This is a genomic window from Paraburkholderia phytofirmans (assembly GCF_046028095.1).
Lineage (GTDB): Bacteria > Pseudomonadota > Gammaproteobacteria > Burkholderiales > Burkholderiaceae > Paraburkholderia > Paraburkholderia phytofirmans_A.
In genome coordinates this window covers 57,470-113,470 of sequence record NZ_JAQQDJ010000005.1, presented here as the reverse complement: position 1 = coordinate 113,470, position 56,001 = coordinate 57,470, and the positions used below count along the sequence as shown (strand labels likewise).

At 62.5% G+C, this 56,001-nt stretch carries 55 protein-coding genes, 1 pseudogene and 1 riboswitch (1 of these 57 running past the window's edge); of the genes and pseudogenes, 25 read left to right on the top strand and 31 right to left on the bottom strand.

Going from position 1 to position 56,001, the window contains the following annotated elements; all coding sequences use genetic code 11:
• The 3 genes in view from PQR54_RS16360 to PQR54_RS16350 are tightly spaced (at most 55 nt apart) and all read right to left on the bottom strand, a layout consistent with a single transcriptional unit that may run on beyond the window.
• On the bottom strand, window positions 1-1,280 hold the 5' portion of the coding sequence (locus PQR54_RS16360; protein ID WP_408247386.1) for an ABC transporter substrate-binding protein. It extends 352 nt beyond the left edge of the window; only the first 1,280 of its 1,632 coding nucleotides appear in the window; it begins with the start codon at window positions 1,278-1,280; its stop codon lies off the left edge, out of view.
• A 39-nt stretch (window positions 1,281-1,319) separates the two neighbouring features.
• Window positions 1,320-2,381: an ABC transporter substrate-binding protein gene (locus tag PQR54_RS16355; protein ID WP_408247384.1), complete on the bottom strand. Its 1,062-nt coding sequence runs from the start codon at window positions 2,379-2,381 to the stop codon at window positions 1,320-1,322.
• A gap of 55 nt (window positions 2,382-2,436) precedes the next feature.
• Complete coding sequence (locus PQR54_RS16350) at window positions 2,437-3,642, bottom strand: LLM class flavin-dependent oxidoreductase (RefSeq protein WP_408248057.1); 1,206 nt, start codon at window positions 3,640-3,642, stop codon at window positions 2,437-2,439.
• Window positions 3,643-4,190: 548 nt separating this feature from the next.
• Here PQR54_RS16350 and PQR54_RS16345 point away from each other — a divergent pair.
• Window positions 4,191-4,385, top strand: coding sequence for a hypothetical protein (locus tag PQR54_RS16345; RefSeq protein WP_408247382.1), 195 nt, complete (start codon window positions 4,191-4,193; stop codon window positions 4,383-4,385).
• Window positions 4,386-4,433: 48 nt separating this feature from the next.
• Here PQR54_RS16345 and PQR54_RS16340 read toward each other — a convergent pair.
• Window positions 4,434-5,030: pseudogene (locus tag PQR54_RS16340) on the bottom strand (nitroreductase family protein).
• Between the two features lie 276 nt (window positions 5,031-5,306).
• Between PQR54_RS16340 and PQR54_RS16335 the strand changes: the two are divergent.
• The 6 genes from PQR54_RS16335 (at window position 5,307) to PQR54_RS16310 (ending at window position 10,616) form a co-directional block, all read left to right on the top strand.
• Entirely contained in the window at window positions 5,307-5,555 is a 249-nt protein-coding gene (locus tag PQR54_RS16335; RefSeq protein ID WP_408247380.1) for a hypothetical protein, read from the top strand.
• A 199-nt stretch (window positions 5,556-5,754) separates the two neighbouring features.
• A complete protein-coding gene (locus tag PQR54_RS16330; protein ID WP_408247378.1) occupies window positions 5,755-6,222 on the top strand; it encodes a rhodanese-like domain-containing protein in 468 nt (155 codons plus the stop codon).
• Window positions 6,223-6,265: 43 nt separating this feature from the next.
• Entirely contained in the window at window positions 6,266-7,243 is a 978-nt protein-coding gene (gene epsC / locus PQR54_RS16325; RefSeq protein ID WP_408247376.1) for a serine O-acetyltransferase EpsC, read from the top strand.
• A complete protein-coding gene (locus PQR54_RS16320; RefSeq protein WP_408247374.1) occupies window positions 7,240-7,515 on the top strand; it encodes a helix-turn-helix domain-containing protein in 276 nt (91 codons plus the stop codon). The genes epsC and PQR54_RS16320 overlap by 4 nt, the downstream gene beginning before the upstream one ends.
• A 112-nt stretch (window positions 7,516-7,627) precedes the next feature.
• On the top strand, window positions 7,628-8,560 hold the full coding sequence (locus PQR54_RS16315; protein ID WP_408247372.1) for a family 2A encapsulin nanocompartment shell protein: 933 nt from the start codon (window positions 7,628-7,630) through the stop codon (window positions 8,558-8,560).
• Entirely contained in the window at window positions 8,535-10,616 is a 2,082-nt protein-coding gene (locus PQR54_RS16310) for a family 2A encapsulin nanocompartment cargo protein cysteine desulfurase (protein ID WP_408247370.1), read from the top strand. The genes PQR54_RS16315 and PQR54_RS16310 overlap by 26 nt, the downstream gene beginning before the upstream one ends.
• Before the next feature lie 206 nt (window positions 10,617-10,822).
• On the opposite strand, the gene PQR54_RS16305 is transcribed toward PQR54_RS16310, so the two are convergent.
• The 9 genes from PQR54_RS16305 to PQR54_RS16265 form a co-directional block, all read right to left on the bottom strand.
• Window positions 10,823-12,175, bottom strand: coding sequence for an LLM class flavin-dependent oxidoreductase (locus PQR54_RS16305; protein WP_408247368.1), 1,353 nt, complete (start codon window positions 12,173-12,175; stop codon window positions 10,823-10,825).
• A gap of 174 nt (window positions 12,176-12,349) precedes the next feature.
• Window positions 12,350-12,628 (bottom strand): DUF971 domain-containing protein, encoded by a 279-nt coding sequence (locus PQR54_RS16300; protein ID WP_408247366.1) that lies wholly within the window; start codon window positions 12,626-12,628, stop codon window positions 12,350-12,352.
• Window positions 12,625-13,635 carry a HEAT repeat domain-containing protein gene (locus tag PQR54_RS16295; protein ID WP_408248054.1) on the bottom strand — a complete coding sequence of 337 codons (1,011 nt, stop codon included), beginning with the start codon at window positions 13,633-13,635 and terminating at the stop codon, window positions 12,625-12,627. Before PQR54_RS16295 ends, PQR54_RS16300 begins: the two co-directional genes overlap by 4 nt.
• 38 nt (window positions 13,636-13,673) lie before the next feature.
• Window positions 13,674-14,489, bottom strand: coding sequence for an ABC transporter ATP-binding protein (locus tag PQR54_RS16290; RefSeq protein WP_408247364.1), 816 nt, complete (start codon window positions 14,487-14,489; stop codon window positions 13,674-13,676).
• On the bottom strand, window positions 14,486-15,340 hold the full coding sequence (locus PQR54_RS16285) for an ABC transporter permease (RefSeq protein ID WP_408247362.1): 855 nt from the start codon (window positions 15,338-15,340) through the stop codon (window positions 14,486-14,488). Before PQR54_RS16285 ends, PQR54_RS16290 begins: the two co-directional genes overlap by 4 nt.
• A 56-nt stretch (window positions 15,341-15,396) precedes the next feature.
• Complete coding sequence (locus tag PQR54_RS16280) at window positions 15,397-16,827, bottom strand: ABC transporter substrate-binding protein (protein WP_408247360.1); 1,431 nt, start codon at window positions 16,825-16,827, stop codon at window positions 15,397-15,399.
• 65 nt (window positions 16,828-16,892) lie between these two features.
• Window positions 16,893-17,138, bottom strand: a complete 246-nt coding sequence (locus tag PQR54_RS16275; RefSeq protein WP_134463961.1) for a 4Fe-4S dicluster domain-containing protein — start codon at window positions 17,136-17,138, stop codon at window positions 16,893-16,895.
• 9 nt (window positions 17,139-17,147) lie between these two features.
• Window positions 17,148-18,881: a fumarate reductase/succinate dehydrogenase flavoprotein subunit gene (locus PQR54_RS16270; protein WP_408247358.1), complete on the bottom strand. Its 1,734-nt coding sequence runs from the start codon at window positions 18,879-18,881 to the stop codon at window positions 17,148-17,150.
• Window positions 18,878-19,657 (bottom strand): GntR family transcriptional regulator, encoded by a 780-nt coding sequence (locus PQR54_RS16265; protein ID WP_408247355.1) that lies wholly within the window; start codon window positions 19,655-19,657, stop codon window positions 18,878-18,880. Before PQR54_RS16265 ends, PQR54_RS16270 begins: the two co-directional genes overlap by 4 nt.
• 266 nt (window positions 19,658-19,923) lie before the next feature.
• Between PQR54_RS16265 and PQR54_RS16260 the strand changes: the two genes are divergently transcribed.
• From PQR54_RS16260 to PQR54_RS16245, 4 genes are all read left to right on the top strand, one after another.
• Entirely contained in the window at window positions 19,924-21,246 is a 1,323-nt protein-coding gene (locus PQR54_RS16260; protein WP_408247353.1) for an LLM class flavin-dependent oxidoreductase, read from the top strand.
• 183 nt (window positions 21,247-21,429) lie between these two features.
• A complete protein-coding gene (locus PQR54_RS16255) occupies window positions 21,430-22,248 on the top strand; it encodes an ABC transporter substrate-binding protein (RefSeq protein WP_408247351.1) in 819 nt (272 codons plus the stop codon).
• Window positions 22,249-22,352: 104 nt separating this feature from the next.
• Window positions 22,353-23,084, top strand: a complete 732-nt coding sequence (locus PQR54_RS16250; protein ID WP_408247349.1) for an amino acid ABC transporter permease — start codon at window positions 22,353-22,355, stop codon at window positions 23,082-23,084.
• A complete protein-coding gene (locus PQR54_RS16245; protein ID WP_408247347.1) occupies window positions 23,081-23,833 on the top strand; it encodes an amino acid ABC transporter permease in 753 nt (250 codons plus the stop codon). Before PQR54_RS16250 ends, PQR54_RS16245 begins: the two co-directional genes overlap by 4 nt.
• A gap of 60 nt (window positions 23,834-23,893) precedes the next feature.
• Here the strand turns inward: PQR54_RS16245 and PQR54_RS16240 are convergent, their stop codons facing one another.
• The 5 genes from PQR54_RS16240 to PQR54_RS16220 all read right to left on the bottom strand — a co-directional run bounded on the left by PQR54_RS16240 (window position 23,894) and on the right by PQR54_RS16220 (window position 28,847).
• Window positions 23,894-24,667: an ABC transporter ATP-binding protein gene (locus PQR54_RS16240; RefSeq protein WP_408247345.1), complete on the bottom strand. Its 774-nt coding sequence runs from the start codon at window positions 24,665-24,667 to the stop codon at window positions 23,894-23,896.
• An 8-nt stretch (window positions 24,668-24,675) separates the two neighbouring features.
• The gene (locus PQR54_RS16235) at window positions 24,676-25,539 is read right to left on the bottom strand and encodes an ABC transporter permease (RefSeq protein WP_408247343.1); all 864 of its coding nucleotides are present in this window, start codon (window positions 25,537-25,539) and stop codon (window positions 24,676-24,678) included.
• Between the two features lie 13 nt (window positions 25,540-25,552).
• Window positions 25,553-26,605 (bottom strand): aliphatic sulfonate ABC transporter substrate-binding protein, encoded by a 1,053-nt coding sequence (locus PQR54_RS16230; protein ID WP_408247340.1) that lies wholly within the window; start codon window positions 26,603-26,605, stop codon window positions 25,553-25,555.
• Window positions 26,606-26,897: 292 nt separating this feature from the next.
• Window positions 26,898-28,538, bottom strand: coding sequence for a chaperonin GroEL (groL, locus tag PQR54_RS16225; protein ID WP_408247338.1), 1,641 nt, complete (start codon window positions 28,536-28,538; stop codon window positions 26,898-26,900).
• 18 nt (window positions 28,539-28,556) lie between these two features.
• Window positions 28,557-28,847, bottom strand: a complete 291-nt coding sequence (locus PQR54_RS16220) for a co-chaperone GroES (protein ID WP_007177123.1) — start codon at window positions 28,845-28,847, stop codon at window positions 28,557-28,559.
• A 291-nt stretch (window positions 28,848-29,138) separates the two neighbouring features.
• Here PQR54_RS16220 and PQR54_RS16215 point away from each other — a divergent pair, with 291 nt between their 5' ends.
• From PQR54_RS16215 to PQR54_RS16190, 6 genes are all read left to right on the top strand, one after another.
• Window positions 29,139-30,005 (top strand): SDR family oxidoreductase, encoded by an 867-nt coding sequence (locus PQR54_RS16215; RefSeq protein ID WP_408247336.1) that lies wholly within the window; start codon window positions 29,139-29,141, stop codon window positions 30,003-30,005.
• 377 nt (window positions 30,006-30,382) lie between these two features.
• Window positions 30,383-31,423: a cytochrome c oxidase subunit II gene (coxB, locus tag PQR54_RS16210; protein ID WP_408247334.1), complete on the top strand. Its 1,041-nt coding sequence runs from the start codon at window positions 30,383-30,385 to the stop codon at window positions 31,421-31,423.
• 32 nt (window positions 31,424-31,455) lie between these two features.
• Window positions 31,456-33,492 carry a cytochrome c oxidase subunit I gene (gene ctaD / locus PQR54_RS16205; RefSeq protein WP_408247333.1) on the top strand — a complete coding sequence of 679 codons (2,037 nt, stop codon included), beginning with the start codon at window positions 31,456-31,458 and terminating at the stop codon, window positions 33,490-33,492.
• A gap of 1 nt (window position 33,493) precedes the next feature.
• Window positions 33,494-34,138 carry a cytochrome c oxidase subunit 3 gene (locus PQR54_RS16200; RefSeq protein WP_408247330.1) on the top strand — a complete coding sequence of 215 codons (645 nt, stop codon included), beginning with the start codon at window positions 33,494-33,496 and terminating at the stop codon, window positions 34,136-34,138.
• Entirely contained in the window at window positions 34,135-34,566 is a 432-nt protein-coding gene (locus tag PQR54_RS16195) for a hypothetical protein (RefSeq protein ID WP_408247328.1), read from the top strand. Before PQR54_RS16200 ends, PQR54_RS16195 begins: the two co-directional genes overlap by 4 nt.
• Before the next feature lie 98 nt (window positions 34,567-34,664).
• The gene (locus tag PQR54_RS16190; protein WP_408248051.1) at window positions 34,665-35,966 is read left to right on the top strand and encodes a cytochrome c; all 1,302 of its coding nucleotides are present in this window, start codon (window positions 34,665-34,667) and stop codon (window positions 35,964-35,966) included.
• 79 nt (window positions 35,967-36,045) lie between these two features.
• Here PQR54_RS16190 and PQR54_RS16185 read toward each other — a convergent pair whose 3' ends face one another.
• Both PQR54_RS16185 and PQR54_RS16180 read right to left on the bottom strand, forming a co-directional pair.
• Complete coding sequence (locus PQR54_RS16185) at window positions 36,046-37,893, bottom strand: thiamine pyrophosphate-requiring protein (RefSeq protein WP_408247326.1); 1,848 nt, start codon at window positions 37,891-37,893, stop codon at window positions 36,046-36,048.
• A gap of 171 nt (window positions 37,894-38,064) precedes the next feature.
• Window positions 38,065-39,210 (bottom strand): DNA-binding protein, encoded by a 1,146-nt coding sequence (locus PQR54_RS16180; protein ID WP_408247323.1) that lies wholly within the window; start codon window positions 39,208-39,210, stop codon window positions 38,065-38,067.
• 82 nt (window positions 39,211-39,292) lie between these two features.
• Here PQR54_RS16180 and PQR54_RS16175 point away from each other — a divergent pair, with 82 nt between their 5' ends.
• Window positions 39,293-40,498: a tyrosine-type recombinase/integrase gene (locus tag PQR54_RS16175; RefSeq protein ID WP_408247321.1), complete on the top strand. Its 1,206-nt coding sequence runs from the start codon at window positions 39,293-39,295 to the stop codon at window positions 40,496-40,498.
• 102 nt (window positions 40,499-40,600) lie between these two features.
• Here PQR54_RS16175 and ilvD read toward each other — a convergent pair whose 3' ends face one another.
• The 3 genes from ilvD to PQR54_RS16160 all read right to left on the bottom strand — a co-directional run bounded on the left by ilvD (window position 40,601) and on the right by PQR54_RS16160 (window position 44,502).
• Complete coding sequence (gene ilvD / locus PQR54_RS16170; RefSeq protein ID WP_408247319.1) at window positions 40,601-42,463, bottom strand: dihydroxy-acid dehydratase; 1,863 nt, start codon at window positions 42,461-42,463, stop codon at window positions 40,601-40,603.
• 274 nt (window positions 42,464-42,737) lie between these two features.
• Window positions 42,738-43,697, bottom strand: a complete 960-nt coding sequence (locus PQR54_RS16165; protein ID WP_408247317.1) for a DUF1571 domain-containing protein — start codon at window positions 43,695-43,697, stop codon at window positions 42,738-42,740.
• Window positions 43,698-43,764: 67 nt separating this feature from the next.
• On the bottom strand, window positions 43,765-44,502 hold the full coding sequence (locus PQR54_RS16160; protein ID WP_408248049.1) for an anti-sigma factor family protein: 738 nt from the start codon (window positions 44,500-44,502) through the stop codon (window positions 43,765-43,767).
• A 230-nt stretch (window positions 44,503-44,732) separates the two neighbouring features.
• Between PQR54_RS16160 and PQR54_RS16155 the strand changes: the two genes are divergently transcribed.
• The gene (locus PQR54_RS16155; RefSeq protein WP_408247315.1) at window positions 44,733-45,470 is read left to right on the top strand and encodes a hypothetical protein; all 738 of its coding nucleotides are present in this window, start codon (window positions 44,733-44,735) and stop codon (window positions 45,468-45,470) included.
• A gap of 180 nt (window positions 45,471-45,650) precedes the next feature.
• On the opposite strand, the gene PQR54_RS16150 is transcribed toward PQR54_RS16155, so the two are convergent.
• The 4 genes from PQR54_RS16150 to andAc are packed head-to-tail and all read right to left on the bottom strand — an operon-like array spanning window position 45,651 to window position 48,995.
• Entirely contained in the window at window positions 45,651-46,859 is a 1,209-nt protein-coding gene (locus PQR54_RS16150; RefSeq protein WP_408247313.1) for an NAD(P)/FAD-dependent oxidoreductase, read from the bottom strand.
• A gap of 27 nt (window positions 46,860-46,886) precedes the next feature.
• On the bottom strand, window positions 46,887-47,216 hold the full coding sequence (gene andAb / locus PQR54_RS16145) for an anthranilate 1,2-dioxygenase ferredoxin subunit AndAb (RefSeq protein ID WP_408247311.1): 330 nt from the start codon (window positions 47,214-47,216) through the stop codon (window positions 46,887-46,889).
• 12 nt (window positions 47,217-47,228) lie between these two features.
• On the bottom strand, window positions 47,229-47,705 hold the full coding sequence (andAd, locus tag PQR54_RS16140; protein ID WP_408247309.1) for an anthranilate 1,2-dioxygenase small subunit AndAd: 477 nt from the start codon (window positions 47,703-47,705) through the stop codon (window positions 47,229-47,231).
• Between the two features lie 18 nt (window positions 47,706-47,723).
• Complete coding sequence (andAc, locus tag PQR54_RS16135; RefSeq protein WP_408248046.1) at window positions 47,724-48,995, bottom strand: anthranilate 1,2-dioxygenase large subunit AndAc; 1,272 nt, start codon at window positions 48,993-48,995, stop codon at window positions 47,724-47,726.
• A gap of 211 nt (window positions 48,996-49,206) precedes the next feature.
• On the opposite strand from andAc, the gene andR reads away from it, so the two are divergent.
• The 5 genes from andR to PQR54_RS16110 all read left to right on the top strand — a co-directional run bounded on the left by andR (window position 49,207) and on the right by PQR54_RS16110 (window position 52,729).
• A complete protein-coding gene (gene andR, locus PQR54_RS16130) occupies window positions 49,207-50,166 on the top strand; it encodes an anthranilate 1,2-dioxygenase regulatory protein AndR (protein WP_408247307.1) in 960 nt (319 codons plus the stop codon).
• 214 nt (window positions 50,167-50,380) lie between these two features.
• Window positions 50,381-50,567, top strand: a riboswitch (yybP-ykoY riboswitch).
• A 5-nt stretch (window positions 50,568-50,572) separates the two neighbouring features.
• Window positions 50,573-51,163 (top strand): TMEM165/GDT1 family protein, encoded by a 591-nt coding sequence (locus PQR54_RS16125; RefSeq protein WP_408247305.1) that lies wholly within the window; start codon window positions 50,573-50,575, stop codon window positions 51,161-51,163.
• Window positions 51,164-51,485: 322 nt separating this feature from the next.
• Entirely contained in the window at window positions 51,486-51,677 is a 192-nt protein-coding gene (locus PQR54_RS16120; RefSeq protein ID WP_408247303.1) for a hypothetical protein, read from the top strand.
• Between the two features lie 324 nt (window positions 51,678-52,001).
• Entirely contained in the window at window positions 52,002-52,235 is a 234-nt protein-coding gene (locus tag PQR54_RS16115; protein WP_408247301.1) for a hypothetical protein, read from the top strand.
• Between the two features lie 284 nt (window positions 52,236-52,519).
• Window positions 52,520-52,729 carry a hypothetical protein gene (locus PQR54_RS16110; protein WP_408247300.1) on the top strand — a complete coding sequence of 70 codons (210 nt, stop codon included), beginning with the start codon at window positions 52,520-52,522 and terminating at the stop codon, window positions 52,727-52,729.
• A gap of 181 nt (window positions 52,730-52,910) precedes the next feature.
• On the opposite strand, the gene PQR54_RS16105 is transcribed toward PQR54_RS16110, so the two are convergent.
• Window positions 52,911-53,429 (bottom strand): low affinity iron permease family protein, encoded by a 519-nt coding sequence (locus PQR54_RS16105; RefSeq protein ID WP_408247298.1) that lies wholly within the window; start codon window positions 53,427-53,429, stop codon window positions 52,911-52,913.
• A 182-nt stretch (window positions 53,430-53,611) separates the two neighbouring features.
• Complete coding sequence (locus PQR54_RS16100) at window positions 53,612-54,016, bottom strand: GFA family protein (protein WP_408247296.1); 405 nt, start codon at window positions 54,014-54,016, stop codon at window positions 53,612-53,614.
• 370 nt (window positions 54,017-54,386) lie between these two features.
• Between PQR54_RS16100 and PQR54_RS16095 the strand changes: the two genes are divergently transcribed.
• A complete protein-coding gene (locus tag PQR54_RS16095) occupies window positions 54,387-54,689 on the top strand; it encodes a hypothetical protein (RefSeq protein WP_408247294.1) in 303 nt (100 codons plus the stop codon).
• A gap of 148 nt (window positions 54,690-54,837) precedes the next feature.
• Here the strand turns inward: PQR54_RS16095 and PQR54_RS16090 are convergent, their stop codons facing one another.
• Together PQR54_RS16090 and PQR54_RS16085 are read right to left on the bottom strand one after the other, a co-directional pair.
• A complete protein-coding gene (locus PQR54_RS16090) occupies window positions 54,838-55,257 on the bottom strand; it encodes a DUF1810 domain-containing protein (protein WP_408247292.1) in 420 nt (139 codons plus the stop codon).
• A gap of 22 nt (window positions 55,258-55,279) precedes the next feature.
• Window positions 55,280-55,999, bottom strand: coding sequence for a Crp/Fnr family transcriptional regulator (locus PQR54_RS16085; protein WP_408248044.1), 720 nt, complete (start codon window positions 55,997-55,999; stop codon window positions 55,280-55,282).
• Between the last annotated feature and the right edge of the window lie 2 nt (window positions 56,000-56,001).

Sequence of the window (56,001 nt, the reverse complement as noted above, 5' to 3'; positions counted from 1 at the left end):
TCGGTGTAGATGCGCTTCAGGTACGCCGGCAGATCCTGGCTGCGCACGGTGACGGCAATACCTACACGGGCCAATGCCGACTTGACGTAAGCGGCGGTGCGCGCGGGCAGATCGCCGATCGGCAGCGGATCGACGGTCAGCGCGAAACGCGTGCCGTCAGCTTTGCGTGGCAAGCCCGCTTCGTCGAGCAACGCGTTGGCGCGCTCCACGTTGAACGGATAGGGCGTGGGCGCCGGATCGTAGTAGGGGCTCGACGGAATGATCGGGCTCGCGAGCGGCGTCGCGTAACCGTAATAGATCACCTTGCGAATGACTTCGCGATCCAGCGCCGAGGCGATCGCCTGCCGCACTTTCGGGTTCTTCAGCACCGGGTTGTCGAGATTGAACTCGATACGCGCCACGCCTGCCTGGAATTCGTAGCCGCGAGTTTCGAGTCCGAGCTTCGGGTTGCCTTTCAGACGTTCGAGATCGGACAGAGGCACGGGCGTGTCGCCGCTCAGGTCCACGGAGCCGTCCTCGAAAGCGACGGTACGGGCAGCGGGATCGTTGATCACCTTGACGACGATGCGGTCGAGGTACGGTTTGCCTTTGTCCCAGTAGTCGTCGTTGCGCACGTATTCGACGTAGCTGCCGCGGACCCATTTGACGAAGCGGAACGGCCCGGTGCCGATCGGCGCGTTATTGGCGGGGTTGGTCTGCGCGTCGGTGCCTTCATAGATATGCTTCGGCACAATCGGCGTTTCGGATGAGGAAAACGCCTTGATCAGATACGGTGCCGGCTTCGACAGCGTAATGACGACGGTATACGGGTCCGGCGTCGCGATATCGGTGACATTGGCGAAGGTAGTCCTGGCTCGCGGATGGACCTGTCTGAGCGTCTGGATCGAGTAGGCAACGTCGGCGGACGTAAAGGGCTGGCCGTCGTGCCATTTCACGCCGTGACGCAGATGGAAAACATACTTGCGGCTGTCGTCGCTCACTTCCCACGAGGTGGCGAGCGACGCCCTGGGTTGAAACTTGAAGTCGTATTCGAGCAGCCCTTCGACCACTTTCGGGCTGACCTTCAGGACATTGGTCGCCGTTGTCGCGAGGTCGACCAGTGCGGTCGGTTCCGGCGTGACGACGAAATTGAGCGTGCCGCCGCGCGTTTGTGCCAGCGACGGCTGAGCGGCGCTTGCGATGATGAATGTGAAGGCGGCTGTGACCGCGAAGCCGAATGCGCTGCCAGGCAGGCGTTTGCCGCGGCGGCGTAGCGCCGCCGGCGATGTGACATGAGTCATCGTGGAATGGGCGAAAAAAAGAGAAGGAAGCGGGACCGCTCAGACGGTGGAAGGCGCCGGCGCATGTCGCCTGGCGAGCGCGGCATGAAGCGGCGCGGGATCGACCCATGCGTCGAAATCGAAATCCGACGCAATGAAGCCCGACTTGAACAAAAACTGTTTGAAGTCGGCGAGGGCGGCGAGCGCTGCGGGATCGAGCCCGATCGTCAATTGACGGCTCAGGCCGCCCGGATAAGCACGCTCGACCCAATGCTCGGCGCTGCGCGTTTCGCGGGCCACGTAGTGTGCCACGTCCGCGGGGTGACGTTCGGCCCATGCGCCGGTGTCCAGCGTGCGCGCAAGCACGCGTTCGACCAGATCAGGACGCTCGCGCAACAACTGCGCGTCCACGGTCAGCGGGCGCGGCGTGCCGTTATTCGCATGCAGCGCGCGATTGGGTTGTGCGCCGATGTCGACGAGGATCTTCGCATTGAGCAGGTTCGCGATATCGAGACCCGTTGCCCCTTTGACGAACACCACGTCGGCTTCACCGCGCAGCAGTGCTTCGGCCTCGCGGGCAAATTCGTGCGGGCGTTGTGCGTCGAGCCAGTCGGCGAGCGGCGCGTCGCCGGCCGGTTTGGCGTCTTCCAGGCTGCGCGGCGTGTGCGACAGATCGACCAGATCGATGTCTTCGAGCTGCACGCCGAGCGCGCCGAGCAATGAAGAGAAGCCGCGCAAAGCTGTCGCACGATGAAAGTCGACCACGCTTGCGCGCGTATTGAGCGGGAATCCGAAGCGGCGTCCCGCGAGTGCGGCCGGGTTCGCGTCGAGTTGCCGGTCGAGTGTGATCAGCGCCTGGAATTCGTCCACCCAGCTCAGGCCGATCAGGCGCGTATCGCTGCCTTGCGCGCGCGCCCACAGCGCGGGAATATTGCCGCCCTGGCGGAACGACCACGGCTGCGTATGCGTGAAATGCGAGCGGCGGATTCGCACGTCGTCGGCATCCTGAAGCGCCTTGACGTCGATTCCGTCGGCCGCGAATTCTTCATCCAGCCAGCCTTTCTGCGCGGCGATGCCAAAGGGCGTGGGGGCAGGGCAACGCGTATACCAAAGTCGGCTCATAGGATCACCTTGTGTTTGTTTTCGCCGGTTTATTCGGGGATAGGTCCGCTGTCGATCAGTACCGCAAACCCGCTTCGCGCAATAACGGCAGCACGCGTTCGCCGAAGAAATCGAGGTCCGGTTGAAAATCGAAGAAGCTCAATTGCACGCCGTCGACGCCGGCTTCATGCAGCCGCACGATGTAATCGGCGATCTGCTGCGGCGAGCCGACGATCGAGATGTTGCCGCCTACCGCGCGCGCGGCGGCCTGATTGCGTTGTTCGGCATTGCCGCGCCATGCATGAGCGTCGCTGTCGAAACGATGAAAACTGCCTTCGTCGCCGTGCGCCACGATCGCGTCGCGATACGCGTGTGCTTCCGCCTCCGTTTCGCGGCAGATCACCATCGGATTGATCAGGGTGCGAATCTTGCGGCCATGTTTCGCGGCGGCCGCTTTCACGCGCGCCGTGTGTGCGGGCAACGCGCCCAATGCCGCTTCGATTTCCGAGCCGGCCGGACTCGTAATGAAAACCACGTCCGAGTACTTTGCAGCGAACTCGATGCCGGCATCCGAGCCGGTCGCATTCACGAGCAGCGGACGCCCATAGCGTGGCTTCGGCGTCACAAAAGCTTTATCGAGCTTCCACGTCGAAAGCTCGGGCGCGAAGCTGAAATTCTCCGGTTGCGCCCACAGTTGCTGAACGGCGTCGAGAAACTCGGCTGCGAGTTCGTAGCGCCGGTCATGCTCGATACGGTGCCAGCCGAACATCTCGTGCTCGATGGCACGATGCCCCGTGACGACATTGATGCCCCAGCGGCCCTTCGAGATGTGATCGAGCGTGGCGGTGAATTTGGCGAAGTGCAATGGATGCCACGGGCCATAGAGCACGTGACTGGTCGCCACCAGAACGATGCGTTCGGTTCGCGCGGTCATGGCGGCGAGCGACATGAACGAATCCAGCGCCTCGCCGTTGAAGACGCCGCCGTAGCCGCCCTTCGGCAGCCATTGCGAGAGCGCGAAAACCAGATCGAATCCCAACGCTTCGGCCTTCTGCACCAGTGCGAGGTTGTAGTCGAACGACCAGTCGGTGGTGCGCGGCAGCGTCGACGCACTCCAGCCGCCGGCCTGAATCGGCAGGAACAGTCCGAGCAGCAGGGGCTGTTCGAAGGCGCGCGATACGGGGCTATCCGCGAATGTGGTGGGTAAGCGAACGGGAACGAAGGGTGAAGCGTGACGCGAAGCTTCGGCGGAAGTCGTCGATGCGGGCGAGGGCGCAGCCAGAGTTGAGTGAGTCACAGTGATGGTCCGTGCGGATCGGCGTGAGAGCGGGCGTAAAAGCGCGTGGCTCCGATGGAGCAGGCTGGGATCCGCAGTAAATCACGCGAGGATTGGCAATGCCAAACAACTAATTCTGCTTTCCAATTGAGGCGCCAGGCGTGGTGCCAGGCGCTGATTACTCATGCTGTCATTGCGCGCTGTCCGTATGTCATAACGACAATCCTGCTTCGATATTTACGGAGTTTTCGTAGCGACTACAAAGACTATTGAGCATCATTCGCACTCGCTAGGTCAGCGCGATGAAACAAATAAGCAAAGAGAAATTAGTTGGTTTGGATAGACCCTCGGCGCCGCGATACTTGATTCGCCAATGACAAGCCCCGATCAGTTGCCGGAGTCCTGCGCTAACGCCGCTGACCGATCGAACGCCGGAAGATTGCGCCGACAACGCTGCGTTCGCGTTACCCGGCCTCGTGTTCAATCACGCCGTCCTGCCGTCGGCACACCAGGGGCGATCTGCTCGATGACTCGCTGTCGCGTCTCGATGCACTGTGGTATCGCGTGCGCGGCGCCGCGCCGCCGCGCAACGCGCTCGATGCGGTGCGCGCTCGCGAGGCGGCGGCGAGGCCGGCCAGATCGCCGCCACGCTGTTCGGGCACTACCGGCGCGCAGTCGGCTGGGGCCGCGCACGGCAGTCGACCGCGAACCAGGACGCGAGCTACGAGTTGCTGGTTCGGGCGCATTGAGGGAGCGTATCAGGCGCGCATCGACGCGCGCCGGCGCGAATCCTTCCGTCAGAGCGCGAGCCGCCCTTCCGACGCAATGACGGATAGCGGCGTGCGCTGACTCTGTACTTCGCGCGCCTGCAGCGCTTCCGGCAGCGATGCCTTGTCGCCCGCGCGGCCGATCGCGATAGCAGCTTCAATCGAATAAACGTCCGGGACGCCGAGCGCCTGGCGGATCGTTTCGCGTTCTATGCCGGCCAGGCCGTGCGCATGCCATCCGGAGAGGCTGGCTTGCAGCGCAAGGTAGCCCTAGGCGGCGCCGGTGTCGAACGAATGAGTCGGCGCGGGGACTTCCGCCGCGCCGCCGGGCGGCGTGAACGTGCTCTTCGACAGCACGATGACAATGGCCGCGGCGTGTCTCGCCCAGCTTCGATTGAATTCGTTGAGGAATCCGAGGAATTGTTCCCAATGGGGCGTATCGCGTCTTGCATAGACGAATCGCCATGGTTGGGAATTATAGGAAGAAGGCGCCCACCGCGCCGCTTCGAGAAGCGTCAGCAGGGTTGCTTCGGGAATGGGATCAGCACGGAAAGCGCGCGGCGACCAGCGGTCGAGGAATTGCCGGTCGATCGAATGATCGGCGGTACGTGCGTTCGATGTCGTCATATGTGGATGCTCCTGGGAAGAATGAATTCGCCGCGTGAGCCTGAGGCGCAAGGACGCCTCTCGCGATGCCGGATCACTTTATCGGAGCGCACTGCGCGACTGAACCGATTTATTTTCGCAACGTTATTCCGGCATGGATTCGACATTGCAAGGCCGGCTATCCCACGTGATTAGCGTCTGATGCGTTTTCCGAAAACCAATCCATAAAAGCTTGTTTGCACTTCTTTTTGCGGACCACTAGATTCGTTCGTATAGCCATGAATCGACGGAGGCCGTATGGCCACGCTTTCCACGACCCTGTTCCCGGTTGGACTTCGGCATCCGCTGCGCGCGCTACAGATGCAATGGTCAAAGCATGCGAGCGTTAGTGCTGATCAAGCCAGCTTCGACAGGCCCGGGCTCGGCCACGGTGCGCAGTCGCCCGAGCGGCTCGAACGCATCGCGGCCTACGCACGCTGCGGTTATTTCCATATGGAATACACCGCGGGCATGTTTGTCGTGCCGCTCGAGATCCCGCCGGAATGAGGTTCGCGGCTGACGGTGACGTGGAGCGGGGCAGTGTCGAGCCGCAGCGACCAAACCGATGCTTCTTTAGAAATCACAATTAATTGGTTCGGCTTCGGCCGTGTCTCTTTCATAGTGTCTCCTGATGGCTATAGGCGGTTGCTTTCGCCGGTGCCTTGAACCAGCGCGTAAGAATTCGCGCGATATCGAAGGAGACGTCATGACGCTTGAACTCGCAGAACGACCCACCCACGCGCTGCTCGAAGCCGCCCGCTCCCGCGCGGCCGATGCCGGTTTGCCTTACGCGGGCGGCGTGCCGCCGCAGGATGCGTGGGCGCTCGTCCAGGCCGGCGATGCCGTGCTGGTGGACGTGCGCACCGCCGAAGAACGCAAATTTGTCGGACTCGTGCCGGACAGCGTGCATGTCGCGTGGGCGACCGGCACCAGTCTGACGCGCAATCCGCGCTTTGTCCGCGAACTGGAAGCCAAAACCGGCAAAGACGCGGTCGTGCTGCTGCTGTGCCGCAGCGGCAACCGCTCGGCGCTGGCCGCCGAAGCCGCCGCGAAGGCCGGCTTTACGCAGGTTTTCAATGTTCTGGAAGGCTTTGAAGGGGAGCTGGACGACGCGCAGCGGCGCGGCGCCAGCAATGGTTGGCGTTTTCACGGGCTGCCGTGGATTCAGGACTGAAGAACCTGTTCGTCCACGCTGCACTTTAAGGGGAGTAACCGCGGTGGCTGTGTTTGATGTCGATGAGATTGTCGAGGCGCTGCAGACGGTCCGTCAGCAATGGCGCGAAGTGCAGAAGCGCTCGCTCGAACCGGGCGGGCGCGAATTGCCTGGGCGCGAGGCGCTCGCGGAGATCGTCGATACGCTCAAAGGGGTGCTCTTTCCGATGCGGCTCGGGCCACCCGATCTGCGTCAGGAAAGCGAAAACTTCTATGTTGGGCATGCGCTCGACGCCGCGCTGCACGCGCTGCTGAGTCAGGCGCGGCTGGAACTGCACTACCGCAGCCGGCATCAACCGCCTCCCGCGGCCACGATCGAGGCGCAGGCGGAGATCGCGGTGCGCGCTTTTGCAGCGCACTTGCCGGCGATTCGCAGCCTGCTCGACAGCGACGTGTTGGCGGCGTTTCACGGCGATCCCGCGGCGGGCAGCGTGGACGAAGTGCTGCTGTGCTACCCGGGCGTGCTGGCGATGATTCATCACCGGCTCGCGCACGAGCTTTATGGACTGGGTCTGCCGCTGCTGGCGCGGATCGTCGGCGAACTCGCGCATGCGCAAACCGGTATCGACATCCATCCCGGCGCGAAGATCGGCGCCGGCTTCTTCATCGATCATGGAACGGGTGTAGTGATCGGCGAAACGGCCGTGATCGGCCAACGGGTGCGTCTCTATCAGGCCGTCACGTTGGGCGCGAAGCGCTTTCCACGCGACGCGCAAGGTCATCTGGAGAAAGGCCACGCGCGTCATCCGATTGTCGAGGACGATGTCGTGATCTACGCGGGCGCGACGATCCTCGGACGCGTCACGCTCGGACAGGGCTCGGTGATCGGCGGCAACGTGTGGCTGACCCAGGACGTGGCGCCGGGTTCTCATGTGACGCAGGCCGTGTCGCGCAACGAAGGCACGGGCGCTGCCGCGAGCCTCGACCGCACACCGCGCCTTCATGCAGGCGCTGAGCCTGTCGCGGCGGGAGCCGCGCGATGAGCGGACTCGTCAGGGAGTTCGGCGCTGCCGTGCGGCGTCTTCGCGAGACGCGCGGGTGGTCTCAGGAGCAACTGGCCGAGCACGCCGGACTCAACCGATCCTATGTCGGCGAGATCGAACGCGGCTCCGCCATTGCGTCGATCGTCACGGTCGACAAGCTGGCCCGCGCGTTTCAGGTGCCGATCGAACGCCTGCTCAATCCGTCTTCAGACGGCGCGGATGTCGCCGGTTTCGTGCGTCCCGCGCGTGCCGATCCCATCCCCGCGAGTTAGCGGATCTTCTGCCGCCGTCTATAGCATGTTGAAGGGGCGGGGTCCCCTCCCGATAATCTCTTTCGCTCATAAGCTTTCCCGTTTTTCTTCTATCAAACCCTGGAGCTTTTAGATGACAGCAACAGTGGGCGGCCTGACGGCGCTCGGCGATACCGCAGCACGGCAACTAGCCAATGCCACCAAAACCGTTCCGCAACTCGCCACGATCACGCCGCGTTGGCTCACGCATCTGCTGCAATGGCTGCCGGTCGAGGCAGGCATCTATCGTCTGAACCAGGTGAAGAATCCTGAAGCCGTGAAGGCAGCCTGCACCGCGCGCGAAGATGAAAGCATCCTGCCGCGCACCTTCGTGCCTTACGAAGAGCAGCCGCGCGAATACTTCCTCAATGCGGTCAGCACGGTGCTCGACGTGCACACGCGGATCTCGGATCTGTACAGCAGCCCGCACGATCAGATCAAGGAACAACTGCGCCTCACGATCGAGACGATCAAGGAGTTGCAGGAAAGCCAGTTGATCAACAACCCGGACTACGGCCTGCTCGCGAATGTGGCCGACGAACAGCGCGTGTTTCCGCTGACCGGTGCGCCGACGCCGGACGATCTCGACGAATTGCTGACCAGGGTTTGGAAAGAACCGGCGTTCTTCCTGACGCATCCGCTCGCGATCGCCGCCTTCGGCCGTGAATGCACGCGCCGTGGCGTGCCGCCGCCGACCGTCAGCCTGTTCGGTTCGCAGTTCCTGACGTGGCGCGGCATTCCGCTGATTCCGTCGGACAAGGTGCCGGTTGCCGACGGCAAGACCAAGATCCTGTTGCTGCGCGTGGGCGACAAGCGCCAGGGCGTGGTCGGCCTGTTCCAGCCGGGCGTGGCCGGCGAGCAGGGTCCGGGGTTGTCGGTGCGCTTCATGGGCATCAACAATCATGCGATCGCGTCGTATCTGATCTCGCTCTATTGCTCGCTCGCGGTGCATTCGCCGGACGCGCTGGCAGTTCTCGATGACGTGGAGATCGGCAAGTACCATGACTACCCAGATACCTACAAGTAAGCCCATGGACAGCGTCCTGCCGCACGATGTGCCGACCGGTCCGCCTGGGGGCTTGCCTGCGGGATTGCCCGATCCGGCGACGTTGGCGTCGCTCGCCAATGCGTTCTTCTCGGCGTTGCCGGGCAATGCTTCGCACGCGGGCGCGACGCCCGGTGTGGCCGGCACGCTGCCGTTCACGGCGCCCGTGACCAGCGAGATCGGCAATCCGGCTCCGGCCGGCTCGCCGCTCGCAGGTCCTGGCGGCACGGGCACGGGTGTACCCGGCGCGGCGTTGCCGCAAGGACACCTGCCGGGTGGCAACCTGCTGCCCGCGGCGCCGACGCATGTGCTCTCACTGGGCAATCGCGCGCCCGCGTTGGGGCCGCATGCAACGGCTGCGAACGGCTTGCCGGATAACGTGGTGACGGTCGCGCCCGCACTGGATCCGCGCTTTGGCGGAGCCGCGCTCGGTGTGCCCGAGGCGCATGGTGCACAGCGTCCGTCCGCGGGTGGTGCGGCGCCCTCGTCAGTTGCGGCGCCGGCATCCGCATCGCCGTACTATTTTCTCGGCGAATCGGGGCAGCCTCGCACGTCGGTGGCGTCGCCGGATATCGTCGTGCCGGTCTGGAACGAGGTGAGCGCGCAATCGTTCGGCCTGCCCGCAGTGGACCAGCCGCTTGCCGAACAACGCTTCCCGTACGACCGTCAGTCCATCTCGCACGCGGCACCGCCTTCGACGCCGGCGCAGCACACGGGCAGCCCGCATTATTTTCTGGATCTGAATGCGCCGTCCTCGCGTTTTCCTGGGCCGACGCCCGCTGCGGCGGATGGCGTGCCGCACGCGGGCCCGTCAGCGCATCCGCCGTTCGACGTGAATGCGATTCGGCGCGACTTTCCGATTCTGCAGGAGCGCGTCAACGGCCGTCAGCTGGTGTGGTTCGACAATGCCGCGACCACGCACAAACCGCAGGCGGTGATCGACCGGCTCGCGTACTTCTACGCGCATGAAAACTCCAACATCCACCGGGCGGCGCATGCGCTGGCCGGCCGCGCCACCGACGCCTATGAGGCCGCGCGCAGCAAGGTGCAGCGTTTCATCGGCGCGGCGTCGCCGGAGGAAATCATCTTCGTGCGCGGCACCACCGAGGCGATCAATCTGATCGCCAAAACGTGGGGCGTGCAGCATGTCGGCGAGGGCGACGAGATCATCGTCTCGCACCTCGAGCATCACGCCAATATCGTGCCGTGGCAGCAGCTCGCCGCGCAAACCGGTGCGAAGCTGCGCGTGATTCCGGTCGACGACAGCGGCCAGGTTCTGCTCGACGAATACCGGCGGCTTCTCAACGACCGCACGAAAATCGTCTCGGTCACGCAGGTGTCGAACGCGCTCGGCACGGTCGTGCCGGTCAAGGAAATCGTCGAGCTGGCGCATCGCGCCGGTGCGAAAGCATTGGTCGACGGTGCGCAGTCGGTGTCGCACATGCGGGTGGACGTCCAGGCCATCGACGCGGACTTCTTCGTGTTCTCGGGTCACAAGGTGTTCGGCCCGACCGGCATCGGCGTGGTCTACGGCAAGCGCGCGATTCTGGAAGATATGCCGCCGTGGCAGGGTGGCGGCAACATGATCGCGGACGTGACGTTCGAGCGCACCGTATTCCAGCCGCCGCCGAATCGTTTCGAAGCCGGCACGGGCAATATCGCCGATGCGGTCGGCCTGGGTGCGGCTATCGATTATGTTCAGCGCGTCGGCATCGAGAATATCGCGCGTTATGAGCACGATCTGCTGGCGTATGCGACGAGCGTCTTGCAACCGGTGCCCGGTGTGCGCCTGATCGGCACGGCACGCGACAAGGCCAGCGTGTTGTCGTTCGTGCTGAAAGGCTACGAAACCGAGGAAGTCGGGCAGGCGCTGAACGAAGAGGGCATCGCCGTGCGCTCGGGGCATCACTGCGCGCAGCCGATCTTGCGGCGCTTCGGCGTCGAAGCCACCGTGCGTCCGTCGCTCGCGTTCTACAACACGTGTGATGAAGTGGACGCGCTGGTGTCGGTGGTGCGACGGCTGTCTTCACGACGCTGACGATAAGCGGCGGCCACATTGGCCGCCGCTTCCTCATCCTGTTCGAGCGGCGCTTCGGGCGCTCCGACCTTGGGTAAATCCGATTCACCAAACGATCGCCGTGGCCGACGCGACTTTGCGCCCGCCAGCTTTGAATTGCGCTCGCTGCTGTTCTTCTAACGAAGAACCACCTCAGCGTGCGTTCATGAACGACGCTGCGGCCGCGCTTACACGGCGGCCGCTTCTCGCGCTTCAAGGTGGCGGCTCACAGGCTGTTGCAACCCGAAGTGTTCGCGCAGTGTGCGCCCTTCGTACCCGGTGCGGAAAATGCCGCGTTGTTGCAGAAGCGGCACCACGCCGTCGGCGAAGTCCTGCAAGCCGCCCGGCAGGACATCCGGCATCAGGTTGAAGCCGTCGGCGGCGCCACCCTTGAACCAGTGTTCGATATCGTCGGCGATCTGCTCCGGCGTGCCGACCACGACGCGATGCCCGCCACCGCCCGCGAGCGCTCGGATCAACTGACGCGCCGTGTACCCGTTCGTACGTGCCTGAGCGAGCGTCGCATGGAAGAACGTGTGATTGCCGTTGCCGCCGCCGGGCAGCGAGAGATCGTCCGGCAGACGCTCGTCGAGCTTCAGCCGCTCGACGTTCACGCCTAGAATGCCGGCCAGCCGCGCGAGGCTGTAAGTCCACGGAATCAGATCGACCAGTTCATCGCGACGGCGCAGTGCTTCGGTCTCCGTTGCACCGATGATGGTGGTGAGACCCGGCAGCACACGGATCGCGTCGTTGCCGCGTCCCAGGGCCGCGGCGCGCGACTTCAGTTCGCGCGCGTAAGCCGCCGCTTCGTCGAACGACTGCGAGGCGGAGAACACGGCTTCCGCGTGGCGCGAAGCCAGCTCGCGTCCGTCCGCCGAGCCGCCCGCCTGAATCAATACCGGATGCCCCTGGGCGCTACGCGGCAGATTGAATGGACCGTCGACGCTGAAGTACTTGCCGCGATGCTCGATGCGATGCACCTTCGCCGCGTCGATGAAGCGGCCGCTCGCCTTGTCGCCGATAAAAGCGTCGTCTTCCCAGCTGTCCCACAGCGCCTTCACGACCTCGGTGAATTCGGCGGCGCGCTCATAGCGTTCAGCGTGATTGGGCACCGCCTCGCGGCCGAAGTTGCGCGCCGAGCCGAGATCGGCGGTCGTCACGATGTTCCAGCCGGCACGGCCCGCGCTGAGATGATCGAGCGTGGCGAAGCGCCGCGCGATGTTATACGGCTCGTTGTAACTCGTCGATGCCGTGCCGATCACACCGATATGCGTGGTCGCGGAAGCAATGCCGGCGAGCAGGACGGTCGGCTCCAGCGCCGTGATGGGGCGAAAGTCGATCTGATCGGCGATCGATGCATTGTCCGCGAGAAACACGGCGTCGAATTTCGCCGCTTCGGCGATTTGCGCGACGCGAACGTAGTGGGCGATATCGACGAAGGCGCGAGGGTCCGCATCTTCGGTACGCCACGCGGACGGGACAAAACCCGAGTGGAGAATATTGACATTCAGATGAAGCTGACGGGGCGGGGCGGTTCTCATGGGTCTTTTCGAATGCGGGAGGGGCCGGCAACGAAGGAACGTATGCATCTGGCCGACGCGCCAATTGTCGAATAGGCGCTCATGCGCGGCCACTAACGAATTCGGGCATCGATATGTCGGCAAAGACTAAGGCTTGCCCGCGCTGAAGATGAGCGTCGTCCCTGACGCCGGTTATCAATCGATTCGCTTCAGGTATTCCCACGGGTAAATCCCCTGCGCGTGCCCGTCGCTGAAGACGATCTGCATGCCGTAGCCCATCGGCTGCATGTCGACGATCGCGACATGGGGCGATTCGGGCCGTGCCTCGCCGGAATGCGCCAGACGTCGGCAGGTCGAACAAGGGCAGCGTTCGCGCAACGTCGCGTTATCGATCGATTGCGTGCGGCCGTCATCCCATGTGAGGGACAATCGCCCGCTCGCGGCGTGGACCGTGATCTGTTCGGGGGCGTTCATCGCTGTGTGCTTTCGATTTGCGTCAACGCGATGCGCGCCGCTTTACGGACTTCCGGATCGGGGTCCGTTGCCGCTGCCCGCAAGGCCGGCAGCGACGCCGCGTCGCCCAGTTCGCCGAGCGACAAGGCCGCTTCCTTGCGCAAATTGCTGATCGCATGCGTCAACAGCGAAGCGACTGCCGTGCTCGTGCCTGTACTTGTGCTCGCGTCGCGCAGTTTGCCCAACGCGCGGACCGCTTGCAGACGGACTTGCCAGTAGTCGTCGTGGAGCGCGTCGAGCAACGCATCGCGCGCGGCCGCCGCGCGCAGTTTGCCCAGCGTCGCCGCCGCTTCTTCACGGACCTGCCACGCGGCATCGCGTAAAGCGCCGAGCAACGCGGCAACGGTGTCTTCGGTCGACGCGGCGCCGATACCCAACGCGCCGATCGCCGCGCGCCGCACGGCGGCGTTCGGATCCTGCGCGGCGATGCTGGTGAGGGGCCCGAGCGCGCGCTCGCTTTTCAGCCAGCCGAGCACGCTCACCGCTTCGAGCCGCACGAGGTCTTCGCTTGCCGTCAGCGCGTGCAGCGCCGGTTCCAGTGCGCCCGCATAGCGCAATTCGCGTAAGCCGCGAAGCACGGCCTGGCGCACGAACGGATCCTGATGCGTGGTCCATGCCGCAAGCAGCGGCCCCGATTGCGGATCCTTCAGACTGGACAGACTCTGTGCGGCCGCTTCGCGCACTTCCTCGACGGGATCCGCCAGCGCTTCGCAGAGCGCCGCCACCGCGTCGGCGCGTTCCCACGCGCCGAGCACCTGGGCGGCCTGCGCGCGTACTTCCGCGGACGTGTCCAGCCGCAACGCGGCGACGATCGGTTCGAGCACGGTTTCGTCCTCGAGGTCCGCGAGCGCCAGCAGGGCGATACGGCGCACGGCGGCGTCGGTGGATGTCAAACGCGGCAGCAGCGCGGCGACTTCCGGATCGAGAGAGTCGGGGTCGAAGGTCAGCGGAAGCGAAATATCGGTCATGAATTCGGTGATGTCTTGAGTGGAACTGATGAAACCCGTCATGCCGCCGCCGCTTCACGGAGCAACGCGAGGCAGCGGCGCTTGATGTCGACGAATTGCGCCTCGGTGGTGGTCTCGTCGTCGCGTGGACGCGGCAACGTCACGCGCAGATCGGCGACGATGCGCGCGGGCCGCTGCGACAGTACGAGAATGCGGTCGGCGAGAAACAGCGCTTCGTCGATATCGTGCGTGACGAACAGCACGGTGGTGGGAACCTGGGTCCACACATCGAGCAGCAAGGCTTGCATCATGCGGCGCGTTTGCGCGTCGAGTGCGCCGAACGGCTCGTCCATCAGCAGCACGCGCGGCCGGTTGATCAGCGCGCGTGCGATTTCCACCCGCTGCTGCATGCCGCCCGACAACTGCGCCGGATAGCGCGCGCCGAATCCGCTCAGGCCGACCAGATCGAGCAGATCGCTGGCTTGCCGGCGCCGCTCGTCGGCGGCGAGACCCTTCATTTTCAGGCCGAACGCGACGTTGTCGATCACACGCTTCCACGGAAACAGCGTGTGCTGCTGAAACACCAGACCGCGTTCCGGGTGAGGGCGCAGCACCCGTTCGCCGTCCACAGCGATCTCGCCCGCGCTGGCCGTCACATGACCGGCGAGCGCGGCCAGCAAGGTGGATTTGCCGCAGCCCGACGGTCCCAGCACGCAGACAAACTCGCCGGGTTCGACGCTGAAGTCCAATTGATCGAGCGCGGTGAAACGCTGCTCGCGCAAGCCCACTTCCACGCTCAGCGCCCGCACGTCGATGCGGCCCGCCGGTTTCGATTGCGCCTGTGTACTCATCGGCGTACTGATCGGCGTACTCATCGCTGCGACGCCTCCATCCGGTACCACGGGATCAGCGCAAGGCCGGCGCGCCGTACCAGCAGGCTGCTGCCCATGCCCAACGCGCCGATCAGCAGCATGCCGACGACAATGTCCGCATAGTTCTGCAACGTGTACGACTCCCATGTGAAATAGCCGATCCCGTATTGACCCGCGATCATCTCGGCGCTCACCAGACAGAACCACGCGGTGCCCATGCCGATCGACAGGCCCGTGACGATCGCGGGCGCGGCGCCCGGCAGGATCACTTCGGCCAACAGCGCGCCGCCGCGCGTGCCTAGCGAACGCGCGGTCGCGACGAGGCGCGGATCGACGCCTTCCACGCCGTGAATCGTGTTGAGCAGGATCGGAAAGAGTGCGCCGATGAAGGTGATGAACATCATGCTCATCTCCGACGAAGGAAACATCAGGATCGCGAGCGGGATCCACGCGACCGCGGGAATCGGCCGCAACACTTCGAGCGGCGGCAGCAAGGTGTCTTCGAACGCGCGATAGCGGCCGATGGCGAGCCCGAGTCCAATACCCACGACGCTCGCCGTGACGAATCCCACCAGCACGCGCGTGAGGCTCGACAGCAGGTGCATCGGCAGCTTCGGCGAGTGGAGCAGGGCCCAGGCGGCCGGCACGACATCGCTCGGCGCGGGCACATTGGCGAAAGTCACAATGCCGAACGACACGTGATGTTCAGCGAGCACTTGCCAGATGCCCACACAGGCCAGAACGGCCACGATCCTGGTCAACGCGCGGATCAGGCGGGCCGGTCTCCAGACACGCGCACTGACTGCGCCGCGCCGGAGGCTCGTGTTTTCCGCGGCTTCAAGAATGGCTGACATCGAGGACTCTCCTGAGTGAGGCGCGCCAAAGCACGCCAGGGCGCGCCGCTTATCGGTCAGCGCGCCGCGACGGCCTGAGTCGCGTCGGTTTTGGCGGCGGCGAAATCCACGACGTTGCCGTTCACCTGCTTCGCGTAGCTATCCGCGTTGTCTTTCAGCAGGAAACCGGCGAGGTTGCCCTTGGCGTCTTTCACGTACCACGCCTGGCTGGCAAACAGCTTCAGTCCGCTCGCGTGATCCTGGATATAGACGACGCGCACTTTCTTGCCGCCTTGTTCGAGCGTGTTGACCGCGGCGAATGCCTCCTGCGCCGACGCATAATCGCGCACCTTGCCTTCGCCATCCACCCAGACCTGCGTCACGCCGCGCGGATCGGTGATGCGCTTGCCGGTTTGCGCGTCGTTGGCGACGAGCGGTTGCTTCGCGTAGTTCTTGAGCGCCGCATCGTAGTTCAGGCCGGACTGCCTGAATGCTTCGCGGATGTAGCGGTCGTCGATGAAGCTGTTCACATCCAGATCGACGTCGGTCTTTTTCAGCAGCTTGAGCGTGCTGATGGCTGTGACCGTCGCCTGACGGTATTCGGGTTTCCACGTCAGATCGCGCGTTTGCAGACCGAGCGGCCCGTGAAACAGATAATTGACCTCGGCGTCGATGCCGGTGACTTTCTGGATCAGCTGACTGTATTTCTCAGGCTCTTGCGCGAACAACTGATTGGCTTCGATCACCGCGCGCAGATACGCGACCACTACTTCCGGATAGCGCTTCGCATAGTCCGCGTCGACCAGCGTGCCGTGGAAAGTCGGCGCATGCGTCTGCGCGCCGTCGTAAATCTTGCGCGCAAAGCCGCGGAACGGGAACAGTTCGGCGAACGGCACGAAGTCGGCGTGGGCGTCGATCTTGTGCGCCTTCAACGCGCTGCCGGCCACTTCCGGCGACTGCGTGATGATGTTCACGTCGGTCTCGGGATTCCAGCCTTGCGCCTTGACGGCCCGCAGCAGCATGCCGTGCGCCGCTGAAGCGAACGGCACGGAGATCGTCTTGCCCTTCAGGTCGGCGAGCGAGCGGATCGGCGAGTCGTCCGGCACGACAATGCCGTTGCCGCTGCCGTCGATGCTGCCCGACAGCACGGTGATGAACACGCTCTTCTTGCCGGCCTTCTGAAAGGCCGCGCCGTTCAATGAACCGGGAAACTCCGCCATTGATCCGAAGTCGAGCTTGCCTGCCACCATCTCGTTGGTGATCGGCGCGCCGGACGTGAAGTCTTTCCATTGCACGTCGTATTTGACGTCCTTGTACTTGCCGTCGTGCGGCAGATACTTGTCGAGCAGGTTCAGTTCGCGGATCAGCAGGCCGCCAGTGGCGCAATTGATCGTCGTGTCCTGAGTGCCGATCGCAATGCGGATGGTCTCGGCGCGCGCCGCGCCAGCGGTGAGCGCCAGCAGGCCGCTCGCGAGGAGCGTCGTGGCAAGCAGATGGCGGATATTCATGAGTTAAACCCCGGTTGATAAGGAGCCGTGCTTCAAAGTGGATGGTTCTTCGCGATGTTTCGTCGTTAACGCAGCAGATAGGGAATCTCGACCCTGACCGCATCGGTCGGGCAATCTTTTTCGCACGGCATGCAGTACCAGCATTCGTCGAATTTCATATAGGCCTTGCCCTTGCTCAAATCGATCGCGAGCAGATCGAGCGGGCAGACATCCACGCAGACGGTGCAGCCTTTGTCGGCAATGCATTTGTCCTCATCGATCGTGACGGGCGCGGCGCTGCGCTGAAAAATGTCGTGTGGTGTGGTCGGCATGGTGGTTCCTCAGGCGTCGGCAAGCGCGGGCTCGGCGATGCGCAGGTTCTGGTAGGCGTGACTGTCGTGAGCGTCGAGCGGCACCACGTACGGTTCGACGGCGCGTTTTTCGCTGCGCATGCGGCCCGTTGCGTCTTTGCTGAGATGCGTGTGGCAGAACCACTCCGCGTCGTTGCGCTGCGGATAATCGACCCGATGGTGGTACAGGCCCCAGCGGCTCTCCGTGCGATACAGCGATGCGTGCGCGGCCATTTCGGCGCAATCGCGAATCGCCCGCACTTCGGCGGCGCGCATCAGTTCGTGCGGGTTGTGGGCCTTGATCCGCGCGATGTCGTCGGCGATTTCGGCGAAACGTTGCTGGCCGATTTCCATCTTGCGCGTCACCTTCGGCGGTTGCAGATAGTCGTTCACCATGCGGCGCAGCTTGTATTCGACTTGCGCCGGCGCGAGTCCGGTGTCGCGTTCCAGCGGCGCGTAAATGCGTGAGCGTTCGGCTGCGATCTGCTCGTCGTCGAGCGCGGCATGCTCGCGGCCTTCGACGTATTGCGCGGCGTTGTGGCCCGCGAACCAGCCGTAGGTAAACGCGCCGAGCATGTAGTTGTGCGGCACGGCGGCCATGTCGCCGGCGGCATAGAGACCCGCAACCGTGGTTTCCGCGCGCTCGTTCACATACACGCCGGATGCGCTGTGCCCGCTGCAAAAACCGATCTCCGAGATGTGCATCTCGATCATCTGCTCGCGATAGTCGGTGCCGCGTCCCGCATGAAAACGTCCGCGGCTCGGGCGCTCGTTCGTGTGCAGAATCTGCTCGATGGTCTGAATGGTTTCTTCCGCGAGATGGTCGAGCTTCAGAAACACCGGGCCATTGCCGCTCTGCAGTTCCTGATAGAACTCCCACATCATCTGGCCGCTCCAGTAATCGCATTCAATGAAGCGTTCACCCTTGCCGTTCGCGGTAAAACCGCCGAGCGGTCCCGTCACGTAGGCGCAGGCCGGGCCGTTGTAATCCTTGATCAGCGGGTTGATCTGGAAGCATTCGAGATTCGCCAGCGCGGCGCCCGCGTGATAGGCCATCGCGTAGCCGTCGCCGGCGTTGGTGGGATTTTCGTAAGTGCCCATCAGATAGCCCGAAGACGGCAAGCCGAGTCGGCCCGCCGCGCCACAGCAGAGAATCACCGCCTTCGCGCGCACCACGTAGAAATCGGCGGTGCGGCAATCGAAACCGAGCACGCCGCAAGCGCGCCCTTGCGCATCGGTCAGCACGCGAGTGATCACGATCCGATTGGTGATCGCAATGCGCGCGCGTTTGAGCTGCCGGTACAGCACTTTCTTGATGTCGTGGCCTTCCGGCATCGGCAGGACATAGGAGCCCATGTGATGCACTTTCTTGACGGCATAGTCGCCGGTGCCGTCTTTTTCGAACTTCACGCCCCAGCGGTCGAGTTCTTCGATCGTTTTGAAGCTGTGCCGCGCGTACGCATAGACGGCTGATTGATCGACGATGCCGTCGTTCGCGATGGTGATTTCGCGCGTGTACTGCTCGGGCGTTGCGTGACCCGGGATGATGGCGTTGTTCAGGCCGTCCATGCCCATCGAAATCGCGCCGCTGCGCTTGACGTTGGCCTTTTCCAGCAGCAATACCTTGAGGTTCGGATTCTGCTCTTTGGCCTTGACGGCAGCCATTGGGCCGGCCGTGCCGCCGCCCACGACGACCAGGTCGTACTCGATCACATGTGTGTTCATTTCGTCTTCCTTGTGCTTTTCTTCTCTTTCTGACGGTCGATGCGAAAGCGGTACTGGAACGCATCGCCGCGGAAATAGAGGTATTCGTAGTCGATCGGCGTACCGTCCGCGCTGTGCGTGAGACGTTCGATCCGCAGCACCGGGCTGCCTTCCTCCACGTTCAAGGCTTCGACGATGTCTTCGTCGGCGAGAATCGCGTCGATCGAGACGTCGGCGTGGCCGAGCGGCACGGCGCAGTCGTTCTCCAGAATCAGAAAAATATCGCGCGTGACGAGGTCCGCATTGGCGAGGCGTTTGCCGAGCGCTTCCGGCACCCACGTGATTTCAAGCGACACCGGTTCGCGATTAAGCAGTCGCACCCGGTGTATTTCGGCCACTTTCGCGCCCTCGGGCAACTGCAGACGTTGCGCGATCTGAGCGGTCGCTGGAATGAAGCGGATGTGCTTGAGCTGATTGACGATCTCATAGCCCATCGACGACATCGCTTCAGCGAAGCCTTGCAGTGCGCTGACGTTCTGGAAGGCCTTCGGCTTGGAAACGAAGGTGCCTTTGCCGTGCAGCTTGAAAACGAGGCCTTCCTTCTGCAGATCGCCGAGCGCTTGCCGCACGGTGATGCGGCTGACGTCGAACATCGCGCACAGGTCGTTTTCGGACGGCATCTGCGAATGGGCCGCATACGTGCCATTCAGAATGCGCGCGCGCAGTTCCGTCTTGATCTGCTCGTAGAGCGGAGGGGCGGCGAGCGGCAGCACGTTGGCGGGGTCGGATTTCGTCATGGTTCGTGGGGTTGTCTGTACTTGTTATGACAAGTTGAGTCACAGTCTAGTGACGGAGTCCCGCCGGGCGAACGAAGATTTTGTGCTTTGTATTTCTTCAGGGACGCATTTGGGATCGGCAACACTGGCGAAAATCGCGCGCGAACGCGGCTGGCGGGTCGCGCCGTGTCCGCTGCGCGCGGACTTTATAGAGCGGAGCGGCCGCAAGCAGCCGCGGCGAAGCGCGATTAAACTGGCGCGACCCTATTCGCGATGGAGAGCGGCACATGTCACGTCAGCTTCGCCTCGGCGCCTTCATGCGTCCCACCACGATCCACACCGGTGCATGGCGCTATCCCGGCGCCTATCCGGACGCCAACTTCAATTTCGGGCATCTGAAGCTTTTCGCGCAGACGCTCGAACGCGGCCGCTTCGACGCGTTCTTCATGGCCGACCATCTCGCGGTGCTCAATATGCCGCTGGATGCGCTCAAGCATAGCCACACGGTCACGTCGTTCGAACCGCTGACCTTGTTGCCCGCGCTGGCGGCGGTGACGGAAAGACTAGGGCTGGTCGCCACGGCGTCCACCACGTTCGACGCGCCGTATCACGTCGCCCGGCGTTTCGCCTCGCTCGACCACATCAGCGGCGGCCGCGCGGGATGGAATCTCGTGACGACGTCGAACCCGGACGCCGCGCTCAATTTCGGTCTCGACGAGCATGTCGAGCACGACGAACGCTACCGGCGCGCCCGCGAGTTCTTCGATGTGGTCACCGGACTCTGGGATAGTTGGGCCGACGACGCCTTTATCCGCGATACGGCAAGCGGCACCTATTTCGATCCGCAAAAACTGCATGTGCTGAACTACAAAAGCGAGAACTTCTCGGTGCGCGGGCCGTTGAATATCGCACGCCCCGTTCAGGGCTGGCCCGTCATCGTGCAGGCGGGTTCATCCGAAGCGGGGCGGCAAATCGCGGCCGAAACCGCCGAGGTGGTCTTCACCGCACAGAGCCGGCTCGAGGACGGCAAGCGCTTCTACGCCGACGTAAAAGGCCGTATGGAGAAACTCGGCCGGCAACGCGACCATATGAAGATTCTGCCGGCTGCCTTCGTCGTGGTGGGCGATACGCTCGACGAGGCGCGCGAAACGCGCGCGCGCCTCGACACGTTCGTGCACTACGAGAGCGGGCTTGCTTCATTGTCGATTGCATTGGGGCACGACGTGTCTGGCCTGGATCCTGACGGCCCGCTGCCGGAAATCCCCGAGACCAATGCGAGCCGTACCTCGCGGCAAAGAGTGGTCGAATGGGCGCAGCGCGATGGACTGACGATCCGTCAACTCGCGCAGCGCATTGGCGGCTATTCGGGACTGGAGATGGTCGGCACGCCGGCGACGATCGCGGATCAGATGGAGCAGTGGCTGGTGGAGGAGGGCTCGGACGGATTCAACGTGATGTTCTCGCATCTTCCCGCCGGTCTCGATGACTTCGTCGATAAAGTCATTCCGGAGTTGCAGAAGCGAGGGCTGTTCCGGCGCGAATACGAAGGTGTGACGCTGCGCGAGAATCTCGGCTTGCCGCGGCCTGAGAATCGTTTTTTTCCTGCCTGAATTCAGTCGTTCCGGTGAACGCGCCCGTTCCAGAACCGGGCGATATGACAGCCGCCGCTTAGCACCTGAAATTTGCTTCGTTTGTTCTGTCCGGCAGCGTTGGTAGAGTGGGCGACTCACGCTCAGGAGCAACGTCGATCGACGTCTTGCGCGGACCATCAAGAACAACAGGAAACCACCGCTATGAATTTCAGAGTGCTTGGGGCAGTGATTGCCGGAAGTCTGCTCGTCATGTCCACCGCCGCGCACGCGGACCGCGTCGACGACATCAAGAAAGCGGGCGTGCTGCGCGTTGCCGCGTTCGACAGCAATCCGCCGTTCGGCTTCGTCGATCCGAAGAACAACCAGATCGTCGGGCTCGACATCGACTATGCGCGCGCGCTCGCGACCCGCCTCGGCGTCAAGCTCGAGATCCAGCCGACCAATCCGGCCAACCGCATCGCCTTCCTGAAGTCGGGCAAGGTGGATCTGGTGTTCGCCAACTTCACGATTACCGACGATCGCAAGAAAGAGGTGGATTTCAGCACCCCGTATTTCGCGTCCGGCACGCAGTTCATCGCGAAGAAAGGCGCGCTCACCTCGCCGCAGCAGTTGAACAGTTTGCGGATCGGCGCGGACAAAGGCACGACCAACGAGCAGCAGGTGCGTGCGCAATTCCCGGGCGCCACGATCGTCGCTTACGACGACACGCCGTTCGCATTCGCCGCGCTGCGCACGGGCAACGTGCAGGCGATCACGCAGGACGGGCCGAAGCTCGTCGCGTTGCTGGCGAAAGTGCCGGACAAGGCGAACTACGAGATCCCGCCGTTTACGATCTCCAACGACTACGAAGGCGTGGGTGTGCCGAAGGGCGAGACGCGACTGCTGAATGTGGTGAATGACACGTTGAAGGATCTCGAGGCCAAAGGCACGGCCGGCAAGATCTACGACACCTGGTTCGGCCCAACGAGCGCCGCGCCGCTGCCGCGCCTGTTCAAGATCGGCGACCCGCAAAAGAGCTGACGTCCCTTTATTTTTCAGCCGCCTGAATACGGCCCGGCCATGACTCGAAAAGAGTGGCCGGGCCGTCTTGTTGATACAGCACCGAGCTTTTCCGAATGCATTTCATGACTCTCTGGCTGGAGCCCCGCTATCTGGGCTGGCTCGCGCATGGCTTTGTCATCACCTTGATCCTGTCGGCGTGTGCGAGCGTATGCGCGACACTGCTCGGTTTCGGTCTGGCGATGGCCCATATCGCCCAACATCGCGCGATCGCCTCGGCGGCGCGGCTCTATGTGCTGGTGTTCCGTAATTCGCCGCTGCTGGTGCAGTTGCTGTTCTGGTACTTCGGCGCCGCGACGCTGCTGCCCGAGCACTGGATGACGTGGCTGAACGCGCCGCATACATTGAGCGCCGGGCCGCTTGTTTTGCGCTGGCCGAGCTTCGAACTGTTCGCCGGTTGGCTCGGCTTGACCTGCTACAGCACCGCTTTTATCGCCGAAGAGTTTCGTGCCGGCATCCGCGGTGTGGGCATTGCGCAATACCAGGCGGGCGCGGCATTGGGCATGACGCGTTATGCCACGTTGCGGCACGTGATCTTGCCGCAAGCCGTGCGTATCGCCACACCGCCGCTCGCGGGGCAATACATGAATGTCGTAAAGAACTCGTCGCTGGCGATGGCGATCGGCGTGGCCGAACTGTCGTATATGTCGCGCCAGGTCGACACGGAGAGCTTCCGGACATTTCAGGCCTTCGGCACGGCAACCGTGCTGTATGTCGTCACCATCGCATTGATCGAAACGGCGTTACTGATCTGGCAGCGCACAGGTGTGCGTGCGTTGCAAAGGGGGCATGCATGAGCGCGCTCGAATGGCTGCCGACGCTGCGTTATCTGCTGCTCGGTGCGTTCCCCAATGGGCCGCTGGGCGGTGCGGCGTTGACTGTGCTGCTGTCGGTGGTGTCGGCGTTGCTGTCCGCCGCGGCCGGTTTGGCGGGCGGCGTGGCGCTCTCGATGACGCGCGGCGCCACGCATCTGCTCCTGCTCGGAATCGTCGCGTTTTTCCGGGCGATTCCGGTGCTGATGCTGATTTTCTGGACCTTCTTCCTGATGCCGATTCTGCTGCACGTCGACGTACCGGGTCTGGTGGCGGTGGTGTGCGCGCTGTCGTTGATCGGTGGCGCGTATCTGTCGCATTCGGTGCATGCGGGCATCGTCTCGATCGGAGCGGGCCAGCAGAACGCGGCGCTGTCGCTCGGGCTCACGCGCTGGCAGGCGCTGCGTCACGTGGTGTTGCCGCAGGCGGTACGCGTGATGATGCCGTCGTTCGTGAATCAGTGGGTGTCGCTCATCAAAGACACCTCGCTTGCGTATATCGTCGGGGTGCCGGAATTTACCTTTCTCGCCAATCAGGTCAACAGCCGCCTGATGATTTACCCCGCGCAGATTTTCGTGTTCGTCGGGATCGTGTATCTGGTTTTGTGCTCCGCGCTGCAATGGTTTGCGTCTCGCGTGTTGCTGCGTGCACGGCCGGCTCGCGCCACGGATGTCGATACGGAAACGGCAACCGGCGCGGCGCGTGGTAAAGAACATGGCGTGGCGATGCCATGACGCGATGAGTTTGCGCGTCGCTCGCGGTCAGTCGATATGCCCCACTTGCGCACGCGGCTTTTAATGCTGCCCGACGGTCCCGTTCAATCCGTCGAGCAACTCCGCTCGCATTTCCGCCAGCGACAGATCACGCCGGTCGCGCGGCCTCGGCGCGTCGATGGCGATGTCGCGCACGACGCGCCCCGCGCCTGTGCCATGCGGTGGCGCAAGCAGCAGCACGCGGTCCGACAGATAGAGCGCTTCGTCGAGGTCGTGCGTGACGAGCAGCGCCGCAGTGCCGTGCGAGCGTGTGAGCGTCAGCAGCAGGTCCTGCAGACGCATGCGGGTCATCGCATCGACGGCGCTGAACGGCTCGTCCAGCAATAACAGGTCGGGGCTGGAGAAAAGCCCGCGCACCAGCGCGACGCGCTGCGCCATGCCGCCGGATAACTGCTTGGGCAACGCGTCTCGTACATTGGCGAGGCCGACTTCGCCGAGCAGTTCGGCGACGCGCGGATCGCCGCCACGTCGCGGCCCCGCCGCGAATGCGACATTGTCCGCGACTGAAAGCCAGGGCAGAAGACGCGGCTCCTGGAAGATCACGCCCAGTCGCGCCGACGGGCCATGTTGCGGTACGCCGTCCAGCCGTATCTCACCGTCGAAGTCACGGTCGAGACCCGCGATCGCACGCAACAGCGTGCTCTTTCCACAGCCGCTAGGTCCGACGAGACTGACGATCTCGCCGCGCCCGATTTCGAAGCGCACGCGGTCGAGCACCGCGCGTCCGTCGTAGTGTTTGCTGACGGCGCGGACGTCGAGAAGAGGGCGAGAAAGAGAAACGGAAACTGTCGACATGGGCGATGCTAAACAATTCTTCGAGAAGGTTGGCGTTCGGCAGCGGAGTCGCGCCACGACAGCGCATGCGTCTCGATCGACTTGAGCACGCCGTCGCTCAACTTGCCGAGCAACGCGAGCAACAGGATCGCGCCGAACACAATGTCGGGGCGTCCCGTTTCGCGTCCGTCGCTAAGCAGATAGCCGAGGCCGCGAGTCGCTGCGATCAATTCCGCCGCCACCATGAACATCCACGCAAGACTGAGTCCGGTGCGCAAGCCGGTAAAGATTTGCGGCAGCGATGCGGGCAAAAGAATGCGAGTGAACAGCGCGCGTTGATTGAGCCGATTGACCTCACCGAGTTCGATCAGCTTGCGGTCGACATCGCGAATCCCCGCGACGACACTCAATTGCACTGGAAAAAAGGCACCGATCGCGATGAGGGTGATTTTCGGCGCTTCGTCGATGCCCATCCACAGCAGCAGGATCGGCACCCACGCAAGCGACGGAATCGCGCGCAACGCCTGACAGGCCGGATCGAGCAGCGCATCGATGCGCCGGCTCAATCCCATCGCCGCGCCGACCAGCAGCGCGAGCGCGGAGCCGATTCCGAAGCCCGCGAAAACGCGCAGGCAACTCGCGCCGATATGCCGGCCAAGGCGCGCGCCGCCCATGTCCCAGAGGGTTTGTGCAATCGTGCTGGGCGCCGGCACGAGATGCGCGGGCAATACCGACAGACGGACCAGCCCTTCGACAAGCAGCAGGAAAACCAGCGGCAGCGCAATTCCCGCCACGCGCCACGTCTTCAGCGGATCGCGGCGTGGCGGCGCTTCGCGATGCCGCCGAGCGGGCGAAGCGGAATCGTCGAGCGACAATGAATCGTCGGTGGCCATGGTGTGAGAGCGCTTACTTGCCGGCGTCGGCGGCGATGATGGGCTGCGCGGGCTTGGCGTCGATCAACGCATCGATGACCTGATTCAGATTCGTGTCCGGTTTGACCAGTTGCTCCTGCGTCAGGATCGGTGCGGCCGCCTTGAGCGCGGCGAGCTGTTTTGCACCCGGTTGCGGCTGGCTGAAGTCGTTGCGGCTCAACTGCAGTTTCGCCACCGGCAGCGACACTTTCGATTCCTCGGCGATGATTTTCGCGGTCTCTTCAGGATGGGCCGCGATCCACACGCGCGCCTTTTCGTAAACCTTCAGGACGTGCGCCAGCGTATCGGGATGCGCGCTGATGAAATCTTCGCGCGCGTCGAGCAGGCCCCACGTATTGAAGTCGACGTTGCGGTAGAGCAGGCGTGCGCCGTCGTCGATCTGCGCGGCGGCCATGTGCGGATCGAGACCGGCCCACGCATCCACCTGAGCGTTGGCGAGCGCGACACGTCCATCGGGATGTTGCAGATTCACGATCTCGACGTCGTCGCGGGAGAGTCCGGCGGTGTGCAGCGCGCGCAGCGTAAATAGAAAAGGATCGGTGCCTTTGGTGGCGGCGATCTTTTTGCCCTTCAGATCGGCGAGCGTCCGGATCGGCGAATCCTTGCGCACGACGAGCGCGGTCCATTCGGGACGCGAGAAAACATAGACGGCGCGAATCGGATTGCCGTTGGCCTTGCCGAGCACGGCGGCGAGACCGGCCGTCGAGCCGATATCGATCGCGCCGCTATTCAGGTATTCGAGCGCACGGTTGCTGCCGAGACTCAACACCCATTTCACTTGCGTGTGGTCCGCCGCCAGCTCCTGTTCAAGCCAGCCGTTACGCTTGATGACGAGGCTTTCCGGCGAATAGTACGCATAGTCGAGCTTCAGTTCGGCTGGCGGAGCGGCCTGTGCAGCGCCCGGCGCGACGCTTGCCAAAGCTGAAGCTGCGACGGCCGCGGCCAGCAGGAGATTGCGCACGGCAGCCGACGCGCGTCGCGATGTCTGAATGAACGATAGCGGTGCTGCGCCCCGGAGAAATGGCATGGCTGGTCCTTTTTGCGTTGTTCCGTTATGACCTTTGAATGTACCCAGGTCGCGGTGGCAAACGAACTAATAAAAGCTCACAACCAAAGCACATCGCACGCTATGGCGGCGATGACGTTTGATGACGGCGCGCTGCAGTGTTGCAACGTGGCGCCGGGAAAGCGGAGGAGAGCGGAGGAGAGCGGAACAGGCACGGGCCGGTTCGCGATAAGGCGAATGCCGGCCCGTGTTCGTTGCGCTTAACCGCGCGGAATGCAGCCGCGCGATGTCTTGCGGCAGACGGTACGGGTACTTAGAAATCGAGTCCCGGCCCACCGGCGCCCGGACCGCCGGGCTGGCCCGCAGCCGGCGTATCCTTCGGTGCTTCGTGCACGGTGGCGTCGGTGGTCAGCAGCAGACCCGCAACCGATGCCGCGTTTTGCAGCGCCGTGCGCGTCACCTTGGTCGGATCGAGCACGCCCGATTCCACCAGATCGCCGTACTCACCCGTCTGCGCGTTGTAGCCGAAATTGCCCGTGCCTTCAGCCACTTTCGCGACCACCACGCTGGCTTCTTCGCCGGCATTCGTCACGATCTGACGCAGCGGTTCTTCGAGCGCGCGCAGCACGATCTTGATGCCCGCGTCCTGATCGGCATTCACGCCCTTGAGTCCGCTGATGGCCTGCTTCACGCGAATCAGCGCGACGCCGCCGCCCGGCACGATGCCTTCCTCGACAGCGGCGCGCGTTGCATGCAGCGCGTCGTCGACACGGTCCTTCTTTTCCTTGACCTCGATCTCGGTCGCGCCGCCCACCTTGATGACCGCCACGCCGCCCGCCAGTTTCGCGACCCGTTCCTGCAGTTTCTCGCGGTCGTAGTCCGAGCTCGCTTCCTCGATCTGCGTGCGGATCTGCTTCACGCGCGCTTCGATGTTCTTGCTGTCGCCCGCGCCGTCGATCACGGTGGTGTTTTCCTTGCCGACCTCGATCCGCTTGGCCTGACCGAGTTCGGCGAGCGTCGCTTTTTCGAGCGACAGTCCCGTTTCTTCGGCGATCACCTGGCCGCCGGTCAGAATCGCGATGTCTTCGAGCAGCGCCTTGCGGCGATCGCCGAAGCCCGGCGCCTTGACCGCGACCGTCTTCAGAATGCCGCGAATGTTGTTGACCACCAGCGTGGCGAGCGCTTCGCCTTCCACGTCTTCGGCGATGATCAGAAGCGGGCGGCCGGCTTTGGCGACCTGTTCCAGGATCGGCAGCAGATCACGAATGTTCGACACCTTCTTGTCGTGCAGCAGCACGAACGGGTTGTCGAGCACGGCCACCTGCTTGTCCTGATCGTTGATGAAATACGGCGACAGGTAGCCACGATCGAATTGCAGGCCTTCGACGACGTCGAGTTCATCGTCGAGCGACTTGCCGTCTTCCACGGTGATCACGCCTTCCTTGCCGACGCGGTCGATCGCTTCGGCAATACGCTGCCCGATCGACTCTTCGCCGTTGGCCGAAATCGTCGCGACCTGGGCGATTTCCTTGCTGGTGGTGGTCGGTTTGCTGATCTTCTTCAGCTCGTCGATCGCCGCGATCACGGCCTTGTCGATGCCGCGCTTCAGGTCCAGCGGATTGAGCCCCGCCGCCACATACTTCTGTCCTTCGCGGACGATGGCCTGCGCGAGCACCGTCGCGGTGGTGGTGCCGTCGCCGGCGGCGTCGCTGGTGCGCGAGGCGACTTCCTTCACGAGTTGCGCGCCGATGTTCTGCACGCGGTCCGGCAATTCGATTTCCTTGGCGACCGAGACGCCGTCTTTGGTGACGACCGGCGAACCGAAGCTGCGCTCCAGCACGACATTGCGGCCCTTCGGACCCAGCGTGACCTTGACCGCGTTGGCGAGAATGTTCACGCCTTCAACCAGCTTCGAGCGGGCGACGTCGCTGAAAATAATTTCTTTTGCTGCCATGTTTTGACGCTCCGTTCGTTATTGAGTGACGACTGCGACGACATCTTCCTCGCGCAACACGAGCAGTTCGTTGCCGTCGACTTTGACCGACTGTCCCGCATATTTGCCGAACAGCACGCGTTCGCCGACTTTCAGATCGGGTTCGATACGCTTGCCGTCGCTATCGCGCTTGCCCGGACCGATGGCGATCACTTCGCCCTGATCGGGTTTTTCGGCGGCGCTTTCGGGAATCACGATGCCCGAAGCGGTTTTGGTTTCCTGGTCGAGACGCTTGACGATCAAGCGGTCATGCAAAGGGCGTAGGCTCATGGTTCGATTTCCGCGTTTGAATTCTGGCACTCGTCGGTGGTGAGTGCTGACCGGAATCGAGTATAGAAAGATGGCGCGCGACGCTCCAATAAGCGATTCATCGAAGGTTATGAGCGTTTGGCATTTGGCTCGCGCCATGCACCTGTTTTGATCGGGCAGCGCACATGCCTGACGACGCCTCGATAGAACGATGCACGTCGACGCGCGCGGGCCCGAACGTTGCTGCGTCCAGGCAAGCCGCCGCGTGCTTTTAGCGCGCCGCGCTTGTCCATTCGCGCTTTGGAGATTGTCATGACCGACACGCAACGTCCCACGCCACCGTTTCCGTATCAGCAGCAGGACCAGACGCCCGGGCAAACCGCGCCCATGAAACCGCAACCGGATCACGGCGAGAAGTCGTATAAGGGCTCCGGACGTCTCGCCGGCAAGGCCGCCATCATTACCGGCGGCGACAGCGGAATTGGCCGCGCGGTCGCCATTGCATTCGCACGCGAGGGCGCCGACGTGCTGATTGCCTACCTCAACGAAGACGACGATGCGCGCGAAACCGCGCGCTGGGTTGAGGACGCCGGCCGCAAGGCATTATTGCTGCGGGGCGACATCACGAACCCGGCGCATTGCAAGGAGATCGTCGAGCGAGCGGTCGAGGCGTTCGGCCGGCTCGACGTGCTGGTCAACAATGCGGCCTATCAGATGAGCTACCCGTCGCTCGAAGACATCAGCGACGAAGAGTGGGACAAGACCTTCGATACCAACATCGGCGCGATGTTCAGGATCACGCGGGCGGCGGTGAAGTATATGAAACCGGGTGCGTCGATCGTGAATACGTCGTCGATCAATGCGGATCATCCGAATCCGGGGTTGATCGCCTACGCGACCACCAAAGGCGCGATTCAGAATTTCACTGGCGGCCTTGCGCAATTGCTGGCGGAGAAGGGCATACGGGCGAACTGCGTCGCGCCGGGGCCGATCTGGACACCGTTGATTCCATCGACCATGCCGCCCGGGAAAGTCGAGAAATTCGGTGAGCAGGTACCGATGAAACGCCCCGGTCAGCCCGCCGAACTGGCCGCCGCCTATGTGATGCTGGCCTCCGACGAAGCCAGCTATATCTCGGGTGCGACGATCGCGGTGACGGGCGGAGCGCCGATTATCTAAGCCGGTGAAACCGTGGCGCGGGTCACGGTCCGCGCCACGACGCAGGGCGTGTGCCCATGCGCTGCTCAGAAATTGCCGGAGCGGACACCTCCGCGAGCGCTAGCTTCAGACGCCACTGGCTTCGATCGGTTGATTTGCACGAGACAGCAAGCAAGGGAGCTTTCGAGCGCGTATCAACCTGACCGCAAGGGGTGTTCCTTGCAAATGGTTGACAGCACACCGAGAGAAGTCCATGAACGCTACGCATCGCCAGTGGAGGACGCTGGCGACATCGCGGCGCGGTCTGATATTTGCTACTCCTTCCTTACTACAGCGCAGCGTTCTATGCGCGGCATTTCGATTTCGGGTCCGTCGGCGAGGGCCATCAGGAGACATGGATGCGATCGACGACAGCTGTTGCCCAGCGCGCTCTTGTCGGCATCCCTTGCGTCGCTTTGACTTTGTCGGCCACGAGGGCTCAAGCCAGTCCCATCGCGCCGCTCAACTATTTCCTCCACGCCGCGGGACCGGCCGCCGCACCGACCATGCACTTAGGCTGGGCGATGGCGGGTATTTCGGTCACCGTGACTGTCGTGATTGCAGGATTGCTGATCGCCGCGATCGTTCGCAAGCGTCCTACGGCGCGAGGCGACTCGCTCAATGCCGAAACCGGCGGCATGCGCTGGATTTACATCGGCACGGGCGTGTCGTCGGTGGCCTTGCTCGCGATGCTGGTCTATATCCTCATCACACTGGAGTCGGTTGCAACGCCTGCCACGCATCCTCAGTTGAGCATTACCGTGACCGCGTACGACTGGTGGTGGAAAGTCGACTACGCCGACGATCTCAATCCGGCGCGCAACTTCAGCACCGCCAACGAAATCCACATTCCCGTCGGCGAGCCTGTGAAGATAGCGTTGAAAAGCGCGGACGTCGTGCACGCTTTCTGGGTGCCGCAACTCGCGGGCAAAACGCAGACGATCCCCGGCCAGACCAACGAGCAATGGATCCAGGCCGATCGGGCAGGCATCTATCGCGGGCAATGCTCGCAGTTCTGCGGCGCACAGCACGCGCACATGGCTTTTGAAGTGCTCGCGCAGAGTCCTGCCGATTTCAACGCGTGGCGCGACGCGCAGGGACGAACGGCGGTATCCGCGACTGACAGCAGTGTCGCCACGGGCCGCCATCTGTTCGCCGAGCGCTGCGCCGGCTGCCACACGATTCGCGGCACGGATGCGGACGGTCTGCAAGCGCCCGATCTCACGCATCTGAACTCGCGTCGCCTGATCGCGGCGGGCGCGCTGACCAATACGCCGGATCATTTGCTCGACTGGATTCAGCACGCTCAGTCGATCAAACCCGAGTCGCTGATGCCCAGCATCGCGCTGAGTACCGGCGATGCCGCCGCGCTGTCGGCCTATCTGGCCACGCTGCATTGAAAACTTAGCCGGCAATCAGGGAGCGTCTTTCAATGTCCGACCACGCGAGGCCAGATTCGACACCAGATGCACGGCAAGCCGCGGTACACGCTGCGGCAATGCCACTCACGCGCACGCCGCAATACGGCCGCGTCGCGCCCGGCAGTGCCGAAGAAAAGCGTCTGCGCGAGATCTGGGAAGCGCCGCCGGGTTGGCGCGGCTGGCTCTCGACGGTCGATCACAAGACCATCGGTCTGCGCTATCTGGTGACCGCGTTCGTTTTCCTGCTGATGGGCGGCATCGAAGCGCTCATCATGCGCATCCAACTGGCGCGGCCCAACGCGACGGTTCTCACGCCCGAGCAATACAACCAGCTCTTCACGATGCACGGCGTGACGATGATTTTCCTGTACGCATTGCCGGTGCTGTCCGGCTTCTCCAACTATTTATGGCCACTGGTGCTCGGTTCCCGCGATATGGCGTTTCCGCGTCTGAATGCGCTCTCATACTGGGTGTTTCTGTTTGCCGGCATCTTTCTGTATGCGAGTTTTCCGACGGGGCAGGCGCCGGATGCCGGCTGGTTCAACTACGCGCCGCTCTCCGGGCTCGAGTACAGCACCGGTCCGAATATCGATGTCTACGCGCTCGGCATGGTGCTGCTCGGCATCTCGACCACGGTCGGCTCGATGAACTTCGTGGTCACGCTGCTGCGGATGCGCGCGCCCGGCATGTCGCTGGACCGCATGCCGGTGCTGGTGTGGGGCACGCTCACGGCGTCGGGCGGCAATCTGCTGGCGGTGCCTTCGGTGAGCCTGGCGTTCTTTCTGTTGTGGCTAGACCGGCGCATCGGCACACACTTCTTCGACGTGCTGAACGGCGGACGTCCGCTGCTCTGGCAACACCTGTTCTGGATCTTCGCGCACCCATGGGTCTATGCGGTCGTGCTGCCGGCCATGGGCATCGTCTCCGATGCGTTGCCGGTATTTTGCCGGCGTCCGCTGGTCGGCTATGGGCCCGTCGCGCTCTCGACGGTCGCGACGATGGTGATCGGTTTCGTCGTGTGGATTCACCATATGTTCGCGACCGGGATTCCGGCGCTCGCGCTGTCGTTTTTTGGCGCGGCCAGCATGGTGATCGCGATTCCCAGCGCGGTCGCCACCTTCGCGTGGATCGCGACGATCTGGACCGGCCGGCCCGTGTTTCGCGTGCCGTTCCTGTTTTTCGCGGGCTTCGTGTTTCTGTTCGTGGTGGGCGGCGTATCCGGCGTGATGACCGCTGCCGTTCCATTCGACTGGCAGCTCACCGACACGTACTTCGTGGTCGCGCATCTGCACTACGTGCTGCTTGGCATCAACGTGTTTCCGGTGATCGGCGGCATCTATTTCTGGTTTCCGAAATTCACCGGCAGGATGATGAACGAACGGCTCGGCAAGTTCGGTTTCTGGGTGCTGTTCGCCGGCTTCAATATTGCCTTCTTTCCGATGCATATCGCGGGTCTGCTGGGCATGCCGCGACGCATCTATACGTATCCCGCCGACATGGGCTGGAATACGGTGAATCTCGTTACGTCGCTGGGGTCGTTTCTGTTCGCGGCGGGCGTGTTGATTTTCATGATCGATCTGCTGGTCAGCCTGAAGCGCGGCAGACCGGCCGGCGACAATCCCTGGGACGCGCCCACGCTCGAATGGTCGGTGAGTTCGCCGCCACCGCCGTACAACTTCGCGGTGGTGCCGACGCTGGCAAGCCGTCATCCGCTATGGGAAGGCCGCATCGAGGAGCCAGGCGTCACGCTTCACACGCGCTCGCAACTGCATGAGGGCTATCTGCTCGCGCAAGGCCGCGAGGCGCTGGGTACGACCGCTCTCGAAGCGAATCCCGATGTGATCCTGAAGATGCCGGGCGATTCGTACGCGCCGTTCTGGCTTGCGGTGTTCGCGCCGTTGGTGTTCGCGGGACTCGCGATGAGCGCGTGGACCTTTGCCGGCGCGATGCTGGCGGGATGCGCGGTGTCGATCATCGTCTGGCTGTGGCCCGAACGTGCTTTGATCCAGCGCGAACCGGCCACTGTTCATGACGCTGGAGGAGGTTGACATGAGCGACGCCGCCGATCTGAGCCAGACGCCCGCCCAACCGGCCGAGCCTTTGCCGATCGGCAGCGCGGGCGAACGCTCGGGCGGCTGGTGGGGCTGCCTCACGCTGATCGCAACGGAAGGTGCGTTGTTCGGATATCTGATCTTTTCGTATCTCTATCTGGCCTCGCAGAGCACGCAGCGCTGGCCGCCTGAAGGCCTGCCGAAGCTCGGCCTCGGGATCGCGAACACGGTGATTCTGCTGTCGAGCAGCGTGTTCGTATGGTTGTGCGAGCGCTGCGTGAGGCGCAGGCGCTTGAGGTGGGCCGTGGCCTCGATGGCGCTGGGCGTCCTGCTCGGCATCGTATTCGTGGGCATTCAGCTGCTCGAATGGCACGATCATCCGTACGGGCTGACCACGCATCTGTATGGCTCGCTGTATTTCACCATCACGGGGTTCCATATGGCGCACGTCTTGGTCGGGATCGTCGTGTTGCTGTTTTTGCTGTTGTGGACCGCGCTGGGCTATTTCGACGAGAAACGCTGCGCGGCGCTGACCATCGGCGGCCTGTACTGGCATTTCGTCGACGTCGTGTGGTTGTTCATTTTCAGCACGCTGTATCTGACGCCTTACCTGTTTCGGAATCTGTCATGGCCGGCAACATGAAGCCGCCACTGAGCGTCGAATCGTCAGCTGCGTCGGCGGTGTCCATGCGACATGTGCTGATCGGCCTCGTTGTCGCGCCGTGTGCATGGCTCGCACAGATGATCATCGCTGAGACGCTGGCCGCGCGGAGTTGTTATCCACTCGATCAGCCGCTGGCGTCGCCGGCACTTCCGTGGATGAGGCCGGCGCTCGTCGTCATCAGCGCGCTATGTCTCGCGGCCGGCGCGTTTGGCGCGCTGACGGCCTGGCGAAACGTTCGTCGCCTCGAAGTGGCGAAAGAGGGCGCCTCGGCCGGCATAGGCCAGAGACGCAGCGGACTCGACGCTTTCCTGACACGCATCGCCGTGATGTGCAGTGCGTTGTTTCTGTTCGCGTTGATTGCAACCGATATCGCACTGGCGCTCGTGTCGCCGTGCAAGTGGTGGTGACGATGCGCGCGCCTCATCCGTTTGTTTCACCATGCCGCGAAGGCCCTCGTGGGCGATGGCTTCGGCACGGCCCACGCGTTGCCGCTGCGATGCTCGCCATGATCCTCGGCGCGCTTGCTTCCAGCTACACAGCAGCAGGCTCCGCATCCGGCAGCGCGACGTCGGCCGATGCCGCGCAGATCGCGCGCGGCGCCTATCTCGCGAAGGCCGCCGACTGCGCAGGCTGCCATACGGCCGCGCCACGCGTCGTGCGGCCCGGCACGGCGCCGATTCCGGCGACCCCGTTCGCCGGCGGTCTCGGCATGGCCTCGCCGTTCGGCACGATCAATTCGTCGAACATCACGCCGGACCCGCGGGCAGGCATTGGCCTCTACAGCTATGACGACTTCGCGCGTGCATTGCGCGACGGCGTTGCGCGAGGCGGCAAGCGGCTTTACCCGGCGATGCCGTACCTATCGTTCGCGAAGATCGACGATGACGACATGCACGCACTCTACGCATATTTCATGCATGGCGTGCAACCGGTGGCCACGCCCGCGCCGCCAACCCGATTGCCGTTCCCATTCAACCAGCGCTGGGCGCTCATGTTCTGGGACTGGGCGTTCGCGCCAGGCGAGCGTTTCAAGCCGGAAGCAGGGCGCGACGCGCAATGGAATCGCGGCGCGTATCTCGTGCAATCGTTAGGTCACTGTGGCGCGTGCCACACGCCACGCGGGCCGGCTTATGAGGAACGCGGCTACACCGAGGCGAGTCCGCTGTATCTGACCGGCGGCACCAACGACCACTGGTTCGCACCGAACCTCACGGGCGACGCCGGTTCGGGTTTGGGCCGAAGCTCCGCGGAGGATATCGCCGCTTTCCTGAAGCACGGCCACGGCGGCGGCCTGGTCGCGTTCGGCAGCATGGTTCAAGTGGTGGAGGACAGCACGCAGTATCTCGACGATGCCGACCTTGCGGCTATCGCTGCTTATCTGAAGAGCCTGCCGCCGCGCGCTCAGAGCGGGCACTTCAATGCAGGTTCGCGGGGCGCGCTGCAAAGCGTGCAGGCGCTGAAGACGGGTGAGCTCGAGCGGCCGGGCGCGGGCATCTACGCAACGTATTGCGCGCGCTGCCATCAGTCGGACGGCGCGGGCGTACCGCAAAAATATCCGCGCCTTGCGGGCAATCCGGCCGTGCTCGCTCCACAAACGACCTCGTTGGTGCGTCTGCTCGTGGAGGGCGGGGGCAGTCCGAGCACCGTCGGCGGACCTGAGCCGCGCAAGATGCCGGCCTTCGCGGACAAACTGACGGATAGCGAACTCGCGCACGTTCTGACCTTCATCCGCAACACGTGGGGCAATGCGGCCGAGCCGGTCACGACCCATGACGTGTCGGCAGTGCGGCAAGCGTTGCACAAGTAACGGCCGTGGAAGGTATGCGTTCGGCGGCGTCGGCCGGAATGCGCCCACGCGCGCGGCCGGCCGAGTCATGACGCGTGCTCTATTTGTCGTGATGGCCGGGCAGCACTGCGCCGAGCACCTGTTTGGCCGTCTCGACGATCACGTTGCCCTGGTTCGGGTCGCCCTTTATCAGCGTCGACGCGAACGCCTTGGCTTGCGCCAGCGTGATATGCGGCGGCAAGGGCGCGATATTCGGATCGGCCTTGACTTCGATGACCACCGGGCAATTCGCGGCGAGTGCTTCGTCCCACGCCGCGCCCATCTGCTCGGCGTCGTCGACGTAGATGCCTTTCAGGCCGATCAATTCAGCAAACTTGTGATAGGGCACCGAGGGAATATCCTGCGATGCCTCGAACTTGGGATCGCCCTCCATCACACGCTGCTCCCACGTGACCTGGTTGAGATCGCCGTTGTTCAGTACCATGCAGATCCAGCGCGGATCGGCCCAGTTTTTCCAGTACTTCGAAACCGTGATCAGTTCCGCCATGTTGTTCATCTGCATTGCGCCGTCGCCGACTAGCGCGATCACGGGCCGTTCGGGGTAGGCGAACTTCGCGGCGATCGCGTACGGCACGGCCGCGCCCATCGATGCGAGTCCGCCGGACAGCGAACACATCATGCCGCGCTGTACCTTCAGGTCGCGGGCGAACCAGTTCGCGCACGATCCGGAATCGCTCGTGACGATGGTGTTGGCCGGGATCCGTTTGGACATCTCCCACACCGTGCGCTGCGGATTGACCGCATCCTTGCCGGGCTGATGCGCGCGCTTCTCGAGTGTCTTCCACCAGTCCGCGGTCCAGCCTTCGATCTTCTTGCGCCAAGCGCGGTCCGGCTTTTCTTCGAGCAGCGGCAGCAACGCGCGCAGGGTTTCGACACTGTCGCCGACCAGGTTCACTTCCATTGGATAACGCAGGCTCAGCATGTCGGCCTTGAGGTCGATCTGCACGCCGCGGGCCGCGCCTTCTTTCGGTAGAAACTCCGCATAAGGAAAGCCCGAACCGATCATCAGCAGCGTGTCGCATTCGGTCATCAGGTCGTAGCTCGGCCTGGTGCCGAGCAGGCCGATCGAACCCGTGACCCAGGGCAGATCGTCGGGCAGGGCGGCTTTGCCGAGCAGCGCCTTGGCCACACCCGCACCGAGTTTTTCGGCGACGGCGATGACTTCGTCGGTGGCATGCAGAGCGCCGGCGCCGACGAGGATCGCGATTTTCTTGCCGGCGTTGAGGACGTCTGCGGCTTGCTGGAGATCGTCGGGATAGGGCATGAGACGCGGCGCGCGATAGCCCACGCCCGAATGCAGCGTGCCGTGCTTGCGGCCGGGGGCTTCGTAGGGCAGATCCTGCAGATCGTTGGGCAGCACAATCGCGGTGACCTTGCGCTCGGAGAGCGCAATGCGCACGGCACGGTCGACCAGATGGCGCACCTGAGCGGGAACGCTGGCCTGTTGAACGAAGGCGCCGGCGACGTCCTTGAACATCGAGACGAGGTCGAGTTCCTGCTGATAATGGCCGCCGAGGGCCGCGCGGGCTTGCTGGCCGGCGATGGCAAGGACCGGCATGTGATCCATCCGCGCGTCGTACAGCCCGGTAATCAGATGCGAGGCGCCGGGCCCCGAGGTGGCGATGCACACACCGAGTTCGCCGGTAAATTTGGCGTGCGCCGTGGCCATAAAAGCGGCCATTTCCTCGTGACGGACCTGGATGAATTCGATCGGAGCCGGTGCGTCCTTGTCTTCGTCTTTGTCTTTGCGATGTTTGCGGGCTTCGGTTTGGGCGCGGTTGAGGGCCCCGAAGACGCCGTTGATGCCGTCGCCCGGATAACCGTAGATGCGGCGAACGCCCCACGCATGGAGCCGTTCGATGATGAAATCGCCGACGGTGTCGGACATCACTCTCTCCTTGAAAACGATTAAAGCGGCGACGTTCTCTGCGATGCAGCGGTGCCATCGCGCCGTTCGTCGTGTGCCTGCTTCGCCTGTCGCAAGTCCCGTTCCGCGGTATTGCAGGCTGTAATCGTCAAGGGTGGTGTGCGATGAGCGCGACACGGTGCGCCGGTTATTTCACTGACCGTCCGCGGTTGACCTGCGAACCGCTGCCGTTTCCGTGAACTTCAGATCGCGGCGCACGCTCCGCCTTCTGGCGGATGACGGGCGGCGAGGAGAGGGTGAGGGCGTGGCAGCGGGGCGCCCGCTTTCCACCAGTTGATGAGACAGCGCTTCGAGCTTATTGCGAAGGAGTTCGCTCGCCGCTATCTGTTCGGCGAGCGCCATTTCCCGCGACGCCAATTCTCCTTCGACGTTCGCACAACGTGTCAGCGACGTCGCCAACTGGGTTTTCGCCTCAGTGAGGGCATCACGCAACTGGTCTCGCTCCTCCTGATGCGTGGCTTGAGCCTCGGCCATCCGATCGATGGCGGCTTGTAGTTCCTGGCGCGTCTGGCGCGCGGCCGTCCGCTCGCTGTCGATCTCGAGAAGCGCCCGCTTTTCAGTCGCGGCCAGGCGCTGTTCGCTCTGATTGTGCATGACACGCAGCTTGCCCAATTCGTCGGCGAATTCCCGTCTGGCGTCCGACAGCGCCGTCGAGGCGGCCGCGCTTTCTTTCCTGGACTGCGCGAGTTGCTCGGTCAGCATGGTTCTGGCGGTTTCCAGTTCGACCAGGCGAGCGAGCAGCTTCGCGTTTTCGGTCCGGACGTCGGCTGCGTCGCGGGATGCCTGCTCGGCGGCAGCGAGCGCAGTGTCGCGTTCCGCGGCCAACCCTTGTGTGTGTTCGCGTGTCTCGGCGACTTCGCGCTGGGCGTCCTGCCTGAAGGCTTCCAGCGCCGCATTTGCTGCGTCGCCGGATAGCCGCCAAAGCGTCGCCGCCAATTCGCCGGCGGCCGTTGCGACTTCGGCTGGCAAATCCGGTTGCCCGACGTCGACCCGCGTCTTGTCCCTGACTTCCGCCCAGAAGTCTCGCAACGCTTTCGCCGGCGCGCTCATGCTGCCTTTGCGAACCAGTTGGTAGAGCTTGTTCGCCGTCGGCGTCTCTCCGTAACGGAAGAACATCAGCCCGCACACCTCGCGATAGAGCTCCTGCGTGTCCGGGATGCGTTCACGCAGCGCTTCGATGTCGGTTTCGAGAGGCATAAGGATCCTTGGCAGCTGATTTGTCCGGATGCATTGATAATACAACGTATAACGTTGGATAACCAATTTTCCGCTACCCACTACACGACATTAGTACTATAATGTCGTGTAGTTAGTATTAGACGTTTTCCGCATCGAACCTTGCCTTTGGGACCTCTAGAACGTGCCTGATGCTCAACTTGTCACCGTTCAGCCTGTCGAATCGCTCGTCGTTCCCGAAATTCTCGACGGTCGCGACGGCGCCAATCGTGGCGCGGCCGGTGGCTCGCAGTTGTCGGCCACCAACGATCTCGACGCCGTCCGCGCCTGGCTTTCGAACTACGCCGACACCAGGACAACATTCGATAACTACCGCAAGGAAGCCGAGCGGCTGCTGCTGTGGGCCGTCGTGCAACTCGGCAAACCGCTGTCGTCGCTGACGCACGAGGATCTGCTGCTGTTCAAGGGCTTTCTCGTCGATCCGCAGCCGGCTGCTCGCTGGGTGTCGAGCACGGGCGGCAAGTTTCCCCGCGGCGACGAACGCTGGCGTCCGTTCAATGGGCCGCTGTCGCCGGCCAGCCAGCGTCAGGCGTTGATCATCCTGAACGCGATGTTCACGTGGCTGGTCAGCGCCGGTTATCTGCGAGGCAATCCCATGGCGCTGCTTCGACAGCGCGCCAAACGCTCCGCGCCGCGCGTAACGCGCTATCTGTCGACGTCGCTGTGGGATGAAGTGAAGGTGTTTGTCGAGCAACTGCCGCGCGAGTCCGCGGACGAGCGTGCCTATTACGCCCGCAGCCGCTGGCTGACGACGCTTTTCTACCTTCAGGGCATGCGCATATCCGAAGTCGCCGGCGGGAAAATGGGGGATTTTTCCCGTCGACTAGGCGCTGATGGCAAGGATCAGTGGTGGCTCGAAACGCTCGGCAAGGGAAACAAGGAACGCATTGTCCCCGCCTCGCCCGAACTGATTCAGGAAATGCGGTTTTACCGAACTGAAAATGGTTTGGCGCCGCTGCCCACTCGCAGCGAAGAAACGCCCCTGGTCATTCCATTCAGAGGCCGTAACCGATGTTTGTCCCGTTCCGCCATTCACGACGCGATCAAGAGCATTTTTGGCAATGCGGCTACTTGGTTGCGCTCGAAAGGCGCCGAGTTCTCAGATCGGGCGGATGAACTGGAGCGGGCATCGGCGCACTGGCTTCGGCATACCGCGGGTTCGCATCAAGCGGACGGCGGCGTGGATCTGCGCACGATCCGTGACAACCTGGGCCACGTGTCGCTCAACACGACCAGCCTCTACCTCCATACCGAAGACGATGCACGCCATCGCGAGACCGTGGATCGCCACCGCATGAACTGGGACGATTCCAAGCCCGAGGGGAAGTGAGGCTGATTTCGATGAGCAGCGCAGGGATCGATAGACACTTCTCCACCTACCGATCCCTTCCGGCCCCGCCCGCCCGACTGCGAGCGCCAGAGCCGTCCCACATCACTTGCGCTTGAGTTGCGACAGATCCCGCACCGCGCCGCGGTCGGCGGAGGTGGCCAGCGCGGCGTACGCCTGCAACGCTTGCGACACCACGCGTTCACGATTCGCCGGCTGCCAGGCCTTGTCGCCGCGAGCCTCCATGGCTTCGCGACGGCGCGCCAATTCCGCGTCCGACACCACCAGGTGCATCTTGCGGTTGGGAATGTCGATCTCGATCACATCGCCCTCTTCCACCAGGCCGATCGTGCCGCCTTCAGCCGCTTCCGGCGACGCATGCCCGATCACCAGCCCCGACGAACCACCCGAGAAGCGGCCGTCCGTGAACAACGCGCAGCTCTTGCCCAGTCCCTTGGACTTCAGATACGACGTGGGGTAAAGCATTTCCTGCATGCCGGGACCGCCCTTCGGGCCTTCGTAGCGGATCACGACCACGTCGCCCGCTACGACCTTGTCGCCCAGAATGGCTTCGACGGCGTCGTCCTGGCTCTCGAAGACGCGCGCGCGACCGGAGAAAATCCACTGCGATTCATCGACACCGGCGGTCTTGACGATACAGCCCTTCTCCGCGAGGTTGCCGTAGAGCACGGCGAGGCCGCCGTCTTTCGAATAGGCGCTCTGCTTGCTGCGGATGCAACCGGTTTTGCGGTCGGTATCGAGTTCGGCAAAGGTGGCTTCCTGGCTAAACGCGACCGTGGTCGGAATGCCGCCCGGCGCCGCGCGGAAAAACTTCTGCGCTTCCTCACCCGCGCCACCGGCGACGTCCCATTTGGCGATGGCGTTGCCCAGCGTGCCGCTATGCACGTTGCCGCACGACAGATCGAGCAGTTCCGCGCGGGCCAGTTCGCCGAGAATGCCGGGAATGCCGCCGGCACGATGCACGTCTTCGATATGGAACTTGTCGGTGGCGGGCGCCACTTTGCACAGGCACGGCACTTTACGCGAGATGCGATCGATGTCGGACATCGTGAAATCGACGCCACCTTCCTGCGCGGCGGCCAGCAGATGCAGCACGGTATTGGTCGAACCGCCCATGGCGACGTCGAGCGCCATGGCGTTCTCGAAGGCCTGCTTGCTGGCAATGTTGCGCGGCAGGACCGAGGCGTCGTCTTCCTGATAGTAGCGGCGGCACAGGTCCACCACGAGACGGCCGGCCTGCTCGAACAGACCCTTGCGCCAGGCGTGCGTGGCGACGATCGTACCGTTGCCCGGCAGCGCCAGACCGATAGCTTCGGTCAGGCAGTTCATCGAGTTCGCGGTGAACATGCCCGAGCACGAACCGCACGTCGGGCACGCGCTGCGCTCGATTTCCGCCACTTCGGCGTCGCTTACGCGGGAGTCGCCTGCCTTGATCATCGCGTCGATCAGGTCGATCTTGGCGATCACCTGGCCGTCCGTCGGCGATTTGACCTTGCCCGCTTCCATCGGACCGCCGGAGACGAACACGACGGGGATGTTCAGGCGCATGGCGGCCATCAGCATGCCCGGGGTGATCTTGTCGCAATTGGAGATGCAGACCATCGCGTCGGCGCAGTGCGCGTTGACCATGTACTCCACCGAGTCGGCGATCAATTCGCGCGAAGGCAGCGAATACAGCATGCCGCCGTGACCCATGGCGATGCCGTCGTCGACGGCGATGGTGTTGAATTCCTTGGCGACGCCGCCGGCCGCTTCGATTTCCTTCGCGACGAGTGCACCGAGGTCGCGCAGATGCACATGGCCCGGCACGAACTGCGTGAACGAGTTCACCACCGCGATAATGGGCTTGCCGAAATCACCGTCCTTCATTCCGGTGGCACGCCACAAGGCGCGCGCGCCGGCCATGTTGCGGCCATGGGTCGAAGTTTTCGAACGATAGTCAGGCATCTGTGTCCTCAGGTATTGGGGTCGTCAAAATTGGAATTGTGCCCAGACTGGCCGCTGCGCCGCTTGCGGACAGCGACAGCGCAGCGATGGCCCGCGGACGGCGGCCGACAATGACACGCGCGCGCGGCTGGGAAGGTACGAATAGTGCGAGAGGACGCGTAAGACGTCCAATATATTTTTCCGGCGCGATTAGGTCGAAAAAGATATTAATCGGCGATTGGACGAGACGAAGAAGCGGCGGTTGCCTTAAACGTTCCCGTTACCACGCCGGGCATTAGCGGAACCCATATTCAGGGTTACTGCGATCGAAAACCGATTCGCTCCAGTGGCGCGGCACGACGTCTTCGAAACGGATCAGCTCCAGCAGGCCGCCCTGCTCGTCCCACGCGGCTTCGCCACTGGGCCACGTGTGCTGAAGATCGAACAGCAGCCGCACGCGCGGTGCGTAATGCGTGGGCGGTCCCGACGGAGCCGTCCATGTCCACGCCAGCAAGCGCGTGCCGTGCGCGTTCATGAGTTCGATACGGCTCGGCTTTTCGCTGAGGCCCTCTTCACGAAAACTGCGCGCATCGTGCTCGACGGTGCGCGCGATGAACTGCAGGCCCAGATCCCGGACGCTATGGCGGGACTGCGCGTGCGCAAACGGACCGTCGACAGCGACCTTGCCCGACACGACATGCAGCCGGCCGCCGAGATGGCCGACGATGCTGCCGGGGTCCGTGGTTTCGTCGTAGACAATCTCCTGTCCCGCATGGGCGCCATCGGGCAGCCATTTTACGTAGACTCTTCGCGGGCTGTCCTGATATCGGATCATCATGTGATCGGGCCGCTCCGGCCATCTTCCGGAGATGCGCTCCTGCCGGAACATGCTGTATTCGTAGGCGTCGTCGGCAATCATCTCGGACTTCGCGTATTCGACGAAGGCGTCTGGCTTCATCGCGTCCATCAGCGCGAGGATCTGGTCGTCGGTCAGCGTCAGAATCGAGTGGTTTTCGATCCGCGTGCGCAACGACGTCGCCTGTTCGCGAGCCGTGAGACAGCGGAACTCGTCGATGTCCGCATTCACGGTATCCGACGCGCCGGCATCCGCACATCCCGCCGATGTGGCGGATGAAGCCGGCGCCGTCGAGCTAGCCGGTTGCGCAAACGCGCCCGTGGAGACAACCAGGCATGTCAAGGCGAGCACGTACAGCAACATCCGCACGATTGCGGGGCGTCCCGCGGCACGCAGCATAAGCCGGCGTACCGGATGTTCGGAAATGCCAGATCCGCAAAACGTCATGGGTTTGATCCGTGCTGGTTTACCGGCGTTTGAAGGATTGCCCGAGCGTGCTGCATGCGTCGATCGCCATGGGCCGCAATTGGGCCTCGGAGAGTTGACCCGTCAGCGCGCACCCCGTTCCCTGACTGCTCCAGTAGAACGTGCTGCGATCACCGTCGCGAAACAGGCGGAATGCCGCCGCATCTTTCGGAACCGCTTCGACGTACATCGTGAGCCGGGCGCCGGACGTGTTCTGATACATGAATTGCGCCGCAGGTCCGGATTCACCGGGCAGCAGGCGACCGCCGATCAGCGAGTACCCATATTCCCGGAGCGAAGCCACCGACAAGCGTCGATCGAGGCGTCGCGACAGCCAGTTGACCAGTTGATCGCGTTGCAGCGCCGCGACCTCCACGGGATGGTGTTGTTCAGGCGCGTACACCGCGAAAGCGAGATCGGCGCGCTCCGCGAACACGGGTGGATGGGCCGCGAATTGCGCCGACACCCAGGCGGATGACAAGCCGAGCGCCACGCCCATCGCCATGCAGGAGGCGGCAAGGCCGGCCCGCCGCCACCACGGCGCGAGGCGGCACACGACGATACAACGCGCTTCGTCTCGCGGCTCCCGGAACAATGCCGTCAGCGCGGCTTTTTGCGCGCGGTAATCGTCCACGCGTGCGGCCGCCTCAGGGTCGGTCGTCAGCCAGACGAGCGTGGCTGCGCGTTCCGACGCGCACAACTCATTGTCAGCAAACGCCGATAGCGGCCGCCAATCCATACTGCCCACGCCTCGCCTCCCGCGGTTGCTGCGTCGTTCATGGCTGGTTTGCCATTTATAACTACCCTGCCCTGATGCCGAACTCGAAAGACCCAGCGTCAATACCCTGAATAAACGCCCGCCAGAGCCGCTCTATTCCAATCGTGTGAAGTGAAGGTTTGCGCGAAAGATGGAATAGGCGGTGGCGCCGGATCGTTTAGACAGCATGTCCGAATCAACGGCAGACTTCGATGAACATTCGACAGCAGCACTTCTTTCGACCTGTCGGCGCAACGCTGCTGATGGCAGGCGTCGTGTGGCTCGCGGGCTGCGGAGGTGGTGGTGGCGGCAACAGCACGTCGATGGTTTCGATCGCCGGCACGGCGGCAACGGGCAAGGCACTGGCGAACGCGACGATCAACATCGACTGCGCGCGGGGTTCGATGTCGGTTGCAGCGGATGCGAACGGAAACTACCACGCGACGCTCGGCGCCGTGATGCCATGCATGATCGCCGCGACCTCGGGCGTCACGATGCTGCATTCCGTTGCGTTCGCCGGCGGCACGTACAACGTCACGCCGGAAACGGATCTGCTGGTGTCGTATCTCGCGGCGCAACTCGGCACGAATGAAACCGGACTCGTCGCCGGCTTCGCGGTGAACTCACAGTTCCAGCAAGTGCTGGCGAATCAGGCCGACGTTCTGACTGCGCAGGCCGCGGTCGGCCAGAATCTGCAGCAAACCTACGGTGTCACGCTGTCCGCGCCCAATTTTCTGACCACCGCATTCGCGGCCGGTCAGCCTGGCGGGGACAGCGATCTCGAAGCGCTCCTCGCTCGCGGCGTGATCGACGCCAACGGCGAACCGGACGCCGCCGCCGTCGCACTGATGGCCAGGACCGGGGCGGCACATCCGATTGCTACATCGCCGAATAACAGCACGGGCGGCACCGGAGTCGGCGGCATTGGAAGCTCGGGCGGCATGATGTGAGACGCCGCCTTGCGTTAGAGCAGTTGCGTGTCGAAGTCCCTTGCGCAAAGGCTGCGGCTTGAATCAGAGGAGCGCGCGCGAAACAGTGTCGTGAATTGTTCCGCAGGCAGAGGCCTTGAGAACAGAGTCCGCGAATCGTTCGCGAACAATGAAGCCTCTCTCGATGAACACCGCGGGCAGCTATCGCTTGAGTAGCGAACGAAGCGAGACAGACGTATCGGCCATCTGATTCGCGTCTACCGGACCACCAGCGACCATTCTGACGAATATCGCCATGTCCTTGCCATTGTTCACCGTTACCGCGGCCCGTACGTTACCGGCGTGATTGAGGCCGATCATGCTGAAAGCGCCATCGGAAATCACGCCGCGCAACACCACCTTATAAGCGTCTTCGAACGTGCCCAGCGATTGCACATTGCAGTCGTATTGATCCGACCAAAGCCACGGCGTTTCATCGTAGCGCTCGGTGGCGCCCAACATGTTGGCGGCCGCGACTGCCGGCTGCTTCTCCGCGACCTGCCAGGATTCGACACGCATGTGACGACCGACCGAGCTGACGAAGTGCCGCGTGACCTCCCCGGCCGCAAATATGTGCGGGTCGGATGTACGGCATTCGTGATCGACCACGATGCCGTCCCTGACCTCGAGACCCGCCTGCTCAGCCAATTCCGTGTTGGGAATCACGCCAATGCCGGCTACCACGACGTCCGCGATCAGTTCACCTTCGCTGGTTGCAACGCGCACCGAACCGTCCGGTGCCTCGCGGATATCCGTGACCTGCGTCCCAAGGCGGAACTCCACGCCGCGACTCACATGGAGTTGGCGCATGAACTCGCCGACTTCCGCAGGCATCGAACGCGTGAGCAGGCGCTCAACCGGTTCGACGAGCGTCACCGTGCACCCTCGGCCGAAGGCGGTTGCCGCGACCTCCAGTCCGATGAATCCGCCGCCCACGATCACGACCCGCGCTCCCTGTGCGAGCCGCGCTCTCAAGTTTCTGGCGTCGTCGAGCGTGCGCAGGTAATGCACCGGACCGCCCCGCAATTCGCGGACACGCGATCCGGTCGCCAGCAGAAGACGGTCGTAAGAGAGCGTCGATCCATCGCTCAAGGTGAGCAAGCGTTCCGCGCGATGGATCGCCGTGGCTTTCAGCCCCAGACGCACTTCAATACGCTGGCTCCGGTAGTAATCGACGTCTCGAATGAAGGCATGCCGCTCCCGCTCTGCGTCGAGCAGCGCGTCCTTCGACAGCGACGGCCGGTCATACGGCAGATGAGGTTCGTCACCGATGATGCAGATACGTGCCTCTGGCGCGCGCTCGCGCAACACTTCGGCCGCCCTGCGGCCGGCTTGACCGCCACCGACAATAACAAAATTCTGACTCTGCATAGCACAGCTCCCGCGGTTGCCCGACCGTCACTCTGTTCCGGTACTGCCGACTTCCACCCGCTCGTTGACCACGCGAATCGGATACGTGCGAACAGGTTCGGTAATCGGAGCAGAGCACGGTGCACCCGTGCGCAGATCGATCAGCCCCTGGTGAAGCGGGCATTCGACGCAACCATTCTCGACGAAGCCTTCGGACAGCCGCGCATGACCGTGAGAGCACAGGTCGTGCAGCGCAAACCATTCGCCCTCCGTGCGAAACACCGCGACGGGATGCGCGCCGACAGCAACCTGGGCCGGTTCGTCCTCCGTGAAGTCACTTGTCGCGCCCACATCGATCCACTGAATCATTTCCGACATTCGAAGCTCCGTTCAGATCGGCGTGGCGAGCAGCGTGCGCACTCGCGACGTGTCGTAGATCACCCGCTTTTGGGCATAGCGCCAGCCATCGGGCGTTCGAACCACGCGGTCGAGATAACGGCCCGCCTGGTACACGAACGATTCGCCGTTGGTCAGCGTTTGTACGACGATGTAACTGCTCTCCGTGCGCACTTCATTCGCGGACTGTTCGAGGACGGTCAAGCCGGACGTCATATGGCGATACGTGTGCTCTTCGAAGATGTTCGCGTTGCGCAGCGACACGACCCGATCGCGCAACATGCGTTTGTTCGTGCAATGAATGATGCCGACCGGCAAACCGGCGTCGTCATTTTCGCGGGGCACGATCTCGTACAGGCAGTCTTCGACGAAGAAATCGGGCCACGCTTCAAGACGATCGTTGTCCAGCGCGTTGACGTAGCGGCTTTGCAGCATATGAAGCTCAAGCCACAGTTGTGTTTCCTGTTCCATCTCTCGACACCCCTCCCTTCAATATCCCATGAGCTTCTGATAGCCGACCCAGAACTTGCGGATCAGGCTTTCCGTAATGACCGTGTCCTGCTGATCAGGATTGCCACGCGACATCTCGATGACCGAGGTCGCGTCGGCATCACGAACGGTGCCCTGCTGCACGAGTTCGGTGGCCTCCGTGTCTTCCATCGAGATGTATCCCGCCGGGCCGACAAGGTTCGCTTGCTTGATGCGCAGAGCGCGCATTTCGGGGGTGTCGTCCGTATAGCCGAAGAAGTGGAAAATCAGCTCGAAGCTGTCCGGCCCCTTCGCCAGCAATTGACGCGCAACCAGCGTGTTATGAATCTGCTGGATTACTAGCTGCGGGAAGATCGGCTGGATGTGATTCGTGGTGTCTTCTTCGAATTCGGAAACGAGCGCGAGAATCGAATCGTCTTCCAGCGCGAAGCCCTCGTCGAACGAGCGGATGTTCTGCTGCTTGTACGCGTCCGACGTGTCCTCTCCCGTTTTCGTCACGGTGATGATGCTGTGCAGGCCGTGATTCGCATCCGGAATCGAGCGTGCCTTCATACCCACACGGAAGATGTTGAAGGTGGTGTGAAAGAGATGCAGCATGCTCGCGTGGTACGGGTCCTTCACGTTCTCCATGTAGAGCTTCCAGTTCGAGTTGGAGAACTGGCGCGTGCAACCGAGATACTCGATGGGCTTGTGGAAGATCCTGTCGATCCACGGGCGCATTTCGTTGCCAAGGTATTCCGGCAACGGCGCCACTTCTTCGCTGAACGTGGCGAATACGAGGCCGCGATAGGTTTCGACGCGCAGTTGCTTCAGGCTGTGCGCCTTCGGATCGAAGTCCTTAGGCATCCCGGTCATGCCTTTCTGTCCGCGTCGAAACGGCACGCCGAGCAGATTACCCGCGTTGTCGAAACTCCATTGGTGATAGACACAGGTGTGCGACGTTGCGTTGCCGCGCGCCTTGCGGCAGACCATCGCGCCGCGATGCGCGCAGCGATTGACCCATGCGGCAACGCTGCCGTCTTCCCGGCGGGTCACGACTACCGGCGTATCGCCGACGAAGGTGCTCTTGAAGTCGCCGTTGTTAGGAATTTCAGCCTCGAGGGCAACGAAGTTCCAGGTCGGGCCGCGAAAAATCCGCGCCTGCTCCCGTTCAAATACGGCCTGAGAGCTGAACACCTTGTACGGGACACGCGAGCCGTCCGTATGCGGAAATCTGACGAAATCATCGTCCAGTTCGGCGGCTGGCCGCAGGGGTATCTCAGTCGTTTGCATCATGCTCCTCCACGTGTGGAATATCATCGTGGAGCAATGCTGAGGCCGCCGAAATGCAATCGCTATCCAGTTTCGGCGCAATTCGGCCGCGCTATCCAGTTTCGGCAAGTTTCGTCGCGAGGATTGAATCGTGTATCGCCGTGATTATTTTTCAGTCACACTTTCATACTTTCACAGTTGAAACATTGCAACGTCTACCCGCCGGTTAGTCATGCTCAAGTCTCCGTTTAGCGCACTGGCCTTACGCGAATTCAGACTCTTCGAGTCTGCCGATCTCGATGAAACGCGCGAACTTATCTCCGGTGTGATGCAGCCGCACCTGCTCGTCCCCTCCGGCGCCAAGGCAGGCCGCTCACATATGGACTTTGTCAGGCTCGGCGGAGTCGGGATCGGCACGATTGCGTTCGGAACCGCGATGCGTGTCGACGTGGAGGCGGTTGACGGCTATCACCTGCTGATGTTTTGCGTCAACGGTCAGGCGGAGGTACGGACAAGGGGACGAATTGTCTGCGCGGATCAGTCGAACGCGGTGTTGTGCGCAGCCGGCGAGCCATTCGACGCCGTTCTCTCGCCGGATTGCGAGCAGTTTATCGTGCGCATCGACACCGGTTTTCTCGGCACTCAAGCATGGCCTGCGGGCCTGGGTCACGGCTCGCACCTTCACGTCGACAGTCCGGCGCTCGTCGGCTGGTTGCAGCAACTCAATCTGATTGCCAATTCATCGGCTCTGCTCGATCTTGCCCGGAAAAATGAGGGCGTCGGCAGGCAGATGGGCCGCCTTCTGATCGAGTTGCTGACGCCTGGTCTCGTTACAGCGGCACCTGAGCCGGGTCGTCGGACGGCGTCACCGGGCTTCGTCAGGCGGGCCGAGGATTTCATGCAGGAACATTGTGGAGAAGTCTTGCGGCTGCCGGATATAGCAACCGCTCTCGGGTTGCCCGAACGGACACTGCGTGACGGCTTCCAGCAGTTCCGGGGCATCAGTCCCACGCAATATCTGCGGCAAATCCGCCTCGACAGGGCGTATCAGATTCTTCGCGAAGCGGCCCCCGGTGTCCAGGTCTCGCAGGTCGCCATGGATTGCGGCTTCTTTCACCTCGGGCGATTCTCGATAGAGTACAAGAAGCGATTCGGCGAATCTCCGTCAGAGACGTTGGCGCGGCGGATGTAAGTGTGACGGCGACACACACTGCGCCGCCGTCCCGACATCGAACCACGTGAACATACGACGCAATGGAATTGACGTTCGTGATGTCGCTATAGGTCTTGCTGACATAGTTGACACTGCACCGACATGAAACCCCGGCAAACCAGCAAGGGACAAGCTGTTACCCGCTTTCGGAAAGCTGACGATTTGCGTTACTCGACCGAGACAATGTAGAATCGCCCCTCTCATTGGGGAGTAGCCGCCTCGACCGCAATGCTCGAGGGTGCCCGTCAACATACTTGGTGGTCGACAGACCGCCATGGCGTGCACAGCACTATGCCTGGCAAGACCGATGACTCGCATTCCGACCTGACCGGGTCGCCGGAATGCGCGTCATCGCGTACCTACTGCGCGGCCCGGCCCTCAACCTATGCAATCGTTCCTCGTTTCGACCAGCGTGGTCGGTCTAGCCGAAATCGGCGACAAGACCCAACTGTTGTCCCTGGTGCTGGCCGCCCGATATCGCAAACCCATTCCGATCATTCTCGGCGTCTTTGTCGCAACGCTCATCAATCATGCTGCGTCCGGCGCTTTGGGCGCATGGCTTGCCAGCGTTCTGAGTCCCTCGATTCTGAACTGGGCAGTCGTCGCGTCATTTGCCGTCATGGCTGTGTGGATTCTGATTCCCGACAAGCTCGACGGCGCCGAGGCGGTGTCGACCACGCATCCGATGGGAGTATTCGGCACCACGGCGCTGACGTTCTTTCTCGCTGAAATGGGTGACAAGACGCAGGTTGTCACGATCGCTCTGGCCGCACGGTTTCACGAATTCTTTGGAGTGGTTGCCGGCACCACGCTCGGCATGATGCTGGCTAACGTGCCCGTCATCTACCTGGGACACAAGTTCGCCGACCGTCTGCCAACCAGGGCGGTCCACATTCTGGCCGCGGTCATCTTCGTTGTCCTCGGCGGCTTTGCCCTCAGGACGGCGCTGTATCCGCACGAGCACCCGCTGTTCTAGTTCGAAGGGCTGGTTTCGTACGCTTGCGGAGCGCGTCGTGCGCTCTCGCCTGAGTTGCCCTCGAACATCATCGATGTCGGCCCTAGCATCGATTGCCCACGATGCCAGGCCTGATACTTCGGCCCTCCTGGTAAGCACTTGTTGCGAGAAAGCGCGAAAAGATACGTTGCCGAAGATTCCCGGCGTGTCTTTTTGCGTTTGAAAAAAACGCAGCCCTACCTTTTCGGTTTTAACCTTTGTAAAGGAAAGCGTGCTTGCATTGGGCGATGGGTATACAGTCAGTACATGGGTCGCACTCAGTGCCCCTTGTTCTGGAATCATCATGCGATCACAAATCAAAGTTGCACAACGTACGGCCGGCAACGTGAGTGAGTACGCTCTGTCGCGTCAGGCACAAGCACTCTCCCTCGAAAACGCGGATCGTGCACGGGCGGAAAAACGACGCATCAATGACGAACGCATTGATTCGAACGCAAGCAAGTGGCGTTATTCGGCGCCGTTGGCAGAGAGTTGACGCGGAGCGCTCCAGACCGCTCATCCACTTGATGAACGGCAAGCCTCTGGCAATGCGGCACGCGGCCGTTCCGGATCTCTGCACTGACTGCAAGGCTTGATTACTAAATGGCGGCAATTGCCGCTCTCAGTCGTTGCCGCGCTCGCCGCAACGCAATCATTCCCGACGTCGGTGCTGTCAAGACTTCGTGTACGAAATAAATCGTACTCGCTGACGCGCAGAGAATACCAGTACCCGAATTACGAATGCGCCCCATCGCCGACGCTATGGGACGGATGCCGACATCCCGTCGGCGGAGCCGTTCTTTATCGGCAGGAGAGAATCATGAATGACGACCAGGTCAATACAGCGGAATTGGAAGAGAACAGAAGGCGAAGAGAAGCCGCTGAGAATGCGACGGATGACGGCATGCCGGCGGCTGTGGAAGAAAAGGAGCGCGACACGGAGTCGACTCGATCCTTAACGACCAAACGATGGATCAGGCACTCGGGTAATGCCCGCAGGAACTGGATATTCACGGGCCGGCGGCGGAACCCGATATTGATTCGTCACCTATGAATGCCGCGTAGCGTCGTTACCCACTCTCACGCGAGAAACGAAATCTTTGCGGTACGGCACCGTACAGACATGCTCCCGCATGCCAGATAGAGTAGAAAAAACAATCGCAGGAAATCTTCACAACCCTTCTTTCCGAGGCGCCTGGTTACTTTCGCGGACTAGTTGGTCGGCGAAGCGAGGCGAACTGCACGCAGGCCTCTGCCTATAAAAGGCAGAGGGGCTGCAGGTCATATCGACCGGAGCATCTGCTTTCCGGAGCTTTAATCTCGGTAAAAAGGATCAATATGTCGCACCATCAGCTTGAGAAAGATCTCGCTCACCTCGAACATATACTCCCGCAACTCGTCGCCAATAATGTTCTTGGACTTGTCTATTGGCGGCAGCGTATTGCGGCACTCGAAACAGCGCAGACATTACTTCCCGGTGGTGCCCGGCGAGTGTCGCGCCTGCTGACCATGTTCGACGAGATAGACAGCGAAACCACCCTCGTTTAAAGCTGCGGGCGCAGTCGTTGACGAACAGGCGCTGTCCGGCTTTCAGGCCGCCACGTGATCGAATAGCCTTGGCCATGCGGTTACCTCAGCGGGTGAGCGCCTCATCGTCGATCCTTAACGCTCGCTCATCGAAGCGGGCGTTGAACGTCGGCGCAACGTTTATCCGCCGACTCCTTTGATATCAACTTTCGACGGCCTGCCCGACCGGTTCCCCCACCATGCCGCCCTTTGTGGGCGAACCTCGAGCATCGGCGGCAGACTGGGTGGACAAACGCAGGTAAGCCGCCGCAAGTCTTCGGAGTTCTTCCTCAGACGCGTCCTCGATGCCGATCAGATTGTTATCTGCGGCTCGATGCGAGGAAAGCAGTTCATTCAACTTCAGGTGCAACGCGACGCTGTCTTTGTTCTGGCTCTGCTGGATCAGAAAGACCATTAGAAAAGTGACGATGGTGGTGCCGGTGTTGATCACCAGTTGCCATCCGTCCGAGTAGTGGAAGATAGGCCCTGTGACGACCCAGGCGACCACTGTCAGTACGGCAAGACAGAAGGCAGCGGGTGACCCGGCCCATCGCGTGACAAGGCTTGCAAAGCGGTCGAATAGGCGCGTTAGAGGGTGACTGCCGGCGTAAGCAGGGCTCAATGTGTCTGGGACGGTGTCGAGTTCGTCAGTTGACGAAGGCGCGGCAGGTTGGGTAGTCATGACCGGCTCCAGAAGGTTAGGCATATCTTCTTTTGCAAACTTTATGCCGCTGGCGGTTGAAATCAACTGCGCGACTACTTGCCGGCTATTCAATGCCAGCAAACCGGGTTGCCACTAGTGGGTAGGTGACTGTGGCATCGCGCCGTAAAACTACGACCGCTTGTATCGGGCAAGGGTCGTGGTCACAGTCTGTCCTCGTTGTATTCGGCCCGCACCCCGGTGGGCAGCCATGGCTCTTTATGACAACACCAGAGCTCGTAGCTCGGCTCATACAGGCCCACGCGGTCAAAGGCTCCAAGCGGGAGATCCAGTTCGTCACTGTCGTTGTATTCCATGAACGCGACCGACCCGCAGGTCGGGCAAAAATGCCGTCGCGCCCCGGGCGAACTCTGCCACGCCTGTGTAGGACCGGACCACTCCACGGCGCGACGCTCGAACATGGCATAACCGCCAAACACGTTGCCATGTATTCGCCGACATGTCATGCAGTGACATATCGACACTCGCCGGGGGCTCGCGGTGACGCGAAATCGCACCGCGCCGCACGCACATCCGCCGGTTTGTTCGACTGCTTCACTGTTCGTCATCCCAACACCCTCCTTCGCGGAGCTCGGAGTGCGCGCCATCCCTTACCTATCGCTCTTCTTAGAGAACCTTCGCGCCCGACTTGCGCGTCTGATTCAATCTCCAAACGACCAACGACTCTCGAAGCAGCAGCCGCTCGACCAGGCGCCGCTTCATCGTTTCAAACTTTGCAACCAAGGTATTAACGGTTTCTAAATCAGCAAACGGTATGCCCACACACTGCAATAGCTGCCGGAGCGATTAGCCGAATGTATCGGGCGTCTGCGCGATTCGCGACTGCACGAATGTACAACGGGTGTATTCAAGTCGGCGTCAGTCTGCAAAGCGATCTCCGCCGGCGGCTGCCGTCTATCGCGAACGATTTGCCCATTTATGTTCGACAAGATCAATTCCACGCTCGATTTGCATCTGCGCAGTGATCGCAGCCAGAGAGGTATGCCCGTTGCGGTCTTCGTTAGGGATGAACTGGACAACCGTTATTCGATCGGGCCCGACATGAAAAATCCGTGGATGAAAAAGAACCCCTTCCTCAGCATGTGGCTGAGCGGAGCCAATGCAGTGGCGGGCTCAGCGCGCGGTCACGCGACGGCGGCGGCAAAGCGCGGGACCACCGCTTTCTGGACCGCTGCGCTCGCACCGCCGAAACCCAAAAAGAAAAGGCGTACGCGCAGCTGACTAAACTGCATGTGGCATGTCGAGCCTGCAAGGGTGCATCCTGTTCGAGGCCTTTGACACTATGGCAACGCGCACGGCCGTGCGTGTCGGCGATAGGCTGAATCAACGCGGGACGCGCCATGCCTGCGCCAAGCTGCTAATCGCCTTGCTACAAGCGCTCCAACGTTAGTGGATCACCTTGGCCGTGGAAATACTTCCTGAGCGCTTCAGCAAAAGGCGCTTTGTCGATCGCCGCGTGCTCGAATAGCGTCATCGACGAGTGAAACTTCAGATAATCCGGATACCCGAAAATGTCCTCGATTGAGCGACCCTCAACAACGTTGACGTATTGGGTCGATTGCCTCAGCCGTTCGCCCAGGACCGGATGGCGCAGATAAGCATCGGCCTCGGCCAACGACGAAATCGCGAACCGCTGCGCCATTGCACTCGTCCCAAGCCCCTGGATCTGTGGAAACACGAACCACATCCAATGGCTTTGCTTACGCCCGTTGCGCAGTTCGTCACAGACCTGCGCGTACAGCGGCTTCTGCGCGTCGACAAAGCGCTGCAGGTTAAAGGGATCGTCCAATTCGCTCTCCGTTCCGCCGTTTCTATAGCGCTTTCAAAGCGGGCAGCAACCGGTCGAATTCGCGCTTCACTACGCTGTAACATTCGCACACACGCTTTTCGAGTCCCGGCCTGTCCAATACCTCAATGTGGCCGTGGCTGTAGCGGATCAAACCCGCGTCCTGCAGTTTAAGTGCGGCTTCGGTTACTCCGGAGCGGCGCACACCCAGCATATTGGCAATCAGTTCCTGCGTCATCTTCAATTCGTTCGACGAGAGACGGTCTATGCTAAGCAGCAGCCACCTGCACAACTGCTGGTCGATCGAATGGTGACGATTGCAGACAGCGGTCTGCGCCATCTGCGTGATTAGCGCCTGGGTATAGCGCAGCAAAAGGCGCTGGACAGGCCCTGCACGATGAAATTCCTCTTTCAGGATCTGAGCGTCCAGGCGATAGGCTTGCCCGGCGCTTTGCACGACCGCGCGGCTCGGCGTGGTCTCGCCACCCATGAAAAGTGCGATGCCGATAAGCCCTTCGTTACCGACGATCGCAATTTCGGCGGATGCGCCATCTTCCATCACATAGAGCAGCGACACGATGCAGGTGGTCGGGAAGTAAACGTAGTTGAGGCGATCGCCGGATTCGTAGACGACGGTGCCGAGCGGCATATCCACGAGTGACAGATGCGGCGACAGACGCTCCCACTCCAGATCAGGCAATACTGCCAGCAGATGGTTTTCGTTTTGACGGCGATCTTGAGACATTT

Bases quoted from the DNA above. Each gene is read 5' to 3' on its own strand.
- PQR54_RS16355 (WP_408247384.1), bottom strand. From the start codon at position 2,381: ATGAGCCGACTTTGGTATACGCGTTGCCCTGCCCCCACGCCCTTTGGC.
- PQR54_RS16335 (WP_408247380.1), top strand. From the start codon at position 5,307: ATGGCCACGCTTTCCACGACCCTGTTCCCGGTTGGACTTCGGCATCCG.
- PQR54_RS16330 (WP_408247378.1), top strand. From the start codon at position 5,755: ATGACGCTTGAACTCGCAGAACGACCCACCCACGCGCTGCTCGAAGCC.
- PQR54_RS16320 (WP_408247374.1), top strand. From the start codon at position 7,240: ATGAGCGGACTCGTCAGGGAGTTCGGCGCTGCCGTGCGGCGTCTTCGC.
- PQR54_RS16315 (WP_408247372.1), top strand. From the start codon at position 7,628: ATGACAGCAACAGTGGGCGGCCTGACGGCGCTCGGCGATACCGCAGCA.
- PQR54_RS16310 (WP_408247370.1), top strand. From the start codon at position 8,535: ATGACTACCCAGATACCTACAAGTAAGCCCATGGACAGCGTCCTGCCG.
- PQR54_RS16305 (WP_408247368.1), bottom strand. From the start codon at position 12,175: ATGAGAACCGCCCCGCCCCGTCAGCTTCATCTGAATGTCAATATTCTC.
- PQR54_RS16300 (WP_408247366.1), bottom strand. From the start codon at position 12,628: ATGAACGCCCCCGAACAGATCACGGTCCACGCCGCGAGCGGGCGATTG.
- PQR54_RS16295 (WP_408248054.1), bottom strand. From the start codon at position 13,635: ATGACCGATATTTCGCTTCCGCTGACCTTCGACCCCGACTCTCTCGAT.
- PQR54_RS16290 (WP_408247364.1), bottom strand. From the start codon at position 14,489: ATGAGTACGCCGATCAGTACGCCGATGAGTACACAGGCGCAATCGAAA.
- PQR54_RS16285 (WP_408247362.1), bottom strand. From the start codon at position 15,340: ATGTCAGCCATTCTTGAAGCCGCGGAAAACACGAGCCTCCGGCGCGGC.
- PQR54_RS16280 (WP_408247360.1), bottom strand. From the start codon at position 16,827: ATGAATATCCGCCATCTGCTTGCCACGACGCTCCTCGCGAGCGGCCTG.
- PQR54_RS16275 (WP_134463961.1), bottom strand. From the start codon at position 17,138: ATGCCGACCACACCACACGACATTTTTCAGCGCAGCGCCGCGCCCGTC.
- PQR54_RS16270 (WP_408247358.1), bottom strand. From the start codon at position 18,881: ATGAACACACATGTGATCGAGTACGACCTGGTCGTCGTGGGCGGCGGC.
- PQR54_RS16265 (WP_408247355.1), bottom strand. From the start codon at position 19,657: ATGACGAAATCCGACCCCGCCAACGTGCTGCCGCTCGCCGCCCCTCCG.
- PQR54_RS16260 (WP_408247353.1), top strand. From the start codon at position 19,924: ATGTCACGTCAGCTTCGCCTCGGCGCCTTCATGCGTCCCACCACGATC.
- PQR54_RS16255 (WP_408247351.1), top strand. From the start codon at position 21,430: ATGAATTTCAGAGTGCTTGGGGCAGTGATTGCCGGAAGTCTGCTCGTC.
- PQR54_RS16250 (WP_408247349.1), top strand. From the start codon at position 22,353: ATGACTCTCTGGCTGGAGCCCCGCTATCTGGGCTGGCTCGCGCATGGC.
- PQR54_RS16245 (WP_408247347.1), top strand. From the start codon at position 23,081: ATGAGCGCGCTCGAATGGCTGCCGACGCTGCGTTATCTGCTGCTCGGT.
- PQR54_RS16240 (WP_408247345.1), bottom strand. From the start codon at position 24,667: ATGTCGACAGTTTCCGTTTCTCTTTCTCGCCCTCTTCTCGACGTCCGC.
- PQR54_RS16235 (WP_408247343.1), bottom strand. From the start codon at position 25,539: ATGGCCACCGACGATTCATTGTCGCTCGACGATTCCGCTTCGCCCGCT.
- PQR54_RS16230 (WP_408247340.1), bottom strand. From the start codon at position 26,605: ATGCCATTTCTCCGGGGCGCAGCACCGCTATCGTTCATTCAGACATCG.
- groL (WP_408247338.1), bottom strand. From the start codon at position 28,538: ATGGCAGCAAAAGAAATTATTTTCAGCGACGTCGCCCGCTCGAAGCTG.
- PQR54_RS16220 (WP_007177123.1), bottom strand. From the start codon at position 28,847: ATGAGCCTACGCCCTTTGCATGACCGCTTGATCGTCAAGCGTCTCGAC.
- PQR54_RS16215 (WP_408247336.1), top strand. From the start codon at position 29,139: ATGACCGACACGCAACGTCCCACGCCACCGTTTCCGTATCAGCAGCAG.
- coxB (WP_408247334.1), top strand. From the start codon at position 30,383: ATGCGATCGACGACAGCTGTTGCCCAGCGCGCTCTTGTCGGCATCCCT.
- ctaD (WP_408247333.1), top strand. From the start codon at position 31,456: ATGTCCGACCACGCGAGGCCAGATTCGACACCAGATGCACGGCAAGCC.
- PQR54_RS16200 (WP_408247330.1), top strand. From the start codon at position 33,494: ATGAGCGACGCCGCCGATCTGAGCCAGACGCCCGCCCAACCGGCCGAG.
- PQR54_RS16195 (WP_408247328.1), top strand. From the start codon at position 34,135: ATGAAGCCGCCACTGAGCGTCGAATCGTCAGCTGCGTCGGCGGTGTCC.
- PQR54_RS16190 (WP_408248051.1), top strand. From the start codon at position 34,665: ATGATCCTCGGCGCGCTTGCTTCCAGCTACACAGCAGCAGGCTCCGCA.
- PQR54_RS16185 (WP_408247326.1), bottom strand. From the start codon at position 37,893: ATGTCCGACACCGTCGGCGATTTCATCATCGAACGGCTCCATGCGTGG.
- ilvD (WP_408247319.1), bottom strand. From the start codon at position 42,463: ATGCCTGACTATCGTTCGAAAACTTCGACCCATGGCCGCAACATGGCC.
- PQR54_RS16165 (WP_408247317.1), bottom strand. From the start codon at position 43,697: ATGCTGCGTGCCGCGGGACGCCCCGCAATCGTGCGGATGTTGCTGTAC.
- PQR54_RS16160 (WP_408248049.1), bottom strand. From the start codon at position 44,502: ATGGATTGGCGGCCGCTATCGGCGTTTGCTGACAATGAGTTGTGCGCG.
- PQR54_RS16155 (WP_408247315.1), top strand. From the start codon at position 44,733: ATGAACATTCGACAGCAGCACTTCTTTCGACCTGTCGGCGCAACGCTG.
- PQR54_RS16150 (WP_408247313.1), bottom strand. From the start codon at position 46,859: ATGCAGAGTCAGAATTTTGTTATTGTCGGTGGCGGTCAAGCCGGCCGC.
- andAb (WP_408247311.1), bottom strand. From the start codon at position 47,216: ATGTCGGAAATGATTCAGTGGATCGATGTGGGCGCGACAAGTGACTTC.
- andAd (WP_408247309.1), bottom strand. From the start codon at position 47,705: ATGGAACAGGAAACACAACTGTGGCTTGAGCTTCATATGCTGCAAAGC.
- andAc (WP_408248046.1), bottom strand. From the start codon at position 48,995: ATGCAAACGACTGAGATACCCCTGCGGCCAGCCGCCGAACTGGACGAT.
- andR (WP_408247307.1), top strand. From the start codon at position 49,207: ATGCTCAAGTCTCCGTTTAGCGCACTGGCCTTACGCGAATTCAGACTC.
- PQR54_RS16125 (WP_408247305.1), top strand. From the start codon at position 50,573: ATGCAATCGTTCCTCGTTTCGACCAGCGTGGTCGGTCTAGCCGAAATC.
- PQR54_RS16120 (WP_408247303.1), top strand. From the start codon at position 51,486: ATGCGATCACAAATCAAAGTTGCACAACGTACGGCCGGCAACGTGAGT.
- PQR54_RS16115 (WP_408247301.1), top strand. From the start codon at position 52,002: ATGAATGACGACCAGGTCAATACAGCGGAATTGGAAGAGAACAGAAGG.
- PQR54_RS16110 (WP_408247300.1), top strand. From the start codon at position 52,520: ATGTCGCACCATCAGCTTGAGAAAGATCTCGCTCACCTCGAACATATA.
- PQR54_RS16105 (WP_408247298.1), bottom strand. From the start codon at position 53,429: ATGACTACCCAACCTGCCGCGCCTTCGTCAACTGACGAACTCGACACC.
- PQR54_RS16100 (WP_408247296.1), bottom strand. From the start codon at position 54,016: ATGACGAACAGTGAAGCAGTCGAACAAACCGGCGGATGTGCGTGCGGC.
- PQR54_RS16095 (WP_408247294.1), top strand. From the start codon at position 54,387: ATGTTCGACAAGATCAATTCCACGCTCGATTTGCATCTGCGCAGTGAT.
- PQR54_RS16085 (WP_408248044.1), bottom strand. From the start codon at position 55,999: ATGTCTCAAGATCGCCGTCAAAACGAAAACCATCTGCTGGCAGTATTG.